Annotated in this window: 53 protein-coding genes and 1 pseudogene (1 of these 54 running past the window's edge); 28 read left to right on the top strand and 26 right to left on the bottom strand. The window is 61.1% G+C overall.

Annotation, left to right across the window (positions count from 1 at the left end):
• The 4 genes in view from FJ953_RS00270 to FJ953_RS00255 are tightly spaced (at most 11 nt apart) and all read right to left on the bottom strand, a layout consistent with a single transcriptional unit that may run on beyond the window.
• A protein-coding gene (locus FJ953_RS00270) for a hydantoinase/oxoprolinase family protein (RefSeq protein WP_140622691.1) crosses the window boundary here: on the bottom strand, positions 1–954 show its start. Its footprint begins 1065 nt before the window's first position; only the first 954 of its 2019 coding nucleotides appear in the window; the start codon lies at positions 952–954; its stop codon lies off the left edge, out of view.
• Between the two features lie 5 nt (positions 955–959).
• Positions 960–1298 carry a ferredoxin FdxA gene (fdxA, locus tag FJ953_RS00265; protein WP_140525745.1) on the bottom strand — a complete coding sequence of 113 codons (339 nt, stop codon included), beginning with the start codon at positions 1296–1298 and terminating at the stop codon, positions 960–962.
• Positions 1299–1308: 10 nt separating this feature from the next.
• On the bottom strand, positions 1309–2001 hold the full coding sequence (locus tag FJ953_RS00260) for a CBS domain-containing protein (RefSeq protein WP_140525744.1): 693 nt from the start codon (positions 1999–2001) through the stop codon (positions 1309–1311).
• An 11-nt stretch (positions 2002–2012) separates the two neighbouring features.
• Positions 2013–2534 carry a hypothetical protein gene (locus FJ953_RS00255; protein WP_140525743.1) on the bottom strand — a complete coding sequence of 174 codons (522 nt, stop codon included), beginning with the start codon at positions 2532–2534 and terminating at the stop codon, positions 2013–2015.
• A gap of 167 nt (positions 2535–2701) precedes the next feature.
• Between FJ953_RS00255 and FJ953_RS00250 the strand changes: the two genes are divergently transcribed.
• The 4 genes from FJ953_RS00250 (at position 2702) to FJ953_RS00235 (ending at position 4968) form a co-directional block, all read left to right on the top strand.
• Positions 2702–3154: a hypothetical protein gene (locus FJ953_RS00250; protein WP_246673078.1), complete on the top strand. Its 453-nt coding sequence runs from the start codon at positions 2702–2704 to the stop codon at positions 3152–3154.
• Between the two features lie 100 nt (positions 3155–3254).
• Positions 3255–3461: a hypothetical protein gene (locus FJ953_RS00245; RefSeq protein ID WP_140500693.1), complete on the top strand. Its 207-nt coding sequence runs from the start codon at positions 3255–3257 to the stop codon at positions 3459–3461.
• Between the two features lie 320 nt (positions 3462–3781).
• Positions 3782–4246 carry a nucleoside diphosphate kinase regulator gene (rnk, locus tag FJ953_RS00240; RefSeq protein WP_140518336.1) on the top strand — a complete coding sequence of 155 codons (465 nt, stop codon included), beginning with the start codon at positions 3782–3784 and terminating at the stop codon, positions 4244–4246.
• 161 nt (positions 4247–4407) lie between these two features.
• Positions 4408–4968, top strand: coding sequence for a nucleoside-diphosphate kinase (locus FJ953_RS00235; protein ID WP_140518335.1), 561 nt, complete (start codon positions 4408–4410; stop codon positions 4966–4968).
• An 8-nt stretch (positions 4969–4976) separates the two neighbouring features.
• Here FJ953_RS00235 and FJ953_RS00230 read toward each other — a convergent pair whose 3' ends face one another.
• Together FJ953_RS00230 and FJ953_RS00225 are read right to left on the bottom strand one after the other, a co-directional pair.
• The gene (locus FJ953_RS00230) at positions 4977–5522 is read right to left on the bottom strand and encodes a DUF488 domain-containing protein (RefSeq protein ID WP_140622689.1); all 546 of its coding nucleotides are present in this window, start codon (positions 5520–5522) and stop codon (positions 4977–4979) included.
• Positions 5523–5593: 71 nt separating this feature from the next.
• Entirely contained in the window at positions 5594–6439 is an 846-nt protein-coding gene (locus FJ953_RS00225) for a LysR family transcriptional regulator (protein ID WP_140518333.1), read from the bottom strand.
• A gap of 126 nt (positions 6440–6565) precedes the next feature.
• On the opposite strand from FJ953_RS00225, the gene FJ953_RS00220 reads away from it, so the two are divergent.
• The 3 genes from FJ953_RS00220 to FJ953_RS00210 all read left to right on the top strand — a co-directional run bounded on the left by FJ953_RS00220 (position 6566) and on the right by FJ953_RS00210 (position 9601).
• Entirely contained in the window at positions 6566–7228 is a 663-nt protein-coding gene (locus FJ953_RS00220) for a 5-formyltetrahydrofolate cyclo-ligase (RefSeq protein WP_140622687.1), read from the top strand.
• A 101-nt stretch (positions 7229–7329) separates the two neighbouring features.
• Complete coding sequence (gene ctaD / locus FJ953_RS00215) at positions 7330–8925, top strand: cytochrome c oxidase subunit I (protein ID WP_140622685.1); 1596 nt, start codon at positions 7330–7332, stop codon at positions 8923–8925.
• Positions 8926–8980: 55 nt separating this feature from the next.
• Entirely contained in the window at positions 8981–9601 is a 621-nt protein-coding gene (locus FJ953_RS00210) for a Tim44/TimA family putative adaptor protein (RefSeq protein ID WP_140622683.1), read from the top strand.
• Positions 9602–9818: 217 nt separating this feature from the next.
• Here FJ953_RS00210 and FJ953_RS00205 read toward each other — a convergent pair whose 3' ends face one another.
• The 3 genes and pseudogenes from FJ953_RS00205 to FJ953_RS00195 all read right to left on the bottom strand — a co-directional run.
• Positions 9819–10076: a hypothetical protein gene (locus FJ953_RS00205; protein WP_140560705.1), complete on the bottom strand. Its 258-nt coding sequence runs from the start codon at positions 10074–10076 to the stop codon at positions 9819–9821.
• A 684-nt stretch (positions 10077–10760) separates the two neighbouring features.
• Positions 10761–12296 (bottom strand): FAD-dependent oxidoreductase, encoded by a 1536-nt coding sequence (locus tag FJ953_RS00200; protein WP_140622681.1) that lies wholly within the window; start codon positions 12294–12296, stop codon positions 10761–10763.
• A 256-nt stretch (positions 12297–12552) separates the two neighbouring features.
• Positions 12553–12762 (bottom strand): annotated as a pseudogene (locus tag FJ953_RS00195) (transaldolase family protein); the annotation flags it as partial.
• Positions 12763–13088: 326 nt separating this feature from the next.
• On the opposite strand from FJ953_RS00195, the gene FJ953_RS00190 reads away from it, so the two are divergent.
• The 3 genes from FJ953_RS00190 to FJ953_RS30335 all read left to right on the top strand — a co-directional run bounded on the left by FJ953_RS00190 (position 13089) and on the right by FJ953_RS30335 (position 14270).
• Positions 13089–13553 carry a group III truncated hemoglobin gene (locus FJ953_RS00190; protein WP_140500702.1) on the top strand — a complete coding sequence of 155 codons (465 nt, stop codon included), beginning with the start codon at positions 13089–13091 and terminating at the stop codon, positions 13551–13553.
• 61 nt (positions 13554–13614) lie between these two features.
• Positions 13615–14076, top strand: coding sequence for an Rrf2 family transcriptional regulator (locus FJ953_RS00185; protein ID WP_140518192.1), 462 nt, complete (start codon positions 13615–13617; stop codon positions 14074–14076).
• A gap of 50 nt (positions 14077–14126) precedes the next feature.
• Positions 14127–14270, top strand: a complete 144-nt coding sequence (locus FJ953_RS30335) for a hypothetical protein (protein ID WP_181165452.1) — start codon at positions 14127–14129, stop codon at positions 14268–14270.
• A 307-nt stretch (positions 14271–14577) separates the two neighbouring features.
• Here the strand turns inward: FJ953_RS30335 and FJ953_RS00180 are convergent, their stop codons facing one another.
• From FJ953_RS00180 to FJ953_RS00145, 8 genes are all read right to left on the bottom strand, one after another.
• Positions 14578–15813, bottom strand: coding sequence for a cyanate transporter (locus FJ953_RS00180; protein ID WP_224519095.1), 1236 nt, complete (start codon positions 15811–15813; stop codon positions 14578–14580).
• Positions 15810–16469 (bottom strand): ankyrin repeat domain-containing protein, encoded by a 660-nt coding sequence (locus tag FJ953_RS00175; RefSeq protein ID WP_140622679.1) that lies wholly within the window; start codon positions 16467–16469, stop codon positions 15810–15812. Before FJ953_RS00175 ends, FJ953_RS00180 begins: the two co-directional genes overlap by 4 nt.
• Positions 16470–16474: 5 nt before the next feature.
• Positions 16475–17233 carry an aspartate/glutamate racemase family protein gene (locus FJ953_RS00170; RefSeq protein ID WP_140622677.1) on the bottom strand — a complete coding sequence of 253 codons (759 nt, stop codon included), beginning with the start codon at positions 17231–17233 and terminating at the stop codon, positions 16475–16477.
• An 85-nt stretch (positions 17234–17318) separates the two neighbouring features.
• Positions 17319–18761 (bottom strand): amidohydrolase family protein, encoded by a 1443-nt coding sequence (locus FJ953_RS00165; protein ID WP_140622675.1) that lies wholly within the window; start codon positions 18759–18761, stop codon positions 17319–17321.
• Positions 18761–20485 (bottom strand): ABC transporter ATP-binding protein, encoded by a 1725-nt coding sequence (locus tag FJ953_RS00160; protein ID WP_140622673.1) that lies wholly within the window; start codon positions 20483–20485, stop codon positions 18761–18763. The genes FJ953_RS00165 and FJ953_RS00160 overlap by 1 nt, the downstream gene beginning before the upstream one ends.
• Positions 20485–21384, bottom strand: a complete 900-nt coding sequence (locus tag FJ953_RS00155; protein ID WP_140622671.1) for an ABC transporter permease — start codon at positions 21382–21384, stop codon at positions 20485–20487. The genes FJ953_RS00160 and FJ953_RS00155 overlap by 1 nt, the downstream gene beginning before the upstream one ends.
• The gene (locus FJ953_RS00150; protein ID WP_140500709.1) at positions 21384–22349 is read right to left on the bottom strand and encodes an ABC transporter permease; all 966 of its coding nucleotides are present in this window, start codon (positions 22347–22349) and stop codon (positions 21384–21386) included. The genes FJ953_RS00155 and FJ953_RS00150 overlap by 1 nt, the downstream gene beginning before the upstream one ends.
• A 160-nt stretch (positions 22350–22509) precedes the next feature.
• The gene (locus tag FJ953_RS00145) at positions 22510–24081 is read right to left on the bottom strand and encodes an ABC transporter substrate-binding protein (RefSeq protein WP_140500710.1); all 1572 of its coding nucleotides are present in this window, start codon (positions 24079–24081) and stop codon (positions 22510–22512) included.
• A gap of 159 nt (positions 24082–24240) precedes the next feature.
• Between FJ953_RS00145 and FJ953_RS00140 the strand changes: the two genes are divergently transcribed.
• From FJ953_RS00140 to FJ953_RS00125, 4 genes are all read left to right on the top strand, one after another.
• Complete coding sequence (locus FJ953_RS00140) at positions 24241–25611, top strand: amidohydrolase family protein (protein WP_140525729.1); 1371 nt, start codon at positions 24241–24243, stop codon at positions 25609–25611.
• Between the two features lie 33 nt (positions 25612–25644).
• Positions 25645–26841 carry an amidohydrolase gene (locus FJ953_RS00135; RefSeq protein WP_140622669.1) on the top strand — a complete coding sequence of 399 codons (1197 nt, stop codon included), beginning with the start codon at positions 25645–25647 and terminating at the stop codon, positions 26839–26841.
• Positions 26831–28306 carry an amidohydrolase family protein gene (locus tag FJ953_RS00130; protein WP_140525727.1) on the top strand — a complete coding sequence of 492 codons (1476 nt, stop codon included), beginning with the start codon at positions 26831–26833 and terminating at the stop codon, positions 28304–28306. Before FJ953_RS00135 ends, FJ953_RS00130 begins: the two co-directional genes overlap by 11 nt.
• A gap of 156 nt (positions 28307–28462) precedes the next feature.
• Positions 28463–29179 (top strand): GntR family transcriptional regulator, encoded by a 717-nt coding sequence (locus tag FJ953_RS00125; RefSeq protein WP_140622667.1) that lies wholly within the window; start codon positions 28463–28465, stop codon positions 29177–29179.
• Positions 29180–29260: 81 nt separating this feature from the next.
• On the opposite strand, the gene ade is transcribed toward FJ953_RS00125, so the two are convergent.
• Both ade and FJ953_RS00115 read right to left on the bottom strand, forming a co-directional pair.
• A complete protein-coding gene (gene ade / locus FJ953_RS00120) occupies positions 29261–31060 on the bottom strand; it encodes an adenine deaminase (RefSeq protein WP_140622665.1) in 1800 nt (599 codons plus the stop codon).
• Complete coding sequence (locus tag FJ953_RS00115) at positions 31057–32031, bottom strand: LysR family transcriptional regulator (RefSeq protein WP_140518202.1); 975 nt, start codon at positions 32029–32031, stop codon at positions 31057–31059. The genes ade and FJ953_RS00115 overlap by 4 nt, the downstream gene beginning before the upstream one ends.
• A gap of 160 nt (positions 32032–32191) precedes the next feature.
• Between FJ953_RS00115 and FJ953_RS00110 the strand changes: the two genes are divergently transcribed.
• From FJ953_RS00110 to FJ953_RS00090, 5 genes are read left to right on the top strand one after another with little or no spacing between them, the layout of a single operon-like run.
• The gene (locus FJ953_RS00110) at positions 32192–33973 is read left to right on the top strand and encodes an adenine deaminase (protein ID WP_140518203.1); all 1782 of its coding nucleotides are present in this window, start codon (positions 32192–32194) and stop codon (positions 33971–33973) included.
• A gap of 15 nt (positions 33974–33988) precedes the next feature.
• Positions 33989–35002: a BMP family protein gene (locus FJ953_RS00105; RefSeq protein WP_140500718.1), complete on the top strand. Its 1014-nt coding sequence runs from the start codon at positions 33989–33991 to the stop codon at positions 35000–35002.
• A gap of 29 nt (positions 35003–35031) precedes the next feature.
• Positions 35032–36549, top strand: a complete 1518-nt coding sequence (locus FJ953_RS00100) for an ABC transporter ATP-binding protein (protein WP_140518204.1) — start codon at positions 35032–35034, stop codon at positions 36547–36549.
• Positions 36546–37628 (top strand): ABC transporter permease, encoded by a 1083-nt coding sequence (locus FJ953_RS00095; RefSeq protein ID WP_224680353.1) that lies wholly within the window; start codon positions 36546–36548, stop codon positions 37626–37628. The genes FJ953_RS00100 and FJ953_RS00095 overlap by 4 nt, the downstream gene beginning before the upstream one ends.
• Positions 37621–38559, top strand: coding sequence for an ABC transporter permease (locus FJ953_RS00090; protein WP_140500720.1), 939 nt, complete (start codon positions 37621–37623; stop codon positions 38557–38559). Before FJ953_RS00095 ends, FJ953_RS00090 begins: the two co-directional genes overlap by 8 nt.
• A 266-nt stretch (positions 38560–38825) precedes the next feature.
• Here FJ953_RS00090 and FJ953_RS00085 read toward each other — a convergent pair whose 3' ends face one another.
• Positions 38826–39203, bottom strand: a complete 378-nt coding sequence (locus FJ953_RS00085) for a hypothetical protein (RefSeq protein WP_224646940.1) — start codon at positions 39201–39203, stop codon at positions 38826–38828.
• Positions 39204–40472: 1269 nt separating this feature from the next.
• Between FJ953_RS00085 and FJ953_RS00075 the strand changes: the two genes are divergently transcribed.
• The 8 genes from FJ953_RS00075 to FJ953_RS00040 all read left to right on the top strand — a co-directional run bounded on the left by FJ953_RS00075 (position 40473) and on the right by FJ953_RS00040 (position 49530).
• A complete protein-coding gene (locus tag FJ953_RS00075) occupies positions 40473–42113 on the top strand; it encodes a methyl-accepting chemotaxis protein (protein ID WP_140581965.1) in 1641 nt (546 codons plus the stop codon).
• A gap of 20 nt (positions 42114–42133) precedes the next feature.
• Entirely contained in the window at positions 42134–42598 is a 465-nt protein-coding gene (locus FJ953_RS00070) for a chemotaxis protein CheW (RefSeq protein WP_140518206.1), read from the top strand.
• Complete coding sequence (locus FJ953_RS00065; RefSeq protein WP_140500723.1) at positions 42598–43833, top strand: protein-glutamate O-methyltransferase CheR; 1236 nt, start codon at positions 42598–42600, stop codon at positions 43831–43833. Before FJ953_RS00070 ends, FJ953_RS00065 begins: the two co-directional genes overlap by 1 nt.
• Positions 43833–44537, top strand: a complete 705-nt coding sequence (locus FJ953_RS00060; RefSeq protein ID WP_140622663.1) for a chemotaxis protein CheW — start codon at positions 43833–43835, stop codon at positions 44535–44537. The genes FJ953_RS00065 and FJ953_RS00060 overlap by 1 nt, the downstream gene beginning before the upstream one ends.
• Positions 44534–46801 carry a hybrid sensor histidine kinase/response regulator gene (locus FJ953_RS00055; protein WP_140622661.1) on the top strand — a complete coding sequence of 756 codons (2268 nt, stop codon included), beginning with the start codon at positions 44534–44536 and terminating at the stop codon, positions 46799–46801. Before FJ953_RS00060 ends, FJ953_RS00055 begins: the two co-directional genes overlap by 4 nt.
• 22 nt (positions 46802–46823) lie before the next feature.
• On the top strand, positions 46824–47861 hold the full coding sequence (locus FJ953_RS00050; protein ID WP_140581973.1) for a chemotaxis response regulator protein-glutamate methylesterase: 1038 nt from the start codon (positions 46824–46826) through the stop codon (positions 47859–47861).
• Positions 47862–47908: 47 nt separating this feature from the next.
• Positions 47909–48862 carry a PleD family two-component system response regulator gene (locus tag FJ953_RS00045; protein ID WP_281405099.1) on the top strand — a complete coding sequence of 318 codons (954 nt, stop codon included), beginning with the start codon at positions 47909–47911 and terminating at the stop codon, positions 48860–48862.
• A 365-nt stretch (positions 48863–49227) separates the two neighbouring features.
• Complete coding sequence (locus FJ953_RS00040) at positions 49228–49530, top strand: Hpt domain-containing protein (protein WP_181165450.1); 303 nt, start codon at positions 49228–49230, stop codon at positions 49528–49530.
• A 15-nt stretch (positions 49531–49545) separates the two neighbouring features.
• Here FJ953_RS00040 and FJ953_RS00035 read toward each other — a convergent pair whose 3' ends face one another.
• The 6 genes from FJ953_RS00035 to FJ953_RS00010 all read right to left on the bottom strand — a co-directional run bounded on the left by FJ953_RS00035 (position 49546) and on the right by FJ953_RS00010 (position 57240).
• Positions 49546–50973 (bottom strand): glycosyltransferase family 2 protein, encoded by a 1428-nt coding sequence (locus FJ953_RS00035; protein ID WP_181171673.1) that lies wholly within the window; start codon positions 50971–50973, stop codon positions 49546–49548.
• Positions 50970–52007 carry a HEAT repeat domain-containing protein gene (locus FJ953_RS00030; protein ID WP_140622659.1) on the bottom strand — a complete coding sequence of 346 codons (1038 nt, stop codon included), beginning with the start codon at positions 52005–52007 and terminating at the stop codon, positions 50970–50972. The genes FJ953_RS00035 and FJ953_RS00030 overlap by 4 nt, the downstream gene beginning before the upstream one ends.
• A gap of 2 nt (positions 52008–52009) precedes the next feature.
• The gene (locus FJ953_RS00025; protein WP_140622657.1) at positions 52010–53764 is read right to left on the bottom strand and encodes a YaiO family outer membrane beta-barrel protein; all 1755 of its coding nucleotides are present in this window, start codon (positions 53762–53764) and stop codon (positions 52010–52012) included.
• Positions 53764–54156, bottom strand: a complete 393-nt coding sequence (locus FJ953_RS00020) for a response regulator (RefSeq protein ID WP_140500730.1) — start codon at positions 54154–54156, stop codon at positions 53764–53766. Before FJ953_RS00020 ends, FJ953_RS00025 begins: the two co-directional genes overlap by 1 nt.
• Before the next feature lie 259 nt (positions 54157–54415).
• Positions 54416–54793 carry a response regulator gene (locus tag FJ953_RS00015; RefSeq protein WP_140500731.1) on the bottom strand — a complete coding sequence of 126 codons (378 nt, stop codon included), beginning with the start codon at positions 54791–54793 and terminating at the stop codon, positions 54416–54418.
• 5 nt (positions 54794–54798) lie between these two features.
• The gene (locus FJ953_RS00010) at positions 54799–57240 is read right to left on the bottom strand and encodes an ATP-binding protein (protein ID WP_140518215.1); all 2442 of its coding nucleotides are present in this window, start codon (positions 57238–57240) and stop codon (positions 54799–54801) included.
• 216 nt (positions 57241–57456) lie between these two features.
• Between FJ953_RS00010 and FJ953_RS00005 the strand changes: the two genes are divergently transcribed.
• Positions 57457–57671: DUF892 family protein (locus tag FJ953_RS00005; protein WP_140622655.1), on the top strand; the 215-nt coding region annotated here is incomplete at its 3' end.

Raw genomic sequence — 57671 nt, 5'->3', positions numbered from 1 at the left:
AAGGCCAAAGGTGCGCATGGCGACGGCTTCCACCATGGTTCGCATTCCGCCGACGGTGGCGCCTTCCGGATCGAGCCGCAGGCGGCCGCCGTCCAGAACTGCGATGTCGGTGGTGGTGCCGCCGATGTCGGACACCACCGCATCATCGATGCCGGTCATGTACCGCGCCCCCACCAGGCTTGCCGCTGGTCCTGACAGAATGGTCTCGATTGGCCGAGCGCGGGCGAATTCTGCGGTAATGAGCGCGCCGTCGCCGCGCACGACCATGAGCGGAGCGACGATCCCGCGTCTTGCCAGAAAGCTCTCGGTGGCGTCGACAAGGCGATCGATCATCGAGATCAACCGGGCGTTGAGAAGCGTGGTCAGCGCCCGACGCGGGCCGCCGAGTTTCGACGACAATTCATGCGAACAGGTCACCGGGAGCCCGGTGCGCTCGCGGATGACGTCACGTACCGCGATTTCGTGTTCGGGATTGCGAACGGCAAAATAGGAGGCCACGGCGACGCCTGAAACTGTGTCGGCGAGAAACGGCAGCGCAGCCACGAGAGCGTCGAGCACCAGCTCACGCGGATCTCCGTGGACGTCATGTCCGCCCGGGCAAAAGATCACGGGATCGGAGCCGAGGGCTTTTGACAATCCGTTCCGGGCAAGGTCGGCTTCAGTGAAGCCGATCATCACCAGCGCGACCCGCCCGCCCTGCCCTTCGACGAGGGCGTTGGTGGCCAGCGTGGTCGACATCGAGACGAGCTTGATCGCGCTGGGCTCGATGACTGCCTCGGACAAAACAGCGTCTGCGGCGCCGGCGATGCCCTCGGCAAGATCGTGTCGCGTGGTCAGCGACTTGGCCTTGGCCACGATGCCTGTGGATTCCGACCACAGCACGGCATCGGTGTACGTGCCGCCAGTGTCAATGCCCAGATAAAGTGGCGACGGCTGGTGCGCACATGCGTTCATTTTGATCAGTCACCCGACCCAGGTTCCGGCGAAAAATATTTCGCGAGCTTGTCCGCTTCGCCGTCGAACGCCTTGGCGTCGGCGGGTGGATCGCGCTTGATCGCAATATTGGGCCACACAAACGCATACTCGGCGTTCAGCGCGAGCCAATCGTCGAGACCAGGCTCGGTATCGGGAAAAATGGCCTTCGCCGGGCATTCCGGCTCGCAGACGCCGCAGTCGATGCATTCATCGGGATGGATGACGAGCATGTTCTCGCCTTCGTAGAAGCAGTCCACCGGGCAGACTTCCACGCAGTCCATGTATTTGCATTTGATGCAATTGTCGGTGACCACGAATGTCATTCGGTGGCCTTCAGACCAAGCCGTAGGTCATATCGAAGGGAATGCGATGGTCATCGATAGCCCGCACGCCAGCGGTGTTTTCAGCCAGGACGATCGAGGCTTTCCGCTCCTGCTCCGACAGATACGTTCCCCACAGGGTGACCACGCCGTTGTTCACGATCACGTCCGAACTCGAGGGCCACGATTCGGATCGCAAGGCATCGACAATCTCCATCCTGATGCTGCTGTCGTCATGCAAGGCCGGAGCGCGCCACCCTTTCCTGGCAATGACCAGCGCTCGCACCAGATTAGCGCGACTGACGATCCCAACCACCTGCCCGTCGCGCAGCACTGGGACACGCTTGATCCGATTGTGCTCAAGCAGGATTGCGATCTCGGCGACTGGCGTACTCTCGACCACCGTCGCAACCTGCTGTGTCATGACGTCGATCACATGATCGGAATGAGATTTGACATAGTCTTCCGCCTGAACCGCGTTGTTGGTGAATAAATGAAGCCACCAGGAACGACCCTGCGGTGCTGTTCCGATCTCCGCCCGGCGGATCAGGTCTCCTTCACTGACGATGCCCAGCAGCGCACCTCGATCGATCACCGGCACGGCGCTGATCCCGTGCGACAGAAGAATATCGGCGACCTCGTCCACCGTACTGTCAGGCCCTACCGCGATGGCCGGCGACGTCATGACGTCCTTGGCGATCAGCATTTCGTTCTCCTTCACCGGCCTGCAGGCGGCAGTACCGGCGGCAAGGTCGTTCCAGAGCCTTGCCCGTTGCCAGCATGGAGATGGATCGCGCGACAAAACTCCCTTGCATGGAAAGCGTACGCTTCCAGATCGGCCGGATCGCCAGCGAACAGCCCCATGTCCTCGGCTTTGTGGAAGAACCAGGGAGCGGGCAAACCAGGATCGAGCGCGTTCACGGCAACGGCCGCAAGCAATGGCAGGCCTTCGTCCGCATCGTCGTCCATCAGTTGTTCGAGTGCACCCTGGATCACGCCTGTTGCTTGCGAACCAACCATGCTCTTGGCCAGTCTTGCATAGGTGATCGGCAGCCGGGTCCGTGCTTGCAGGAGCAGTTCCTCGCGCAGCCGGGTTTTGAGAGCATTGTCATCCACGGGTACGATTGGGATGCCGTCATCTGCGTCAGGGCGATTGGCAGATACCATTCGACCGACGACATGACGCCGAATGTCCGGGCCAGAAAGGATCCTGCCGAAATCGTGTTCAAGCCTGTCCATTATTGTCATTGCCGAGCCCAAGGTGCCCTTCGCGCGATATCGCCAAACAGTCCCCTAGCGTTGAGACCTGCTGGCTGGCACCCAATCTGTCGTTTCGCTACGCACGAGCTTCACTCATCCTTATCTGCAAGACAAACGAAATTTATTGCCGCTTCAGCACAATTATTTTGCATCATGATTCGATCGCGGTGAGGGGCGCAACCCTTTCCTTTTCGGATTCGATATGCATTTTTTACGGACGCGGCCGTCGCACTCCCAGCGTCCTGGGTTTCAGCAGGCGGCAATTCGCTCCCAAAGCGATCCAGAAGGAGATTTTGAGGATGATCACTGGTGCTCAATGCCGTGCCGCTCGCGCACTGGTCGAATGGACCCGTGAAAAGCTCGCCGGCAATTCAGGCGTGGATGCGCTGGTCATCGAAGAATTCGAGCGCCGGATCAACCTTCCTGACCGAGATATCTGCGACACGCTGCAAACCGCGCTTGAAAGCGCCGGCGCCGTTTTCATTGCCGAGAACGGCGGCGGTATTGGCGTTCGCCTGAAGCTCAACCGCTCGGAAGTCAAGCGGATCGGCGTTCTGGAGAATGAAGGCGGCATTGTCGGAACAGATGCCGTTCCATAAGCAAGACCTTCGGGGCCCAATGAATTCATGGTCGCAGCCCGTCGCTGGACAATCCAGGATCGGCATCGGCTTGATAGTGCACACAAGGGAGATGGCTCTCATGACAGTTATCTGGGACGATCTCACCAAGGAGGAGCAGACGGCACTCAAGCGAATGAACCGCGGACCCTACCCATCTCTATCGAAAGCCTTGGCCGAACGTCTTGTCTTTCTCGGGCTGGCTGAAGAAAGACCCAGCGGGACCGGGATAAACCGGGCCGGAAGAGAGCTGGTGATAAGAACGTTGCTTGGCGCCCGCTCTGACTAGTTTAGGATTGATACCCGCCAAACTGCACCGAGGTGGCTGACTTGACTTCCCGGATTGCTTCACCAACTATGGTCCTATGAACGCCGCAGTCAGAATTCGTCGCGATTTTCTTTTCCGGGTTTGCCCCATAGCGGGAATGTAGCCCCCGGCTCGGCTGCCATGCGTGCCCCGAGCCGAGGGGCGGTGCGATTACCCACATGGGATGGTTCCGCAGGACCTCAAGCCTCCGGAGCATTGGCGTTCCATCAAGATTTTCACGAATTGGCTCGATTCCGGCACCCTCCGTGGCGGCTGGTCCGAGCGGAAGCACGAGTATTCAAATGCAAGACAACACGAAAACGCGGCGCAAGCCGAACATCCGCATCTCACAGTCAGACCATGCGCGTCTGTCGGCGGTTGCGAGCACCGTGGCCGCGCGCAATCCGGAGGCCTCCGATGAACTGCTCGCCGAACTCGAGCGGGCACGTATCGTCGCCGATGATTGGGTCTCCGCCGGCACCGTCCAGATGGGTTCGACGGTGACATTCAAGCCCGATACTGGCAATGCCAAAACAGTCACGCTGGTTTTTCCTGGCGACGCGGACATCTCCGAAGGCAAGGTTTCAGTCCTCACGCCGATCGGCACGGCCCTGATCGGCCTCTCGGCCGGACAGTCGATCATGTGGACAGCGCGCGATGGGCGCCGGCACAAACTGTCGGTGCTTGCCGTAGGCCAACCCGCTGCGGAAGGCGATGCAGTCGATCGGCGCGCACCAGCGTCTTCGGCGATCCCGGCAGACGCCTAGACATGGGCGTTTCCACCCGTCTCCTCAATCACGCAGGCAGCCTGATCGCGGGAGTGTGACCCCTGCGCCGGCCTGTTCTGGTCCGGCACAGGGGTAGCTTCCACATCCGATCAAATGCTTGACGCCGGAACCCTTTCACGGGTCCGTCTTGGAGACGCACCATGCCCACTATCGATAGCTGCCAACTGACCACCAAGGACTTCACGATTCTTGAAGTGATGCAAGAGCGCCATCCCCGCGGCGATGCCTTGTCCGTTGTCCTTCAACGGAAGATTTCGAGCGCAATTGTGATGTTTCGAGAAGACATTCCGCCAACGGTCGTGACGCTCAGCACCCGAGTGACCTATCGTGTAAACGACGGCCCTGCCGAGACCCGCATCGTCGCACATGACGAGATGCGCGGTCTGGTTGGCATGCTTTTGCCGATCACCAACCCGCGCGGCCTGGCGCTGCTTGGTCTGGCCGAAGGTCAGTCCATGTCCATTCCGACCGCGCAGGGCGGCCATGAAACGCTGACTGTGCATGAAGTGGTCTACCAGCCGGAAGCGGCAAGGCGGGAGAGATTGGAGTTGACGGGGGGTGCAGCGCCCGACCCGTGGCGACCGAACGGACCGGTTTTGCGCGTCGCCCATCACTCTGATGAGTCACAACCCAAAGCGGAAAACAGGGTCATGGCGGCTTTCAACGACGGGTTCGACGACCCGGGGCCGTCGGCCGCCTGAGGCCTTGACTATCCAGAACGCTGGGAAAGCGGGTAGACAAGCGTTCCGTCGAGCCTTGCCTCCACACCGTCGGTGAGCTTCGCCGGCTCGACCTTGTCATGGCCCATCAGATGAAAAACGGACTCGCCACGACTGATCAGATAGTCCGCGACGATTCTTCTGTGGCAACGCCACCAAAGCGTTTCCGAGCACATGATGGCGCACCGCTGCTGCCTGCCAAGGGACACAAGCCGCTCCAGACCGCCATGAAACTCCGCTGACAGCGCGTAGTCGGCGTAGTTGTGAAAACTCTGGTTGAGCCAGAATGCGTTGAGCGTCGGTGGAATGGCGTGCGCCCTGCCGCGCAGGCCGCCAAGCTCGGCAATATGCTCATATCCGATCGCGAAATCCGCAAGGCTGTCCGGCAGCGTTTCGCTGTTGAATTGCGGGTTAGTCCGCGATCGCCGGATGGTCCTTATGTCGACCACGAGCGTAATCTCGCCAACCCGCAACAGGGCGACGAATTCGGCGATCGACCGGGTCGAGTGGCCGATGGTGTGGAACGGATAAGGCATGTTCGATCAATCCATGGCGGTGGATTTCTTTCCGGCCGCATGATCAGTGATTTGGAACTGACAGAACACGGTCATTTCACCACCTGCTTCAATCCACGTAGCGCCTCCTGTACGTCGGTTCGCGACGCGCTTGCATCCGGATAGACTGCATAGGCCGGATAGGTGAATTCCGGCGCGCCCTCCACGACCTCCAGCTGCCCGGCCTCGATATGGGGCGCTGCCGCGCCCCTACGGAAATAGCCCATTCCGCCGGCGCGCAGAATGTAGCTCAGCCCAAGCGGACCAAGGCCGACCATTAATCCCGGCTCGCCGAAGGCAGAGGAACTGGCGCCATGTTGGGCCGCAAACAGCGGCCCCCAATCGACATAGACATAGTCCCTTGAGGCGTCCAACTCTGAGTCCCTGTCCGTGCTCCGAACCAAGACGAGCTGCTCCTCCACGAGGAGCTCCACCCTGAAGCCTGGCAGCAGCTTCGGCGCATAGAGCACCGCGATGTCGAGAACGCCAGTCCTGAGCTGCTCGAGGAGCTGGTCCGGCACGCCGACCTGGGCTTGGATGGCGATTTCCGGCCTGGCCTTCTTCATCCAGACCAGCCAATCGAGCAGCAGCGGGTTCCACAGGCTGAGCTCCCCGCCCAGGGCAACGACGCTTGTCCGTCCCGATGGGATGGCGAGCTGGTGGCGTGCTCGTTCCCAGATTTGCACGAATGATTGCGCGAACCGCTCGAACTCCCGGCCCGCCTGCGTCAACTGCGCACCATTGCGATTGCGGACAAAGAGCTGACGTCCGAGCTCTTCCTCCAACGTGCGTATCCGCGCGCTGACAGTGGTCTGGGTGACGTGGAGTCGGTCGGCAGCTCTCAGAAAGCTGCCGGAATGGACGATTTCCAAAAACGTGCGCGCGCGGTCGATGTCCATGCTGGTTCCCGATTAGTGCAATAATCTTGCATCAATACAGCATTTAATTCCGTTTGCCTTCCTGTTTTACGCAGCGCAACGTCCACGTAGGCGAGGGTCTCCGCTGTAACGGATATGGAGCGTGCGATGTCTGATCAGGAGGATGTTTGTCCGGAGACGAGAGAATACGCCTCTCCACCATGCTTTATGCATGAGCTTGTCCCGGGGTACGGCACTGAGCCGGCCGTTCAGGACGCATGGCCCGATGTCTGTCGATGGCGCAAGGCGGAACGCAAGCGTCTAATCGATGAGCGTCTCGCGATCGACGCCGAGGAACGCAATGCGAGGTCTTTACGCATCGCTTCCGTTCTCGACCTGGCCGTCGGTCGGGTGAGCGGGCGGATCGTCAGCGGCTATTGGCCGTTCCGCGGTGAGCCCGACCTCCGCAACTGGGCGATAAAGGTGATCGAGCGCGGCGGGCGGATTGCGTTGCCGGTCGTCATAAAAAAAGGTTGGCCGCTGGAGTTTCGCGTCTGGCGACCCGGAGATCCGCTGGAACGCGGCATCTGGAATATTCTTGTCCCGCCACACGGGCCATCGGTCCAACCGGATGTGGTCATCGCGCCCGTTGTCGGTTTCGACGAGGCTAACTATCGCCTGGGTTATGGCGGCGGCTTCTTCGACCGGACCCTGGCCGCGGCGCCCAGGCGGCCTCTCGTCGTCGGTGTCGGTTACGCCCGTAGCAGGATCCGAACCATCTATCCGCAGCCGCACGACATTCCGATGGATGTGGTCGTCACGGATGAATGAATAAACGCGGGCAAGAGCTGGCCTCGTGTGATGGCGGATCGCAGGGATCGTCCATCGTTGAGCCCGTCTGCCTGCCGGCAGTGGAGAGCAGGAAGCACATCATGTCCAATCCAGCCTCGACCTTGGATGATCACAAGCCCCGGTTTCTCGTCCGATGGCTGTTCTCGACCAACCACAAGGATATCGGGACGCTTTACCTGCTGTTCTCGATCATGGCAGGCGTCTTCGGTACGGCGCTTTCCGTGTTGATCCGCATGGAGTTGCAGGAACCGGGTTTGCAGATATTTGGCGATCCGGGCGTCTACAATGTCGTCGTCAGTGCCCATGGGCTGGTCATGATCTTTTTCGTGCTCATGCCGGCGCTGATTGGTGGCTTCGGCAACTGGATGGTGCCGATCATGATTGGCGCACCCGACATGGCTTTCCCCCGCTTGAACAACATCTCGTTCTGGCTGCTGGTGGTGTCATTCATCCTCTTCATCACCTCGATGTTCGTTCCGGGAGCGCCCGGTACGCTCGGCCATGGCGGCGGCTGGACGCTCTATCCGCCTTATTCGACGGAGGGCCAGCCAGGTCCCGCCGTCGACCTCGTTATTCTGTCCATCCACCTTTCGGGGGCCTCCTCGATCCTCGGCGCGATCAACTTCATCACGACCATCTTCAACATGCGCGCACCCGGCATGACCATGCACAAGATGCCTCTGTTCGCCTGGTCGATGCTGGTCACCGCCTTCATGCTTCTCATGTCGCTGCCGGTGCTCGCCGGCGCGGTCACCATGCTGTTGACCGATCGCAATTTCGGAACGACCTTCTTTTCGCCGTCGGGCGGCGGCGATCCGATCCTCTACCAGCATCTGTTCTGGTTCTTCGGCCATCCCGAAGTCTACATCATGATCCTGCCTGGCTTCGGCATCATCAGCCACGTCATCTCGACCTTAGCCAAGAAGCCGATCTTCGGCTATCTCGGCATGGCCTATGCAATGGTGGCAATCGGCGCGATCGGCTTTGTCGTCTGGGCGCATCATATGTATACGACCGGCCTGTCGGTCGACACGCAGCGCTACTTCGCCTTCGCATCGATGGTCATCGCCGTTCCAACCGGCGTGAAGGTGTTTTCGTGGTTGGCGACCATGTGGGGAGGATCGATAGAGTTCAAGACACCCATGATGTGGGCTCTCGGTTTCGTCCTGCTGTTCACCATTGGTGGCGTCACTGGCATCATGGTTGCGAACCCCGGTATCGACCGCGTGTACCACGACACTTATTTCGTGATCGCTCACTTCCACTATGTGCTGTCTTTGGGGGCGGTCTTCGCGATCTTTGCCGGCTTCTACTACTGGTTCCCGAAGATGACCGGCTATATGTACAGCGAAACGCTCGGCAAGCTGCATTTCTGGCTGATGTTCATCGGCGTCAACCTCGTCTTTTTCCCGCAGCATTTTCTGGGCATGGCCGGCATGCCGCGACGTTACGCCGACTATCCCGATGCTTTTGCCGGCTGGAATTTCGTCTCGTCGATCGGTTCCTACATCTCAACGGCCGGGCTCATCGTTTTCTTCATCGCGGTTGCCGAGGCCTTCAGCCGAAGACGCCAGGCAAGCGCCAATCCTTGGGGCGAAGGGGCGACCACGCTGGAATGGCAGCTGCCATCGCCGCCGCCCTTCCATCAATGGGAGAAGCTGCCGCGCATTGCCTAGTGTTCGCTCCGGTTCCGAACCGGCGCCTGTTTCGACATTCTGTCGGGAGAACGTCATGAACGAAACCACAGATCCAAACAACCAGATCCTGCTCGTGGCGATCATAGCGTTTTATTGGGCATTGCTGGGCAGTTGGGGCCAAACTCTGCCGCGCTCGGGCAACGACAAGGCCAAGCAGGACGATGCGCCGACAGAGCAGCGAACCGGCAGTATCGACGATATATCCTATACGGACACACGCTTGGATGCGATCCGAGAGATCGACCCAACTTTCGACCTTGCCGCGTTTCTGACCGGTGCCAATATGGCTTATGAAGCTATCCTGCGCGCGTATGCGGACAGCGACATCCCAACGTTGAAGCGTCTCGTCGGGCCGGAAGTGCTCGATATCTTCGGACGAGCGATTGCCGGCCGCCGGGATCGGGGGGAGATGCTGCAACTCACCTTCATTGGCACGAAGGAAGCAAAGGTCGTCGACGCTCTTGCGGAGAATAGCACCGCTGAGATTGCCGTTCGCTTCGTTTCCGACGTGGTCAGCGTTACACGCTCGGCCAACGATGCAATCGTCGCCGGCGATCCCCAGCAGATCGTTGAGGTGATCGATACGTGGACGTTCGCCTGTGACACCCAGTCAACAAAGCGCAATTGGATGTTGATCGCCACGGAAGGCGAGTAACGAGTGCATACTCACCCGATGCCTGCCTGACAGCCTTGTCACTATAGATGGGCGGTCAACCCGGAGCGCTCAAGCCGCGCAGAATTTCCAGCTTTTGACAATGTGCATCCACGACTTGTGTATCACGATCAAATCGGCATGACCGGTTCAGTCGATCATTCTCAAGCCGCGAGCGGGTAGCACCGCCAAAGATCCACTCCCTGAACCTGCTGTGGCCTCAGGCGCCGGATATGGTCAGATCCGCATGCATCGCATCGGCCACATCAGCGATTGATCCACCATCAGATCTTTCCGGAAACACGTCAGCCTTCGCCGTTACGCCGTGGCTCGAAAGGAAGGCGACGATATTGTTCAGGCTGTTCCAGGTTTCATCGGTCGCGGCATCCTCGATCGTGATTGCACCAACCCCCTGAGCCATTTGCAAAAATGGCATGGCATCGGTAACCGGACGCTTCGCTTCACGCGTATCCTCCATCCGACAAGAACCTTGTTGCGGAAATTTCCTGGTTGGTCGAGGCGACGAAGACAGGCCGTCCTGCCTGGAGGATCAGGCTACCAGGTGGGTGGAACGATGAAAATTGCCAGAAGAGGCGCCCTCGGGCGACGCTGCAACGATGCCGGCTTGGCCAAGGGGAAAACGTCAACAGACACCCTGCCGCGCAACGCGGCTTCACAACGCGACAACCCTCAATGCCGGAGGTCTACCTGCACAGTTTCAAAAAAGTCGATGATGAACGGAACGATGGTTGTGGTGAGAAGTACGCCGGCCGACGTGATCGTGAATGTCCTCCCTACTCGAACATGATCCGAACGGTGCCTCTTTTGGCAATCAACAGTCTCCGAGCCTCTTGGATCCGCTCAGCCTGTTGTTTGGAATAAGGACCCATTGGCCGAGTCTTTTCATCGCCGCGACGGACCCTGCAGTACCAGCGGCCCCTGTCCGAAAAGATTTCGACCGAGGTCGGCGCCTCATCGGACGCTTCCCTGGCCACACCGGTAGCGAACTTGACGATCTTTGAATGAACGGCGTCCAATCCGTTGGTGGTGCTCGGTTCCTGTTGCATTGTGGACATAAGTCGAACTCCTTTCAGTCACAGCGACGCACCGCTGCGCCATACGGGTTGCACTGTCTATGGATCGCGGTGCCCAAGAGCGCTTGCTACCTTGCCATTTGGCGCTCCATTTCCATCTCCGCCCCTAGACTTTCGATGTCACGGAAGATCGAAGCGACAGCCAGCGTGCGCCCTTCGCGCTTGAAGCGCAGCAGGCAGTCCCTGGCACCGATGTCTCCATCGACAGCAATCTCGTCCCATTGCCCGGCATGGCCGACATAGTTGATAGGAACGTCGTAGTGCTGGCTCCAGAAGAACGGCACGGCCGCGAATTTCTCGCGATGCCCGAGCATGTTCAGGGCCGCGGTTTGCCCCTGCCTCTCTGCAACCACCCAATGCTCGACCCGAATGTTCTCGCCAGTGTGAGGATCCGGCCACCGCGCAATGTCGCCGGCCGCGAATATGTCCGGTGCGCTCGTCTCCAGAAAGGCATTTACGGCGACGCCGCGGTCAAGAGTGAGCCCCGCCCTTTCGGCAAGCCCGGTCCGCGGACGCACGCCGACGCCGGCGACGACGAAATCCGCCGTCAACATGTTGCCACTGCTTAGTTTCACTTTGTTGCCGTCGATGCTGCTCGCGGTGTCCTCGAGATGGAACACGACTCCATGCTCCTCATGGAGTGCGCGGATGAAGTCACCCATTTGCGGACCGAGGACCCGTTCCATGGGTCGTTTATCCGGCGCCACGACATGAACGTCGATATTGCGCGCGCGCAGCGCTGCGGCAACTTCCAAGCCAATGAAACTGGCGCCAAGCACGATGGCGCGGCGCGCAGTCGTGGCTCGCTCGATGATCACCTTGCAATCTGCAAGCGAGCGCAGCGTGTGAACATGTGGCTGATCCGCGCCGGGGATGGAGAGGCGCACCGGTTCGGCCCCCGTGGCAAGTAGCAGTCTATCGTAAGGAATCCTGCTTCCGTCAGCCAGAATGACCTCGCGAGAACGCAGGTCGATATCGACGGCCTTCGTATCGAGACGCAGGTCGATGTTGTTTTTTGAATAGAATTTCTGGCCGCGCAGCGGAATCCAATCCTCCGGAGCCTTCCCTGCGAGGTAGTCCTTGGAGAGATTCGGCCGGTCGACGGGCGGCGCATGGTCGTCGCTGATCATGACGATGCTGCCCTGGTACTGCTCTCGCCGCAGCATTTCGGCCGCCGCGAAACCGGCCGCGCCGCCGCCGACAATGACGACTTTCTCGGGGACCCCGCCCGCGCTTCCGCCGCGCGGCTTCGGCGCCGTCCGTTTGAGTTTCTCGCCCACGAATATCCGCCCATCGCGCTGTTCCACCGACCAGCAAGCGAGTGGATTGAAGGCAGGCGCTCGCAAGGCCTCGCCTGTGCGCAGATCGAAGCAAGCGTGGTGCCACGGACATCGAATGGAATCCGACACCACAAGACCGTCACCGAGCGGCCCGCCGTAATGTGTGCATGTCGCGCCGATGGCGAAGATCTCGGCCCCGCGGCGCACCAGCAACACCTGCTCGTCGCCGCAATGGCCGACAAGCTTTCCGCCATCGGGAAGGTCGGACAGCGCGATCCCCTGGACCAGATCCGGTCCGTTTGATTTGGTATCAGCTTCAGCCATATTCTCGTCCTTGGCGATCCGTGTCAAAACCGCTCGTGCGGCGAGGCGGCACACTGCTTCGGGGTACCTTCTGCCTGGCTAGTGCGCCTTCAGATTCTCAGCATTATCCGCGCCGACATTCCGACTGCGTCATGTACTGGGCTGAGTGGCTCAGACCGCAGTCTCCCGCTCTCGCGGACATCATGCAAACGAATTTAATCGATAGTTGAGTGCAGTTTTCATGATGGCTTTCCCTCCGCGATTCCACTGCGCACAACTACAAGATCGCCTGCCCAGTCTTTCCCCAGTCGGCAAGAAACGACTTGAGGCCCTTGTCGGTGAGTGGATGTCTGGCGAGGTTTCTGAGTATCGCTGGTGGTACGGTCGCGACATCCGCGCCTGCGATCGCCGCCTGTTTGACATGGAGTGGAGTGCGAATTGAGGACGCCAGGATTTCCGTCGTGAAGGATTTGCCGTTGTCGTAGATCGCACTTCAGGTTCGGGAGCGACTCCGGCTGGCACGGTCATCTGATGAGGCGTTGGCGACTCTCGAAACTGAGCCACATCGGGAATTCCCCGCCAATTTAGATACTTCCGGCCTCGGGCCTGGGGTGATGTCCAGGCAGTTCGGAAATGCCTAGGATTAAGGGCTCGTCATTCGCCGCTTGGTCGGACAGACCCATTTCTGGTGCGGCATCACGGCGTCTTGCCACGCAATAAGATAGATTGATAATATATCTTATATAGAGGATCACATCGAAGAGCGAACCAAGGCTTCAGCCAGCTTGCATCGGAGAAAACAGGAGCTTCGGAATGACCGCGAACGGTCGAAGCAAGAGAACAATCGTGGTCGACGGCGTGCCATTGCCCAACATACTCGACGAGGCAATGATCCGCGGTGTAGTCCACGGGTTTTATGACGAAATTCGCCGTGATGACCTTCTCGGTCCCATTTTCCACGATCGGATCGAGCCAGATAAATGGCCGCAGCATCTGGCGAAGATGTGTGACTTCTGGTCCGCTACTCTACTTCGGACATCCCGATACGACGGCAGGCCACTGCCGCCGCACCTGGTCATAGCCGGCCTCGGCGCGGCGCATTTCCGTCGCTGGCTAATATTGTTTCGGACAACGGTGCGTCGCATTTGCCCGGCCGAGGTGGCGACGCTTTTTATGGATCGCGCGCTGCGAATTGCTCACAGTTTCCGTCTCGCGATCGCCTTCAACCGCGGCGAGACCACGATCGGCATCGAACCTATCGTCGAGAGAGACTTGTGATGCACGACCGGTTTGTGAGTGGTTCCTACAATGCACAGCGATCGACAGGGAGCCGTGATTCATGCGGCTGACCAGCTTTTCGGATTATGCATTGCGGATGCTGATGTACACTGCCGCCGCCGGTAGCCGGCTTATAACGATCGAGGAGGTTGCCCGCACCTTCAACGTGTCGAAGACGCATCTGAACAAGGTCGCCAACACCCTGACCCGTGGCGGCTATATGAAGGCAATCCGCGGCCGTTCCGGTGGTCTCATTCTCGGGCGCCGGCCTGAGATGATCCGGATTGGCGATGTCGTGCGGTTAACCGAGCCGGATTTCGCGCTGGTCGAATGTTTCGCGACCGGAAACCGGTGTGTGCTAACCGCCTCCTGCAAGCTTTCAGGCATGTTTGACGAAGCGACAGCCTCCTTCCTGAACGTCCTTGACCGCTACACGCTCGCCGACATCACACTGATGCCCGAAGACTTCCTCGGCGGTCAGATACCACCCGTTCGCACCGGGGCGACACGCAAGACCGTATAGTGTTGCGCGGCTTCGACGCGCGCTGTTTTTGCTCGGATGTGAGATGGGCCATGGCTGAACCAAAGAAGAATGATCAACAGGTCACAAAGGACATTGATTCTGATATCGACCCGGACAACACTCTGCTGCCGATGCTTATCGGTGGGCTTGTCCTGATAGTTATCGGAGCGATCATCGTGATGATGTTTGTGTAGTTTCGCAACGATGGCGTGTGACTTTATCGGCCCGGCTGTTGTCTGGGCGCCTGCAACCCCAATTGCGATTTGGCGGATGGAGAACTGTCGGCCGAGGAGGGGAAGTACAGAGCGCGCGACCGGCGGGCGCTTGGACAGCGCATAGCCGGCGACGATGAGCTGCAGGAGGTATATCGTCGTCTGCGCCAGCCCGGCCCCGATGATCCGGCAGAGCCGATCTCCACGGCCGAGATGCGGCGCAAGCGCCTGCTGCTCACCCCGCGGAGACGTACGTCGTCATTGAGTTCAGAACTTGCATTCCGCTTCGTTAAACTACCATTTCGCACTGCTCTTGTTCCGAGCCCCTCATGACGTCGGCGTACCGTTTTGGGTTGAAGTGCAGATAGAGAAACGCTGTGACGGTCACGCAGCCGAGATGCATGATCCATCCGCTGCTGAAGCTCCCGCTCCAGCCATGCAGGAGCGCGGTGGCGAATGGACCAAGCGCGGCGATCAGAAAACCGCCGCCCTGCATCAGCGCAGCCAGCGCGCCCGCCTGCTCCGGCCGCGGCAGATGATCGAGCGCCGTGACGATTGCAAGCGAGAAGCTTCCGCCAAGACCGGCCCCGCATATCCCCACCCACAGAACGGGCGACAGTGCGGGAAAAACCGCAAGTCCGGCAAAGCCCGCCGCCTGCAGCAGCAGCGTCAGCCAGAGCCAGGGACGGCGGTCGATGCCTCGACGCGCCAGGACAGGCAGCACCAGGGCCGAAGCCGCCTGGCAAATGGCCATCACGGCCACAAGGTTGCCGCTGGCGGCACTGCTCCATCCTTGCGCCTGGTAGTAGGGCGCAAGCCAGGCGACCATAGAGGAATAGCCGGAGTTGACCAAGCCGAAGGCCGCCATCAGAACCCAGGTCCGTGGGCGGCGAAGCAGAAAACCGGTCAAGGCGCGATCGGGTCTTGAAGCCTTGGCGTCGGACAGGACGCGGAATGCCGCGCACAGCGCAATGGCGGCGGGAGCCGCGAGCCAGGCAAGGGCTGCCCGCCAGTCGTATCCGTTGTTGACGAGCAGGGGCGCCAGACGTGCGCCGAGCGCCCCACCGCCCATGATCATGCAGGAATAGAGGCCGGTCACGGCGGGTGTGCTGGTCGGGAACTTTGCCTTGATGATCCCCGGAAACGCGGCCTGGATGAAGGCCACCCCCGCCCCGCAAAGTGCCGCCGTCAGGATCAACGACAGGCCGCCGGGCACGACAAGCCTGAGCAGCGAGCCCGCTGTCAGCACCGTTAGCGCCGCGAGCAGGCCCCGGCGCGTTCCGACGGCCGCCTGGATACCCGGTGCAACGAACGCACCGAGGCCCATCAGCAGCATCGGCAACAGCGTCAGCATGGCCAGGCTGCCATAGCCCATCCCGGTGTCGGCCACGATATCGACCAATATCGGGCCCGGCGCCGTCAGAAAGGGACGCAGGTTGATCCCGATTAGCACGACGAGGGCAAGCAGGGTCCATTGCCTGTCGGTTGCAGGCTGCGCGGTCATCGACATTTTCGCGCTGTTCATCTGGCGCCCGCTTGCACCAGCAGGGTTATCATCTGCGCATAGCCGTTCCTGCGCGCGTGCCGCAGCGGTGTCGCCCCGTCCTTGTCGGCGAGATTGACGTTGGCGCCGGCCTCGATCAGCCGCCTCACGATCTCGACATGACGCTGCCCGCCATCGCCGAGGATGATGGCCTCCAGCAACGCGGTCCAGCCGAGCTTGTTGACGTGATCGACATCAATACCGGCATCGATCAGCGCGCCGACGGTCTCGACATGTCCGCGTTCGGCAGCGGGAATGAGCGCGGTACCGCCATAGCGATTGGTGCTCTTCAGGTCGGCGCCGTGCGCAAGCGTCATCTTCAGGATATCGAGATGCCCGCGCGCGCCGGCGTAGAGATATGGACTATCCTGGATATCGTCCTTGGCGTTGACGTCCGCGCCAGCCTCGATGAGAGTCCTGGCAGCGCTGACCTTGTTGCCGTGGGTCGCGACGAGAAGAGCCGTGCGGCCGTTCTCGTCGCGCGCGTCGATCCGGGCTCCCTCGGAAACAAGCATCTTGATCATGGAGACATCGTCATTTGCCGCAGCCGAGTGAAGCCTTGTCTCATTCATGTTCTGCCCCAACGCTATCAATGGAATGCAGGCGACGATGACGCCCAAAAGTCTGCGCTCGATCATCGGCATCAGCCCCCCGACAGGCCAAGGGTGGAAGCCGGGCAGGTTGCCGCGGCGAGCGAAGCTGTCATGCTCCGCCGAGAGGTGGCGAAAGCATCCTGCCTGGGACGGAGCTCCAGGCCGACGAGCAATTCCGCGAGCCTGACAGCCGCCGACACCCCTTCGACGACCGGGACACGGTGAAGGCTCGCCAGTCGCCTCGCCATGTCGGCCATGCCGGCGCAGCCAAGCACGATGGCGTCGGCACGATCGACCCGCAGCGCCTCCTGGATTTCTTCGCTGATGATCGACAAGGCCGCCTCGCCATTAGCTTCCAGCGCCAGGACGGGAACGCCGCTCGCCCGCACGGTGGCGAATGGCGAAAGGCCGTAGCGAACCAGATTGTCCTCGAGAATGGGAACGGAAACCGGCAAGGTGGTAATCACCGTGAAGCGCCTCGCCACGATGCTGGCGACACGGGCGGCAGCCTCGCCTATGCCGATGACCGGCTTGCGCGTCAGCATCCGCGCAGCGTCGAGTCCGGTATCGTCGAAGCAGGCGATGATATAGGCGTCCACGGCGTCACTGCGCTCGGCCCCTTCGATACGGTCGAGAAGACCCGGGACCGCCTTCGCGCCATCGATCGCGCCTTCGATGGAAGCCGGGCCGCTGTCGTTCTGCATGGCGATGATTTCGGTACCCGCCTGCGCGGTTCGCCGCGCCGCGACGGCGATGGATGCCGTCATCGACACGGTCGAATTGGGATTGATGATGCCGATGCGTACCATGCGAAAAATTCCTGAAGCCGCCGCCCGGCCGAACGTGCATCGCTGCCGTTCCGCATCGCTGATGGGACTGTCTCGATATTGAAGCCTATTCGATCAGATCCGTGTCGCGGCTGTGCCGCCAGAACCGGTCCGGGGTCCTGAGCAGATCGCGCAGGCCCAGCCGCTCAATCATCAGTTCCGTCTCCCGTTGCGCAGCATCGAGCACGGCATCCTGATCGACATGAACCGGCTTGCGGTCGCGCAACAGCACGCGTCCGCCGACCAGCACGGTGTGGACGTCGTTGCCGTTGGCAAAATAGGTGACACGGAATTCCGGCATGTTGGCCGGGTAGAGATGCGGGCGCCGCAAGTCGACCAGAATGACATCGGCCTTCTTGCCCGGCTCCAGCGATCCGACCTGATGGTCGAGGCCCAGGACACGCGCGCCGTCGATGGTGCACATCTCCAGCGTCTTGCCCGGCGGAAGCCAACTCGGATCGTGGAAATGGGTGCGATGATAGTGCATGCATTGCTGCATATGACGGAACATGTCCGCGGAGCGGTCCGGCGCCGTCGCATCGGAGCCGATGGCCACCACGACGCCGGCATCGAGAAGTTCCGTGACCGGGCAGCGCGCGAGAATGGCGGCCACGGCGCTCGGATTGTGCACGATGCTCGTGCCGGTTTCGGCGCAGATCGCTATTTCCTCATCAGTCAGGGCGGTCGCATGCGACAGCAGTGTGCGCGGCCCCAGAATGCCGATCTCCCTGGCGATCTTCACGCTGCCCTTGGTATGACCATCCTGGGTGAAGATCAGGCCGCGCTGTTCGGCGATCTGCCTGACCTTGCGCGATTGCGCGATGGCGTCCCCTGCCCCGGGACCATCAAGATGTTCCTGATGCATGGTCGGCGTCAGCAGGGCGAGATGCAGACGATCCTCGTGGGTGCCGTGCCAGCGGTCGGCCAGCTTTTGCGAGGTGGCAAGCTGCTGGTCGAATGACACTGGATAATCGGCACGGCTGGCGCCTTCCCAACGTGCATAGGTCAGGGGGTGCGGCGGGCGCGTGGTGCCGACGGCGACCACGGAGCGCGTGCCGATGCCAAGCACGCCTTCCATATGGGCGTTGCCATAGGCTGGATCGTCGGTGCGCATGACCGAATCGCCGCCGCCCAGCAAGGACACGCCGGTCGTCACGCCGAAACGCAGGCGTTCCAGCGCCGCAAGCTGCGCCTCCGCATGCCAGAATTCCGGCGTCGAACCCACCGTATAGGCACCTTGGCATGCCCTGTACCAGAGGTCGCTGCGGCCGCCGCCCATCGTCTTGATCAGCCCGTGCCCGGCATGGGCGTGGCTGTCGACGAAGCCTGGCATGACGGCCATGCCGCGGGCGTCGATCGTCTCGCGCGCCGGATGGTCCCGCGCCACGTCTTGCGAAGCGCCGACGGCCACGATGCGGTCTCCCTCGATGGCTACGGCGCCATCGGGAATGATCCGCCGATCGGGATCGACAGCGATGACGGTGCCGTTTCTGATCAGAATGTCTGCCATCACAGGCTCGCTTCTCTTTTTTCGCTGCAAAGGATGCGGTCGAGCGAAGGCGCGAGGCGCAGGAGTTCGCGCGTGTATTCGTGAGTGGGCGCGGAGAACAATGTTTCGGTATCCGCGAGTTCGACGATCTCGCCGCCTTTCATCACGGCGACCCGGTCGCACATCTGCCGTATCACCGCGAGGTCGTGGCTGATGAACAGCATCGACAGCCCGGCAAGATCTCGTAGGTCCTTCAACAGGTTGAGAATTTGCGCCTGCACCGACACGTCGAGCGCCGAGGTCGGCTCGTCGCAGATCAGCAGCGATGGCCGGGGGCCGAGCGCCCTCGCAATCGCGATGCGCTGGCGCTGGCCGCCTGAAAAGGCATGGGCGAACCGAGAGCCGGCCTGCGCCGGCAGGCCCACCGCCTCGAGCAATGTCTCGGCGTCCAGGCGCGCTTCCGCCGTGCTGGAGGCAAGCTTGTAGAACAGGATTGGCTCCGCGATCGCCGAATTGATCCGCAGTCTTGGATTGAGGGCCGAATACGGATCCTGGAAGACCATTTGCAGTGACTTGCGCACGGTTTTGTCGCGACGGGCGGCCAATGCCGTGCCCTGAAAATCTATGGTTCCCGAACTCTGCGCCACGAGACCGGCAATGGTGTTCGCGACCGTGGTCTTGCCGCAACCTGACTCGCCGACAAGCCCGAAGATTTCGCCGCGGCGCACCTCGAAGGAGACGTCCTTCACGGCCTTGAAGACCGATGCCTTGCGGCCCGGGATGAACGAGCGCTGGCCGTATTCCACGCAAAGATTGCGTACCGTCAGCGCGGGTTCGCCGTTGCGCCCCGCAGCGGTGCCGGTGTTCTTGGAGCGCACGGCTTCGCGCGCCTCCAGTGTCGTCCTCGTTTCCTCGCTTGGGACCGGCAGACGGTCAAGGCGAATGTCGATCGGCGGAACGGCGGCGATCAGCGTGCGCGCGTAAGGCGCCTTGGGCGCCGTCAGCACATCGCGTGTCAATCCACTCTCGACCACGCAACCGTTCTGCATGATCGTGACCCGGTCGGCAATTTCCGCAACCACGCCCATATTGTGGGTAACCAGCAGGACGCCGACGCGGCGATCATCGGCAAGTTCGCGGATCAACTTGAGGATTTGCGCTTGCACCGACACGTCGAGCGCCGTCGTCGGCTCGTCGGCGACGATCAGCCTTGGGTCGCAGGCAAGTGCGGTGGCGATGACGACACGCTGGCGTTGGCCGCCCGACAATTGATGCGGATAGTTGCCCAGCCGGCGTTCCGGCTCGGGAATGCCGACGGCTCTCATCAATTCGAGCGCGCGGGCCCTGGCTTCGCGGCGCCCGATCTTCAGATGCGCCAGCATGCCTTCGCACAACTGGCTTTCCACGGTGAAAAGCGGGTTCAGGCTTGTCATCGGATCCTGAAAGATCGCGCCGACGTCACGGCCTGGAATGATCCCCTTGGTGCGACCGGTTCGGATGTCGATCGGCTTGCCCGCTATGGTGATGGTGCCGGAAGCAATCCTGCCGGGAGCCTGCAACAAACCCATCAGCGCATTGCCGACGGTGGTTTTTCCCGCACCGGATTCTCCCACCAGCGCATGTATCTCGCCGGGCCGGATCGTCAGGTCGATGTCGTCGACGGCAGCGAGAATGCTGCCGTTGGCAAGCGGATATTCGACCCGCAGATTCCTGATGTCGAGTGCGTGTGGCGTTGTGTTTTTCATCAGTTCGCCATCAGTTTGGGGTTGAAGCGATCGCGCAGGTAATCGCCGATTATGTTGACTGCCAGAACCAGGACGACCAGCACGACGGCGGGCATAACGGCGATCCACCACAGGCCAGAGAACAGGAACTCGTTGCCGATGCGGATCAGCGTGCCGAGCGAGGGATAAGTGGCCGGCATGCCGGCGCCGAGGAACGAGAGGGTCGCCTCCGTCAAGATCGCGCCCGCCAGATTGATGGTGGCGATCACCATGACGGAGCTCATCACGTTGGGCAGGATGTGCCGCATCATGATGCGGCGGGAGGGAAGACCGATGACCTTGGCGGCTCGTACATAGTCGCGGGAAATTTCCACCATGCTGGAGGCCCGCACGGTGCGGGCATATTGCACCCATTCGTTGACGGCGATCGCGAAGATCAGGATGACCGGTGCCCAGTTCGAGACCGTATCGGCGCTCAATTGCGCGCGGGCTATGCCGCTGATCAGAAGCGCGACGAGGATCGTCGGAAAGCTCACCAGAACATCGGCGATCCGCATCACGATGCTGTCGATGATACCGCCGAAATAGCCGGCTATCGATCCCAGCGTGACGCCTATGGCAGCGGCCAACAATACCGCCCCGGCGCCGATCAGCATCGATATGCGCAGGCCGAAGAGGATGACCGAGACCAGATCGCGTCCCTGATTGTCGGTGCCCAGCAGGAAGCGCGGATCGCCACCGTCCATGAACACGGGCGGGACTTCCATGTCGATCAGCGAATATGAGGAGACATCGCGCGGATCGATGGGTGCGATCAACGGAGCGAAGATCACCAGCACCAGCATGGTCACCAGGATCAAGCCAGCGATCATGACCGAGATGGGAGGAAGCCTGCGAGACAGAGATACCTGCGTTGCCATCATTTTGTCCTCAGCCGCGGATCGATCAATGCGTAGAGCATGTCGACGACCATGTTGATCACGACGAACAGGAAGCCGACGAACAGCAGATAGGCCGCGAGGACGGGGATGTCCGGATAGCCGACGGCGTTGGTGAAAAGCAGCCCCATGCCCGGCCACTGAAAGACGGTTTCGGTGACAATGGCGAAGGCGATGAGTTGTCCGATCTGCAGCCCGGTGACGGTCACGACCGGCATCAAGGCATTGCGCAGCGCCAGACGGCCGTAGATGTAGCGGCGGGGCAGACCGCGCGCGAAGGCGAAGCGGACATAGTCCGAAGAGAGCACGTCGATCATCTCGGAGCGCACGAGGCGCATGATCAGCGTCAACTGGAACAGCGCCAGTGTGATCGAAGGCAGGATCAGCGATTTGAGGCCGGAGGCCGTCAGGAAGCCTGTCTTCCAGAAGCCGAGATCGACAAGCTCGCCACGCCCCGAGGACGGCAGCCAGCGCAGACTGACGGCGAAGATCAGGATGAGCAGCAGGCCGGTGACGAATGTCGGCATGGATATCCCGACGAGGGTCAGCGACTGGATCAGCCGCGACAGAAAGCCGTTCGGTTTCAGGGCGCAGAGAACCCCCGTCGGGATGCCGATGAACAGCGACAGGAGGGTCGCGACCACGACCAGTTCCAGCGTTGCGGGAAGCCTGGTCAACAGCAGGCTGACGACAGGCTCCTGGTAGCGAAAGCTGGTGCCGAGGTCGCCATGAAGCGCGCGCCCGACGAATTCGAGGAACTGTACGAAAAGTGGCCTGTCGAGTCCGAGAGCGACGCGCAAGGCATCCTTCTCAGCCTGGCTCGCGCCTTCGCGCACCATCGTGGCGACCGGATCGCCGACGAAACGGAACATGATGAAGGCGATGGCGGTTACGGCAACCATCACGAGGATGGCCTGCAACAGCCGCACCGATAGAATCCGGATCATCAGGAAAAACCTTTCAAGAAGCGCGGATCGAGACAGGCGGGGCTTGCGCCACCGCTGGAGCAGCTCGCGATCCACCACGGATAGCAGGCGCTCCAACCGAGTCAGGCGTGTCCGCGAAAGCTCCCTCGCAAGCGCGGGCACGCCTTACCGGCGCATTTTCCTAGTTCATATGCGCGAACCAGGGACGCACATACTCGTCGGGGAATTGCGGCATGTCGACCTTGTCGCTCATCGCCCAGGCGACCGGCTGCTGGTGCAGCGGCAGATAGAGGGCCTCATCATGCGTGATCTTGAAGGCCGCCTTCAGCATATCCACCCGCTTGGCCTCGTCGAGTTCGGTCGATGCCGACCGGGCCAATTCGTCAATCTTGGCGTTGGAAAGCCCGTTGGGGTTGCTGCCGCCATAATTGCCGTCATTGGTCGCCAGCAAGGCTTGCAGCACGCTGTAGCCATCCATCGGCGGTAGCGAGGCCCATCCGAGCATATAGATATCGAGATCGCCCTTATCCATTCGAGGGAAATAGGTCGTCTTGCTTTCGACGTGCACGTCGGCCTCGACGCCGATCTTGGCCCACATCGACGCGATTGCCAGGCAGATCTGTTCGTCGGCGATGTAGCGGTCGTTGGAACAGGCCAGTCCAACCTTGAAGCCGTCGGGATAGCCGGCTTCCGCCAGCATGGATTTCGCCTTCGCGACATCATAGTCCAGCGCTACGTCGATCGACTGATCGTAGCCGGTGACCTGTGGCGCGACCAGTGTGCCGGAGGTGCGCGACTTTCCGCGCATCAAACGCTTCTGGATCGTGTTCAGGTCGACCGCGTGCCAAAGCGCCTGGCGCACTTTCACGTTCAGCAGCGGATTGGGCTTGCCGGGCGCTGCATGAAGCTCCGGCCGGAAGCTGAAGCCGAGAAAGATCTCGCGCAGCGACGGGTTCTCGACAACCTTCAGGCCGGCGGTGTTGGCGACCCGGTCGATGTCCTGCAACGGGACCGGCGCGATCATGTCGAGTTCGCCCGAAAGCAGCGCCGCGACGCGCGTGGCGTTCGAAGCGATCGGGCGGAATTCCACCCCCGTCAGATTGTGCTGCGGCTTGTCCCACCATTCCTTGTTGACGGCGAAGACCGAGCGCGAGTCCGGCTCGTAGCTGACCAGCTTGAACGCGCCGGTGCCATTGGCATGATTGCTGGCGTAGGTGACGACCCCCGTTGAGGCATTGCCGGGCTTGAGGGCATTGTGCTCCTCCATCCATGGCTTGCTCATCATGTAGATGGCGACGAGATCGTTCAGGAGCAGCGGATAGGGTCCGCGCAGGATCAGGTCGACCGTGTAGTCGTCGACCTTCTCGACGCCGGTTACGGCGGAGAGGTTTTCTCGGTTGCGCGCGCCGGGATCGATCTGACGTTGGATGGTGGCGACGACATCGTCGGCATTGAAGGGTTGACCTTCGTGGAACTTGACGCCCTGCCGCAGCTTGAAGCGCCAGCGCGTCGGCGAGACGATCTCCCAGGAGGTCGCAAGCGCAGGCTCGATAGCCATTTCCTTGTTGCGGCGCACCAGCCCGTCGAACACCATGTTCTGGACGCTCTGGGTAAAACTGTCGACCTGGGCATTCGGATCGTACGAAATGACGTCGCCGGCCGATGACCAGCGCAGTGTCTGTGCAAGCGAAGGCGCTGTCACCGACATCACCATCGCAAGTCCGGCGAGCAGGACCCTAACGCATTTTCTCATTTTCTTCTCCCACTTGTATACGAAGTTTCCGATCTATTGGATACCATTTATCCCCATTGATATCGTACACACATTGTGCACAATATCAAGGCAGGCATGTTCGATTTCGTTTCTCATGTGCAAAACCGCTCAAGTGACCGTTCCGAAAAGGGATTCCGAATGACCCAGGCCTTGCTGATAGAAAACGGTGTCATCGTCACCATGGATGCGAGGCGCCGGATTTTCTCGAGGGGTCATGTCCTGGTGGAGGATGGCCGGATCGTCACCGCCGGCGACGGCGCGGCCCCCGCCACAGATCAGAAGGTGGCGCGCATCGATGCTTCGGGAATGGTTGTCATGCCGGGTCTCGTCGACACGCACGCGCATGCGGGTCACATGCTGACCAAAGGCCTGGGAGACGATTCCGAAGCCTGGATGACTATCGCGGGGCGTATCTATGCAGAGGCGTCGGATACGGAATTCTGGGCAGCCGAGGCCACATTGTCGGCCCTTGAGCGCATAAAATGCGGAACGACCACCGCTGCCCTGCTGTTTGGCGGCGGGCCGGACATCATGCGCACCGAGGCGCCGGGGGCAGCACGGGCACATCTTGCCGCCATCGCCGAAATGGGAGTGCGCGAGATACTCGCCGTCGGGCCGAACCGGCCGACCTCGTCCCATGTCTATCGGGACCACGCATACGTTCCGTCTGTCGAAATCACCATTTCGCCGGAAACCCAGTTGGCAGTGTGCGCGGAAATCATCGATGATTGGGCTGGTCGCGATGGCCGCGTGCGGATTGCGGTCTCTCTCCCGGTGTTCACTCGGCGCGAACTTGACGAACAAACGGTATACAATCTGTCCCGCAATGCTCGCGACCTTGCTCGCGCAAAAAACGTGCTGTTCATCCAGGATGGCCATCGCGACGGTTCCATCGCCGCCAATGCGGAACGGCTCGATCTGTTCGACGAGCATTCGCTGCTGGCGCACTGCATCGAACTGACCGAGGCAGACATCGCCGCGCTGAAACGCAGCCACGCCAAGGTGGCGCATAATCCAAGTGCTCTGATGTCGGTCTCGGGCCGTTGTCCGGCGACGGAACTGATGGAAAGGGGTGTCACCGTGTCGCTCGGCACCGACGCGGCGGCGCCCGATCGCTCTTTCGACATGTTCCGCAACATGTTCCAGGCGCACCGCTATCATGCCCGGCACTTCAGGAACGATGCGGTCCTGCCGCCGATGCAATTGCTGGAGATGGCGACCATCGAGGGCGCGCGTGCCCTGTCGATGGAGAACGAAATCGGCTCGCTGGAACCGGGCAAGCGCGCCGACATCATCCTGGTCAACATGCGCCAGCCGCATCTGTGGCCGCCGGCGCACCCCGCGCAGCGGCTGGCACGCTTCGCCAACGGCGCGGATGTTGACACGACGATCGTCGACGGGCGTGTCCTCATGCGCGGACGCCGCCTCGTCGATCACGATGAAGACGCCATTCTGGATCGCGCCGAAGGAGCCTTCCATCTGATGATGAAACGCGCCGGGCTGGCATAGGCCGAGTTCCGGGGCGCAAACAGGGAGACCCAGATGACCGAAGACCTTCTCATTCGCAATGTCAGGCCCTTGAGCGGCGCTGTCACGGACCTCTACATTCGCGACGGTCGGTTCGCGCACGCAACCAGCGGGAAAGCGGCGCATGAAATCGACGGGCTTGGACAGGTTGCCCTGCCCGGCCTGGTCGAGGCGCACACGCATCTCGATAAGACGCTTGTCGGCATGGACTGGTTTCAGAACCGTGTGGGACCCACGCGCAACGACAGGATCCTGGCCGACAGGAAGGCCAAGCGGGAACTCGGCATCGATGCGCGCAGGCAATCGGCGCGTCAGATCGTGCAGACGCTGGCTTTCGGCGTGACGCATATCCGCAGCCATGTCGACGTGGATACGGAAATCGGCATTACCAACATCGAGGGTGTCGTTGCAACGCGCGAAGCCTTCAAGGGATTGGTCGACGTGCAGGTCGTCGCCTTCCCGCAAAGCGGCATGCTGGGACGCGAAGGCACGCAGGCGCTGATAGAGGACGCATTGAAGGCGGGGGCCGATATTGTCGGCGGCATCGACCCGGCAACGATCGAGCGGGATCCGGTTCGCCACCTGGACGCAATCTTCGCGCTCGCGGATCGATACGGCAAGCCGGTCGACATTCATCTGCACGAACCGGGAGAATTGGGCGCCTTCTGCCTTGAGCTGATCGTCGAACGGACCAAGGCGCTCTCCCTTCAGGGCCGCGTCATGGTGAGCCATGCCTATTGTCTCGGCATGCTGGACACGCATAGGCAGCACACGTTGATCGACGCGCTGGCGGCTGAAGACATCGCCGTCATGACGGTCGGCAGCCCATCCGCGCCGGCGGTTCCGCTGCGCATGATGCGCCAGTCCGGCCTCGTCGTGGCATCCGGTTCCGACGGCATCCAGGGCACCTGGGAGCCATGGGGCAATGGCGACATGCTGGAGCGGGCCAAATATCTTGCGCAGCGCAACGGCATGACCAACGATGCCGATCTGGAAGAGACGGCGCGCGTTTGCACCTTTGGCGGCGCGCAAGGTATCGGCCTGACGGATTATGGGCTTTCGCCCGGTTGCCACGGCGATGTCGTGCTGGTTTGCGCGCGGACCCTGGCGGAAGCCGTGGCCCTGACCCCACGGAAGCGCACGGTCATCCGCGGCGGCCGCGTGCTCGTGCGTGACGGTGCGCTGGCCGGAGATCTGCCCGATGTCGCATAGTCGTCGGACGAACCAGCGTGACGACGGACCCGTCCTGCTCACCGCACGATGGGTTGTCGGCCACCGGGACGGGCGCCATATCCTTCTGGAGAATGGCGAGGTCGTCCATGAGAACGGCAGGATCGTCTTCGTCGGCCATCGCTACGGCGGGCCTGTAAAGCGGCGGATCGATCATGGCAGGGCGCTGATCGGCCCGGGTTTCATCGATCTGGATGCGCTTTCGGACCTGGATACGGGCGTGCTCGGCCTCGATCATCAACCCGGCTGGAAGAAGGGCCGCGTCTGGCCGCGCGACTATGTGGAAGCCGGGCCGGTAGAAATGCTGGCGCGCGAGGAGCTGGCGTTTCAAAAACACTATGCCTTCGCGCAACTCATCCGCAACGGCATCACTACTGCATTGCCGATCGCATCGCTGTTTTATCGTGCATGGAACGAGACATCGGACGAATTCGCATCCGCCGCCGAAAGCGCCGCAGAGTTGGGCCTTCGCGTCTATCTCGGGCCTGCCTTTCGCGCCGGCCATTCCGTCATCGAAGCGGATGGCGGCATCGTCGTCGAGGTGGACGAAGAGCGCGGCGCGGAGGGTCTGGACGATGCCGTTGCCTTTTGCCTGGAGCACGAAGGACGCTTCGGCGGATTGGTGCGAACCATGCTTGCACCGGACCGTGTCGAGTTCTGGACCGCCGACCTGTTGCGCAGGACCGCCAATGCCGCGCGAGACCTCGGCGTGCCGGTCCGTCTGCATTGCTGCCAGTCTTCATTCGAGATCGAGACAGTGCGTCGCCGGTTCGGCACGACATCCGCCCGCTGGCTCCAGGACATCGGCTTTCTCAGCGAAAGAGCGTTGTTGCCGCATGGCACCCACGCCGACGGCGATGATCTCGAAATCATCGCCGGTTCGGGTGCCACATTGGTGCATTGCCCGCTGGTGATGGCGCGGCATGGCGCGGCGCTCGACAATTTCGCTCGCCTTCGCGGCCAGGGTCTGCGCATCGGCATGGGCACGGACACCTGGCCACCCGACATGGTGCAGAACATGCAGGTCGGCCTGATGCTCGGCCGCGTCATGGCGGGCAATCTGGAGACGCCGAAATCAGCCGATCTCTATGACGCGGCAACGATTGGCGGCGCCGACGCGCTCGGCCGGTCGGACCTGGGACGTTTGCAGGCGGGAGCAGCCGCCGACATCGTCGTGTTCGACCTGTCCGGCAACCATCTGGGACAGGTCCTCGATCCGATCGCCTGCCTGACGACGTCCGCAAGCGGACGCGATGTGCACACGGTCATCATTGACGGGCGCACCGTGATGAGCGCCCGAACCATTCCGGGTTTCGATCTCGATGCAGCCCACCAGCGCGCACAGGCCCAGTTCGAACGGCTTGTCCAGCGTTATCCGCAACGCACCTGGCGACATCCGACGGTCGCCGAGATTTTCCCTCCCAGCTATCGGATGTTCATGGCATGAGGGCTCCAGAAACGACACACAACGATTGGAATAAACCTTGATGGCACGCGAGCCGACGGCATTGGCCCTCGACGCCGGGCCGTTTGCATCTCTAAACTCCGGCTTTGCGAATGCTTTTCTTCTTGTGTGCTTGGATATGAGTTTTCAGGATCGGTCATGACAATCAACATTCGCAATAAAAATCCGAAATCCGCCGTATCCAAGTCCGACGCGGTCTATCGCACGTTGAAGCGCGTCATACTCGACCAGGCGCTGACCGCGGGAACAAAGCTGCCTGAGGATTCGATCGGCGAGCGGCTGGGCGTCAGCCGCACCATTGTCAGGCAGGCGCTGGCAAGACTGAACGGCGAAGGCCTGGTCGAATTGCGCCCGCACAAGGGTGCCTGCGTCGCGCAGCCGAGCCTGGAGGAAGGCCACAATATATTCGAGGTGCGGCGGGCGCTTGAAGCGCTGGTGGTCGGCACGCTGATCGGCAAGCTGACGCCGCAAAAGATCAAACAGCTCGAAGCTCATGTCGACGCGGAAGAGATGGCCAAAGCCAACAATGCCGCGTCGTCGATTCAGCTGGCCGGCGAATTTCATGTGCTGCTTGCCTCGCTGACCGGAAACGAACTGTTGCTGCGCTATGTCACGGAACTCGTTTCGCGTTCATCGCTCATCCTGTCGCTCTACGGACGGCCGCATTCGTCCGACTGTGCCGTATCCGAGCATCACGAGATCATTGCCGCCCTGGCCGCGGCCGACCGGAACAAGGCTGCTGCCTTGATGGACCATCATATTGATGCAATCACCACACGTGCGCTGCTGAAAGCGAAACCCGAAAATGACTTTCCGGACCTTCTTGCTGCCTATGCGCGGGAGGAAGGGCTATGATTTATTGGATGAATGCCGAAGAGACGAGGAGTGACCCGAAAATAATCAGGACGAAGGTGATGCCAGGTTAAATCCGCCTCCTCATGCGGTCGTGGCGACCAGCACTTCGGTCGGCTGGAACTTCAACACATCGATCAGTCCGATGTCGGAGATGCGCAATTCCGGGATGACGACAAGCGCCAGCAGAGAGTGCTGCATATAGGCATTATTGAGGGCGCATCCGCAGGCAAGCATCGCCGCGATCAGGCCATTGGCTTCTTCTGCCACGATCTCGGCGCGCTGGTCAGACATCAGTCCGGCGATCGGCAGCCTGACAAGCGCAAGTTCGCGTCCTTCGCTGAACAGCACGACGCCTCCGCCGACCTGTCCCAGCCGATTCGCCACCAGCGCCATGTCGTTCTTGTCGGTACCCACCACGATCATGTGATGACTGTCATGGGCGACGGTGCTGGCGATGGCGCATGGTTTGTCGTAACCGAAGCCGGAAACAAACGCGTTGATGACCTTTCCCGTGCCGTGATGCCGTTCCACCAGCGCGATCTGGCAGACGTCACCGGTCCGATCCATCTGAACGATACCATTCAAGACGCCGAGCGAAGCCTCCAGGGCACGGGTCGGTGCCTGGTTCTCGAGCACGCCGATGACCCGCGCCGTGACCTGGTTCGCACCCTCGGGCGCCACGATGTCGAAGTCCGCCGCGGAGAGCTTCTTGCCCAAGCGAACCGTGTTCTTGGTCGAGGCGGGATAGTCGTAGGGCGTGATGTCGGCGACGAGCTTGCCGTCGTTCGACACCACACAGCCGCGTGCGATGACGGTTTCGACCGGGAGTTCGGTGAGATCGGAGGTCAAAACCAGGTCGGCGCGCCGCCCGGGCGTTATCGAGCCAAGCTCACGCTCCATGCCGAAATGCTGAGCAGTATTCAGGGTGGCCATCTGAATCGCGGTGATCGGCTTTAATCCCTGGGCGATGGCATGGCGCACAACGCGGTTCATATGGCCGTCATTGACTAGTGTGCCGGAATGGCTGTCGTCGGTACACAGCACGAAATTGCGCGAGTCCAGGCCGAGCTCGGTCAGCGCCTTGATCTGCGCGGCGACGTCGTACCAGGCGGAGCCAAGCCGTAACATGGCGCGCATGCCCTGGCGCACCCGCGCAACGCAGTCGGCCAGGCTGGTGCCTTCGTGATCGTCGGACGGACCGGCGGCGACATAGGCATGGAAGGGCAGACCGAGATCCTTCGAGGCATAGTGGCCGCCCACCGTCTTGCCTGCCGCCTGAGTGGCAGCGATCTCGGCCAGCATGTCGCCATTTCCGGCGACCACCCCAGGAAAGTTCATCATCTCGCCGAGGCCGACGATGTTCGGCCACGACATCGCCTCACGCACGTCGGCGGGACCGAGGCTGGCACCCGCGTTCTCGAGGCCCGGAGCGCTCGGCACGCAGCTCGGCATTTGCACGAACACATTGATCGGCAGTCCGGCAGCCTCGTCGTGCATCAGCTTGACGCCCGGCATGCCTAGGACGTTGGCGATCTCGTGCGGGTCGATGAACATCGAGGTGGTGCCATGCGGGATGACCGCACGCGCGAACTCGGTAACGGTAACCATGCCGCTCTCGACATGCATATGCGCATCGCACAGCCCCGGCAGCGCGTAGCGGCCCTCTCCGTCGATAATCTGCGTCTCGGGGCCCACGGCATGGTCGGCATTCGGGCCGACGAAGGCGAAGCGGCCGACCGCGATGGCAATGTCCGTCGCGGGGATGATCTCGCCCGAATGGACATTCACCCAGCGCACGTTCCGGACCACCATGTCGGCCGGCGTGCGTCCCATGGCGACATCAACCAACTGCGGCGCGCATTCGAACCAGCTCTGGATCATCTGTTGTTTTCTCCCCCGGCGCGCGCGCCCGCAAAGGGCCGCACGACCTCGACGCAATATCTTGGCGAACTGTAAGCGGCGCGCTGGCGGTAATAGTCCAGGCAGAAATCAAGGAAAACGGCGAACTTACGCGACACATACCGGCGTCGCATGTAGAGCAGATTGATTGGAACCAGTGGCGAGCGCCATTGCGGGAGCACCGGCACCAGATCGCCGTTCTTGCACTCGATCTCGGTGAAGAAGGCTGGCAGATAGACGATACCCTCGCCGGCTACGGCGAAGTATTTCAGCATCCAGTAGTCGTTCGCCATGCACTGCGCGGTCGGCATGAAGTCGACCGTTTCCGCGCCGCGCTCGAGATGCCAGGATTGCACGCCGCTCGGGCGGCGGAAGGCGACGGCCCCATGGCCCGCCAAGTCTGCGGGCGTCGACGGTTCCCCGAATTGCTCAATGTAGCGCGGGCTGGCGTAGAGACAGAAGGAAGCCTCCCCGAGCTTGCGAGCGATGTAGTCTGAGTTCGCCGGCTCGCCCCAATGGAATATGCCGTCGAAAGGCTGGTGCTTTTCGGGCGCCAGGAAATAGCCGAGCGAAAGGAAGATCACGTCGACATTCACCTGCGGATACTGTTGACGGAAGGCGAACAGCAGTTCCGAGGTGAAGGAAGTGCCGAACTCGCCGGTCGAGCCGATCGTCAGCGTGCCGGCGATATCGTGGCCCGCCTCGGCGATCGCCGCTTTGGCTCCTTCGCAACTTTCCTTGATGCGTTGCGCATGGTCGAGGAACTCGGCCCCGGCATCGCTCAAATGCAGTTCCCGACCGTCGCGCACAAACAGTGCGACACCGAGCGAATCCTCCAACGCGCGCACTTTGTGACTGAGGCTGGACTTGGGCAGTCCATACAGTTTCGCGGCGTGCGAGAGCGACTGCGCCTCCGCCACTTTGATAAAATAATCGATCGCTTCAAAATCCATCGATCGTCCAAGAATTTGAACGGTGCGTCCAGAACTAGCCGGAAACTGCCATTTGCATGGACGACCCTAATACGACAGGATCAGAGCGCGCAAGGTGGGATTTTTGGCGCAGAGAAGCTTGGTCCCAAGCCCGAGCGAGGCCACACGAGCGGAGATGAATTTGTCCGACATACGCGAATTCATCCGTGCTGGTCGCGCCGAGCATAAATCGACTCTCATCGTCACCGGCGGCACACTAGTCAACGTCGCTTCGGGTGAGATTTATCCGGCCGACGTCGCCGTCTACAAGGATCGCATCGTCGCTGTCGGAGACGTCTCGGAGTACCGCGGCCCCGAGACCGAGATGATCGATGCTACTGGTTATTTCCTCTGCCCTGGCCTGATAGACGGCCACCTCCACGTTGAATGTTCCAAGATGTCGGTAACTAGCTTCGCCAAGGCGGTGGTGCCGCTCGGCACCACTTCGATTGTGTCGGGCCTCGACCAGATCCTCGTGGTGTCCGGCCTGGAAGGCGCCCGCGAATTCCTCGACGAGGCCAAGGCAACCCCTCTCAAGATCTTCTGGGGCGCACCATGCAAGACGCCCTACACACTGCCTCGCTCCAACGTCGGCTATTATTTCGGACCGGACGATCACCGCGCCACCCATTCCTGGCCGGAATGCATCGGCATATGGGAGACGGTGCGCGAGTTCGTCGACACGATGGATGAGCACGTTCTGCAGGCGGTCGAGATCGCCGAAAAGAGCCGTCTGCCGATTCTCGGCTGCTCGCCGATGTGTCGCGGCAATCGATTGAACAGCTACCTGCAGGCCGGAGTGCGCTCCGACCACGAGAGCTACACGGCGGACGAGATGCTGGAGAAGCTGCGCAAAGGCATGCATGTCGTCATTCGCGAATCTTCGATCTCCCATTTTCTCGAAGAGAACCTGCGGATGGTCACCGAGATGGGAATAGCCGCGACGAGCCGGGTCAGCTTCTGCACCGATGACGTGGTCGCCTCGGATATCCTGGCCCGCGGCCACCTCGACAACATGATCCGCATGGCGGTCGCGATGGGAGTTCCGCCGCTCACCGCCATCCAGATGGCGACCATCAACGGCGCCGAGGCGCTGCGCATCGGCCAGAAGGTCGGCTCGATCTCGCCCGGGCTCGCCGCCGATATCCTGCTGGTCAAGGATATCGCGGATTTCCATGTCTCAGGTGTCATCGCGAAGGGCAAGCTGGCCGCCCGCGACGGCAAGCTCGTGGACGATCTTGCGCCGCCTGCCCGCAGCGCCGTTGTCACCAACACATTCAAGGTAGCGCCGGTTTCACAGAAAGACCTATTGGTGCGCGCGCCCGGAGCGGGCGACAAGGCGGCCGTGCTGGCGATCGCCGTTACGCCCGAGAGAATATTCGTACGCACGCGACGTGATGTCGTGCTCCCGGTCCGCGACGGCTATATAGACGCGGATCCATCACAGGACGTGCAGTATCTCACCGTCGTCGAACGCTACGGCCGCACTTCCCATCGGCCGGTCGCGTTCGCTTCAGGCTTCGGACTGCGCTCCGGCGCACTCGCCACTTCGACGGCGCCTGATGATAACAACATCGTTTGTGTGGGCACCAATCCCCACGACATGTCGTTGGCAATCAACCACATTATCGAGAACAATGGCGGCCAGGCGGTGGCGGACGGCGGTCGGATCGTGTCATTCCTGCCCCTGCCGATCGGCGGAATCGTATCGGACATTGATCCTCCAGAGATGGCGAAGAAAGAGCAGGAGCTCGACGCCGCCGCGCGCGCGCTCGGCTGTAGGCTGCCATGGCCTTTCATGTACATGTTCGTGCTGCAGATCACCGCGATACCCGATTTCGCGATAACCGATCTCGGCCTGATCGATTGCATAAACCTGACGGTGGTCGATCCGTTAAGCCGGCCTCATGACTGGGAACGCTAGAAAAGGGAGGGAACCATGCTGAAAAACCTTGTTGTCGCTGTTTCGCTCGTGGCCGCGACGTGGCTGTGGGGCGGCCGCGTACAAGCCGAAGAGCCGACCAAGCTCAGGATCGCCGGCATTCTTTCGGCGGGCAAGGAAGCACCGTGGGAATCATCCTTCGTGAGTTCCATGGACCGGATCATCGCCGCCAAGCCCCACGGCCTCGACATCGAGGTCAATTATACCGAGAACGTTTACGACAATGCCGAGCAGGTGTTCCGCACCTATGCTGAGACCGGCGACTACGACATCTTGTTCGGCGACACCGCCTATGCAGATGCGATCGAGAAGCTGAAGGACGAATTCCCCGATACGATGTTCGTCATGAGCGGTTCGGGCAATCGCGGACTCGGCGGCAATGCCTATTGGATATTCGTCCACGCGCACGAGCCTGCCTACGTGATGGGGCAACTGGCCGGCAAACTCACGAAGTCGAACGTCATCGGCGCCATCTCCACCTTCCCGGCCGAAGATACCAACGATCAGATCAATGCCTTCTTCACCGGCGCCAAGGAAGCGAACCCAAAGGTGAAACAGAAGATCACCTTCATCCAGTCCTGGTTCGATCCGGCTAAATCGAACGAGGCGACCTCGGCGCAGATCGCCGCCGGCGCGGACATGATCTACCAGATGTCGGGCGCCTTCGAGGTTTGCGAGGAGCGCGGCATAGGCTGCTTCGGCAATTATGTGGACATGTCGAAAGTGGCGCCGAAGTCGATCGTCGCCTCCACCATCGTCAAATGGGATCCGCACATTAATTGGATCATCGATGAATGGTGGAAGGCAAAGACCATGAACGCCAAATTCGACGCGCCGAAGGAACCAAGGTGGTTCAGCTGGCAGCAGGGTTCGGGCGACCTCATCCTCAATCCTGCCTGGGAAGCCAAAATGCCCGATGACGTAAAGGCGCTTGCGGCTGAAACGGCCAAGGCCATCCAAGGCGGCAAGAAGAAAATCGAGCTCAATGTGAACGAGCCGAAATCGGACTGACGCCGGAGGTGGTGCCGGGCCGATCCGAGATGAGCAAGATACCGCGCCTGTCGGTTCGGCACCTGACGAAGCGTTTCGCTGCGCTTGCTGCCAATGACGACGTCTCGCTCGACGTCATGCCCGGAGAATTGCATTGCTTGTTGGGGGAGAATGGCGCAGGCAAGTCGACACTGTCGTCCTGCCTCTACGGGCTCTACCAGCCAGACGCCGGCGAAATTCGGGTGGACGGCAAGACCGTCCAGCTAGGCTCGCCGGGCGAAGCCATCCGCGCCGGCATCGGTATGGTGCACCAGCATTTCGTCTTGGTGCCCAACTTCACTGTGCTGGAGAATGTGGCGGTAGGAACGGGCTCCGGCTGGCGGCTGGGCCGGGCTGAGGCTCTCTCCAGGATCGAGACGATCTGCTCCACCTACGGCATCTCGCTCAACCCACACCGGCACGTCGGCGACCTTTCCGTCGGCGAACAGCAATGGGTCGAGATCGTCAAGGCGCTCTACACTGGCGCCAGACTGCTTATCCTCGACGAACCGACGGCGGTGCTGACGCCCGAGGAATCGCGCCGCCTGTTTGCGATCGTGCGGCGGCTCACCAGTGAAGATCTGTCGGTCGTGCTGATCAGCCATAAGATGTCGGAAGTGATGCAATCCGACCGGGTCAGCGTGCTGCGCAAGGGCAGACTGGTCGGAACGGTCATAACCTCGAACGTCAGCCGCGACCAACTCACCACCATGATGGTCGGCCGCTCCGTTGCGGCGCCGGCGCGCGCCGCAGATGCGAAAGCGACCGGCGAGACGGTGCTTTCGGTGCGTGGGCTCACGCACCTGCGCGATGGAAGGCCCGTGCTGGACAACGCATCGCTCGACATCGCAGCCGGCGAGATCGTCGGCATCGCCGGCGTTTCCGGGAATGGCCAAGACGAGCTGTTCGAGTGCCTCGCAGGCCTCGCCGCGCCCGACGGCGGCACGGTCTTGCTCGATGGCGAAACTCTGCAGGCGTACTCACCGGCGACGGTTGCTGCGAAAGGCATTGGCTACGTGCCCAGCGACCGCTTCCGCGACGGGCTCGTTGCCGATCTCGATATCGGCGAGAATCTTGTCCTTGGCCAACAATGGCAAACGCGCTGGCGCAATGGGCCATTCATCGACACCGCGGCGCTCGACGCAAATGCGCGCATGGTCATCGCTGCCTATTCGATTGCCGCAACCGGGCCGTCGTCACCCTCTCGCAAATTGTCTGGCGGCAACGCGCAGAAGGTCATCCTCGCCCGCGAGTTCGCCAAAGCGAAGCGGCTTCTGCTGTGCAACCAGCCGACGCGCGGACTCGATGTCGGCGCCATCGAATTCGTTTACCGACAACTCCTGCACAAGCGCGACGAAGGCTGCGCCATCCTGCTTGCGAGCGAGGAACTGGAGGATCTTTTCGCTCTCAGCCGTCGTATATGTGTGATGTTTCGCGGCCGCATCCTTGCGGTGCTCGATACGGAAAAAACCACCTATGACGAAATCGGCAGCCTGATGGCCGGCCATGGGAGCGAGGCTGCGGCGTGACCGATTTCAATCTCGTGGAGTGGCGCCTCGAGCGCCGGCTGGAACCGCGGCCGACCGCGCGCATTGTTGCACTTGCTTTGGCGGCGATCGCGGCGGTTTTGGTTTGCAGTCTGCTTTTCGCCGCCGCGGGCGCCAGCCCGGGTGCCGCCTTCACGGCTCTCCTGAAAGGCAGCTTTGGCTCGTTGCGCGCCGCCGGCGAAACGCTGGTCAAGGCAACGCCCCTGATCTTCACCGGTCTTGCCGCCTGTGTCGCCTTCCGCGCGCGTATCTGGAACATTGGCGCCGAAGGCCAGGTTTTTGCCGGCGCCATGTTCGCTTATTGGGCGCAGCACAATCTCACCGGATTTTCGCCTTTCATCCAAATTCCTGTGGTTATAATCGGTGGCATTGTCGGCGGCGCACTCTATGCCGGCCTTGCGGGCGTGCTGAAGACCCGCTTCTCGGTCGATGAGGTGATCTCGACCGTCATGCTCAACTACATCATCGTCTATGTCCTTTCGCTGCTGCTGCTGCGCGGCCCATGGAGCGAGGCGGGCGCCTTCTTCGAACAGACGCCGAAGGTCGATCCGGGCTCGGTGCTTCCGTTGCTGTTTTCCGGTTCACGCCTGCATTCCGGCTTCCTGCTGGCGATTGTGGCGGCTGGCTTGGTTCACATGCTGTTGACGCGCACACCGCTGGGCTATGAGATCAAGGCTGCCGGGTCCAACATGCGCGCGCTCGATGTACAGGGCACCAATACTCGAAGGCTGGTCATAGTTGTGCTTCTGGTTTCCGGCGCGCTTGCGGGGCTCGCGGGGATCACGGAAGTCTACGGCGTCCATTACCGCCTGAAGGCAGGCGTAATAGCAGGTTACGGCTACAGCGGCATCATCGTGGCCATCCTCGGCCAATTGCATCCGCTTGGCGTCGTCGTTGCCTCGGTGCTGTTCGGAGCGTTGCTCAACGGCGCTACGCTCATGCAGATCAAGACCGGCGTGCCCTCGGCGCTGATATACGCCATCCAGGCGATCCTGCTTTTGTTCTTCCTAGCTGGCTGGGCAGCGTGCAATTTCCGCCTGCGGAGGGTCGGCCGTGCTTGACGCACTCTTTCAAACCTCAATCCTGGTCAGTGTGGCGGCGGCCACCATCCGCATCAGCACCCCGCTCCTGCTCGCCGCACTTGGCGAACTTATCGCCGAGCGCAGCGGCGTCTACAATATGGGTCTTGAGGGCATGATGCTGATGGGAGCCTTCACCGGCTATCTCGCCGCCTATGAAAGCGGGTCGTTATGGCTGGGCGTCCTCGCTGCCGGATTTACCGGCGCGCTGATGGCTCTCGTCTTTGCCGTGCTGGTGATCACGCTGAAAGTAGAGCAGATCGTCACCGGTCTTGCCGTCAACCTGCTCGGCGCCGGCCTTTCCACATACTGGTTGCGTTCCGCTTTCGCTGGCGACGGCAAGACGCCGACCATCCCTTTCTTCGCCGATGTGCCGGTGCCAGGGCTGAGCGATGTTCCCGTGCTGGGCCCCATCCTGTTTGACCAGCGGGTGCTGACCTACATAGCCTTTCTGATGGTGCCGGCGGTATGGCTCTTCCTGTTCCGGACGCGTTATGGACTGATCGTGCGCTGCGCCGGCGACAATCCCAAGGCCCTCGATGTTAAGGGGGTAAAGGTCGCGCCGGTGCAATATGCCGCCGTGCTCTTCGGCGGCCTGATGGCGGGCGTTGCCGGCGCGTTTCTCTCCGTCGGCCAGGCGGCGCGTTTCGTGCCGGACATGACCAACGGGCGCGGCTGGCTGGCCATCATCATCGTCATCGCCGGCCTATGGCGCCCCTACCCGATTTTCGTGGCGGCTCTGGTGTTCTCCTTCCTCGACGCGCTGCAATTGCAAATCCAGGGCGTCGGTATCGCCATTCCCTACCAATATATGTTGATGATGCCTTATGTTGCGGCGATCGTTGCGTTGATGATCCGTCGCTCGCGGACCAGCGCACCGGCTATGCTGGGCGTGCCGTACAGGCGGGAATAGGGTGGTCGGTTTTCATTCTGCTGCTGTAAGGCTGCCTGTACGTAGCTGCCATGCGGCATGGCTCAACCCGTGACCGCGGCAGCAAGCTTCCAGCAAGATCGACCGCTTTGGCGAAGCCGGTATTGTAGCCCAACCCGCCCAGGTAGGGAGACCTGACCGTCAGTCACGGGACGTCACAGGGCAAGCAATTTGCCGCCCTGGAAATCTGGATCGTTGGAACTCGACTATCCCGCTGGTGGTTAGCCAGAAGGCTGCATAAGCCTCGCTCAGGAACGCCAGCCACCACTGCCGAAGTGACCTGAACTACGGAGCGTCGCCAGCAGGATGTTGGCTGCTCCGCGTTGATCAATCTTCGCTTGCTCACCAAGCGGAGACGCATTCCAGGCAGCCAGTTCTGACACCAAAAGAGCGGTATCCCCGTCTACCGATGCGCATCTAAGTTGTCCGTTCTTCCCCATCACGATTATAGCTGTACCTATCACGCCATATCCAATCGCAGCTATCCGCTGAACCCAGGTATCGCCGTCAACGCGGACATCGAACAGAACCGACCCTTCGGTTTTTTCCGCAGCGTCCGCCACACGATCACAGAACGGTCGATTGAGGCCTTCGATGTTGCCGAGTGACTGCTCAAACAAGGCCAATTCGACATGCTCTGCCACCATAGCTGTGAGAGTGCGCGCTAGCTGGCCCAATCAGCAAGACACCAGGACCATTATCCACAGCAGCCACAGCTGGTCCCCTTTTTGCCTACTTAATGCCCCCCGTCGGACCGCGAGCCGGGCAACGGCCTCTATGGCTTGGTCGACCTCGTCCGTCGTGGTGTAGTGTGACAGACCCAGCCGGGCGACGCCGCCTTTTTTCGCGCAGTCCAAGCCTGCCGGAGGCTTCATGGCATAGAGTCGCCGGCCCAGCCGAAGATGTTTTTCCTCAGCCAGCGCGGCCGCGTTTTCCAGCGGCGAGCGATTGGCCAGCGGCGAGGTGCCTGTTGAGCGGCAGATTCAGGGCCCTGATATCTGCGCACGCGGCACATCTTGCCCACCCCGGTTGATCGCCTAAATGTTTGGTCCCGGCATTTGCTGGAGCGGATTGAGTCTGAAGCGTTCCGGCTGTGACGCCCACGCCTTGCAGATGAACTCGTAGCGATCCTTCCGCAGTCAGCCTCCGGTTCAGCGGTCAGCTTCACTCCAATTTCTTCAAGCGATTGCGGGCCTCATCTATTCTCGGCACTACAATTGTCAGCCTACTGAATCCAGCATTCTCTTTATCACGGAAAATTTGAAGGTTCGCGCCTGCGACGCCACGCCATATGGATCAACCCCGGCATGGGACGGTCATCAGGCCCCGGGTCGAACAGGTGAGTATAGAACTTCTCTCCACCGCTCATGCTTGGATGTTGCGAGTGCGTCGAAAATTCCTTGGATTTCCGTTGTGCGCGTCCTTCCAAGTCACCAGCATCTGCAATTAGAGAACGTTTGGCTTCGTTCCAAGATGGTTCCCGGGCGGCAGCGCAAAGTCCGCTCGGCGTGCACACCATATGTGTCTCAGCTCGGCCCTTTTTTACTTTGCGTTGGATTCAAGGTGAAATTAGGGGCCGCAAGCGAGAGGTCGGCTTTCGGCATCAAGCGGGCTAAGCAGTCATTCAACTCCTGGCCTCAAGCAGCTCATGCACGCTCCACTTGACGGTGCGTGCCGCCCCAGCCGATGTCGGGTTTATCTATGTCGACGGCGAGACATGCCTTTGACCACGCTTATTGGGGGCGCCGACTGGCGAGCCGCTTCGCCATCATTAGCGATGGAACGGAAAAGAAACCATTCTGCATAAGACTGCTGCTTTTCGACGCACCTTTTCGAAACGTCGGAACGAGCGCTTTTCGCGCAGGCCTCGATGCCCCCATAGGTGAACCGGTTCCATGACGAGTCTGACAATACGCCACCGCATCCTCGTCAGTTTCGCTGCCGTTCTGGTGGTTATGTCCGTGATCGCCGTTATCGCGTACGCCTGGTTTCTTCAGGCGGAGCGGGAGGCAACTGAGGTCGAGAAGGGCATCCTTCCAGACCTCTATCACAGCACCGAGATCATGATGGGGCAGATGAAGGCACATAGCCTGCTTCAGGAATATGCCCTCCAGGACAACCCGTCGGATAAAAGCACGCTTGAAAGCACGATCGCGACCAATCGCGACCAAGTGCGGCGGTTGATGGACGAGTATGAAGCAACGATCGTCTCCGACATCGACAAGCAGAATTACGCAGTCGTCAAAGAACTCGCCAACCAATTTCGGCTGGCGGAAACTGCTGTGCTGGACACGAGCCGAGCTGCCTTGTCGAAAGGTGAAACTCCCAATGAAAGCCCGGTCATCAAGAACACGGTAGAGCCGATCTTTGTGAAATTGCAGTCCGCTCTGCAAGCCATGCTCGAGGATCACAGAGGCGAGGCAAACAGCGCGACGCAGCGAATCAGCTCAATCGTTAGCACGGCGGAAGTCGGTTTGAGCGTGGGCTTGTTGATAGCCCTCGGACTAGCCCTTCTTTTGGGTTACCAGCTGTTCCGCGCTATCACAGCTCCGCTCACACGTTTGGTCGACGCAGTTCAAATGATACGGCAAGGCGACTTCAGCGAACGCCTCGATCTGAGGCGCCGGGACGAATTCAGCGTGCTTGCCGACGGCTTCAACGCAATGGCAGACGATCTCACAACTCTCATTGGTCAGGTACAAAGGTCCAGCATACAGGTCGGCACGTCGATAACTGAGATTGCTGCAACCTCCAAGCAGCAGCAGGCAACAGCGACTGAAATCGCCGCGACCACAACTGAGATCCGCGCGACAGCCAAGGAAATTTCCGCCACTTCAAACGAGCTGGTTCGCACGATGAACGAGGTCTCGACAGTTGCCGAGCAAACGGCGGCCGTCGCCGGCGGAGGGCAAGAGGGGCTGACCCGTATGGAAGGAACCATGCAGCAGGTCATGGACGCGGCGGGTGCGATCAATTCCAAACTCGCGATCCTGAGCGAGAAAGCTGGCAGCATCAATCAGGTGGTGACGACCATCACCAAAGTGGCCGATCAGACGAACCTGTTGTCGCTCAACGCTTCCATCGAGGCTGAGAAGGCCGGGCAATATGGCCGGGGCTTTGCAGTGGTGGCGACAGAGATCCGAAGGCTTGCGGACCAGACGGCCGTCTCCACTTACGATATCGAGCAGATGGTCAAAGACATCCAGTCGGCAGTCGCTGCCGGTGTGATGGGCATGGACAAGTTTTCCGAGCAGGTCCGCCGGGGCATGCACGAAATCCAGCAGGTCGGCGGTCAACTCTTCGAGATCATCCAGCAGGTCCAAGGGCTGGTGCCACGTTTCGAAGTCGCCAATGAAGGCATGCAAGCACAGGCGATCGGCGCGGGACAGATAAGCGACACGCTAACCCAGCTAAGCGAGGCAGCTCAGCAAACAGTCGAGTCCCTTCAGCAATCGACGCTCGCGATCGACGAGCTCAATCAAGTCTCAGGCAGCATGCGAAGCAGCATTTCAAGGTTCAAGCTGAGAGCACAGTGAACTGGCAGTAGGAGGTGATAATGTTATTCCTCGCCTTCAGTATGGGTTCGGATCGCTACTTGATCGATGTCCACCAAATTGAAGAGGTGCTGCCCTATATCGATGTGAAAGTTCTGCCGGGTGCGCCAACCGGTGTGGTGGGCCTGGTCAATTATAACGGAATACCCATTCCCCTGATCGATGTTACTCTTCTCGCGCTTGGCCGGCCATCGGAGCGCCTATTGAGCACCCGGATCGTTGTTACGCGCTACCCGGCGCGAGATGGCGAGCAACGCCTGCTTGGGTTGGTCGCGGAACGGGTGACGGATACGGTCGAGCGAGACCCTGCCGACTTCGCGCCGTTCGGCCTCGAGCCAGAAACGCCGTCTTATCTTGGTCCGGTGGCTTCGGATGGCACGGAGATCATTCAGTGGGTCAAAGCGGAAGCGCTGCTTTCGGAAGAGATTCGTACCGCATTGCTCCGCCAGGCCGCGATGAGTGTTTAATGACCGGCGCAATAGAAAAGCTCCTGATGGAAACCATTGGACTGGACAGTGCCAGCGTTGGCCCGACAGTGGTCCGTCAGGCGGTCAGAGACCGGATGGCAGCGTGCCGGATTGCCAATCCTCAGGCCTATAGGGAACACTTGACCGGTTCCCCGCAGGAGCTGCAGGAGCTGATCAATGCGGTGGTGATCCCGGAGACTTGGTTCTTTCGCGACCGAGAAGCGTTCACGATGTTGGCGCGGCATGCGCGCGTGCACAAGCGTGCTCAGCCGACAAAAGTCTTGAGCCTGCCATGTTCAACCGGTGAAGAGGCCTATTCGGTCGCAATGGCCATGTTCGATGCCGGCTTTGAAGCGCACGAGTTCAACATCGATGCGGTGGACGTCAGTACCCGCAATATCGCGTTGGCTGAACGTGCCGTCTACGGGCGCAATTCCTTTCGCGGCAGCTATCTCGAATTCAGGGACCGCTATTTCGAAGCGGTCGAGGGTGGGTTGCGGCCCAGTGCTGCGGTGCTGAAACAGGTTCGCTTCAGGGTCGGCAACCTATTCGGTACTCGCGCAATTTTTGGGCAAGAGGTCTATGACATCCTACTCTGTCGGAATTTGCTGATCTATTTCAATCGCGAACTGCAGGATCGCGCATTGACCCGCCTGAAAGATCTCTTGGCCACGGACGGACTTCTTCTGGTCGGTCCCGCGGAAGCAGCACTTCCAAGGCTGCATGGCTTTATTTCCGCTGAATGGCCCTTGGCCTTTGCCTTCCTGGAATCGGAGCCCATCAAGGCCGCGGCGCCGACAACTGCTATCCCGGTGCGGACATCAACCCCGAAGCTCAACAAGAGCAAGCCCGTTCTTCCGCCACGACTGACCGTCGGCAAGGAAAACAGTGCGCCGGCCCTGGCCAAGCCCGTTGATCAGGTCTCGGAAAGCCTAGTCGCGGTTGAACGGATCGCCAATGCGGGTCGGGTAAAGGAGGCACAGGAGGTCGCCCTCGCCCATCTCGAGAAATTCGGTCCTTCCGCGCAAATCTTCTACCTGCTGGGCCTCGTTCAGGATGCGGATGGCGCTGCATCCAAGGCCGCGCAAAGCTATCGCAAGGCACTCTATCTCGCGCCAAATCATCGAGAGGCTCTGGTCCACCTGGCTTTGCTGCTTCGCAAGCAAGGCGACCACAGCGGCGCCGAGGCGCTGGCCGGAAGGCTGGTCCGGGTCCAGAAAAGGAGCGGCACCTGATGCCGGCTTCGACAAGGATCGCTCTGCCAGTGGAGCAGATTGAAATCGACGACTGCTGGCGGCGGATAGGCGTTCGGGGTGACAAGTCCTGTCCCCAACTGGAGCAGCATCTCCACTGCCGGAATTGCCCGACCTATAGGAAGATTGCACGGCGCCTCCTTGATCGTGCGGCGCCCTCGGCATATCGCGGCGAATGGCCTGATGACGCTGGTCGTGCAGCGGTCGTTTCGGCGGACGATGAAGCGCCGCAGACGGCCGTTCTCTTCCGGTTGGGGCACGAATGGCTGGCGCTTCCAGCTGGCATTTTTCATGAAGTGGCTGAATCCCGTCCCGTTCATTCCCTTCCACACCGCAGGAATAGTGCAGTGCTCGGCATCGCCAATGTCCGGGGCGAATTGCTGATTTGCCTGTCGCTCGCTGAATTGCTCGGGATCGACGAACCCAAGGAGGAGGAACAAGGCAGACGAGCCAAGATATTTCGCCGCCTCGTCGTGGTGGGCGAGCGGGACAAGCGGGTTGCTTTCACGGTTGATGAGGTCCACGGCTTACATCGCTACCGGGCACGCGACACTCTCGCTGTGCCAGCTACGATCGGCAAGACGCTGTCGGCGGCTACTGTTGCCGTTTTGCCCTGGCGGGAACGGGCTGTTGGCTGTCTCGACCCGGGACAACTGCTCACGATGATGGATCGGAGCATGGCATGACAGATGAGGACTTCAGCCAGGTTTCGATGTTGAGCCTTTTCCAGGCCGAACTGGAGACGCAATCACAGGCTTTGACCTCCGGCCTTCTGGCGCTCGAACGCGATCCTGTCGCCACCGACGCACTGGAAGAATGCATGCGGGCCGCGCATTCGCTGAAAGGAGCAGCCCGCATCATCGATCTGACGCCCGCCGTCAAAGTTGCAAATGCAATGGAAGATTGCTTGGTCGCCGCGCAACGTGGGCATCTGAGGGTACGCAAGGAGCATATAGATGCGCTTCTGCAAGGCTCTGACCTTCTGAAATTGATCGCATCGGGATCATCGAACGAGAGCGTCAACCCGGAAGTCGAAAGCTTTCTGGCGAAGTTCGAGGAACTGTCCCTCCCCGAGCCCGCACCCCAAGATTCGGCAGCTGATTTCGCAACGCCAGAGCATAGCCGAAAGGAGCCGGCGGCAACCTCGTCAGCGAACCCCCTTGTCGAGCCGAAAGCTCAAGCCCGAGGGAGCATCGGCTCAGATAGAATGGTTCGGGTGACGGCAGAAAGCCTGAACCGATTGCTCGGTTTGGCCGGCGAGTCGCTGATGGAAGCTCGGCGGCTCAGGCCATTCGCTGACGGGCTGCTGCGGCTGAAGCACCTTCAATCAGACATCGCAAGTGCGTTCGACAATCTTGATGCAGTGCTGCTGCCGGTCGCAAAAGATGCGGCTGTGGTGGAAGCGCTGGTTGAAACGCAGCGAAAGCTTCGGTTGAGCCAAGCCTTCTTGGCGGAGCGTCTCGATGAGTTGGATTCAGTCGATCGGAAAGCCACCGATCTTGCCAACCGATTGTACGAGGAGACGTTGGCGAGCCGGATGCGACCTTTTGAAGACGGGGTGAGACACTACGCAAGAACGGTCCGCGACCTCGGTCGTACACTTGGGAAGCGGGTGCGACTGGAGATCGTAGGCGGCTCGACCGGCATCGACCGCGATATCCTCGAGCAGCTGGATGCCCCCTTGGGGCATCTTCTGCGCAACGCGGTAGACCATGGGCTTGAACCGCCTGATGAGCGCCTCGCAACCGGCAAACCCGAAGAGGGACTCATCAGGCTCGAAGCTAGGCACAATGCCGGACTGCTGCAAATAGCCGTGGTGGACGACGGCAGAGGGATCGAGCTCTCGAAGCTGCGCGAGACTGTCGTCGCCCGGCAGTTTGCAACCAGGGAAAGCGCCGACGCGCTCAGCGAAACGGAATTGCTGGCATTCCTTTTTCTGCCCGGCTTTTCGATGAAAGTTGGCCTGTCCGACGTCTCCGGCCGTGGCGTGGGTCTCGATGCAGTGCAGGCGATGACGAAGGAGGTCCGCGGAATCATGAGCGTCTCCTCGGAATTTGGTCGAGGAACCCGGTTTCAACTGCAACTGCCGCTGACGTTGTCAGTCCTGCGCACCTTACTCGTCGAAGTCGATGGGGAGCCCTATGCGTTTCCACTCGCTGCCATCTCCAAGACAATGAAATTGCAGCGGATGGAGATCAACCTCCTGCAGGGCCGCCCGCATTTTCGCTTGAACGATCGACAGATCGGGTTGGTGACAGCGCGCGAGGTGCTGGATCGAGGAGAGTCTGCGTCCGAACCAGAGGAACTCTCGGTCGTCGTGGTGGAAACGGGTCGGGGGGGAGCCTACGGCCTAATCGTCGACCGTTTTCTCGGGGAACGCGAACTGGTGATCAGACCTCTCGATTCCCGGTTTGCCAAGATCAAGGACATCAGCGCAGCGGCCCTGATGGAGGACGGTTCGCCTGTTCTGATCTTCGACGTCGATGATCTGGTTCGATCGGTGGAAAAGCTTGCGTCGTCCAGCGGATTTCGAGCCCTTCGGCGAGCCGCGGGCGGTCCCGGACCGAGCAGACGCAAGCGCGTGCTGGTGATTGACGATTCACTCACGGTTCGCGAACTCCAGCGCAAGATGCTGGGCAATCACGGTTATGACGTCGAAGTGGCAGTCGACGGTATGGACGGGTGGAATGCCGTCCGATCTGGTCCTTTTGATCTCGTCGTCACTGACATAGACATGCCGCGCATGGATGGTATCGAACTGGTGAGCCTGATCAGAAAGGACGCCCATCTCAGGAACACACCCATCATGATCGTTTCATACAAGGATCGGGAAGAAGATCGCTCGCGCGGGCTTGACGCCGGTGCCGACTATTATCTGACCAAGAGTACCTTTCAGGACGAGGCGCTGATCCATGCCGTCGTGGACATGATCGGCGAGGCGACTGAATGAGATCGAAATTGGCGACCAACGAATGAGAATTGGCGTAGTCAACGACATGCCGATGGCGGTTGAACTTCTGCGCCGGCTGGTCATGTCGACCGGCGAACACCAAGTCGCATGGATTGCGACCAATGGGCGTGAGGCGGTCGAGGTCTGCAGACGTGATCTGCCGGATCTGATACTCATGGATCTAGCGATGCCAGAGATGGACGGGGTGGAAGCGACCCGCAGAATCATGGCGGAAACCCCATGTTCAATCTTGCTGGTGACAGCCAGTATCGAAGCCAACGTCGCCGGCGTCTACGAAGCGATGGGGCATGGCGCGCTCGACGCCGTCGATATTCCCTCAGTAGGCATCGAAGGTGATGCGTCCTCGCAATCCGCACGGCTGTTGACCAACAAGATAGCAACGATCGGCAAGCTGATTGGCGATGCGCCGGGCAAGGCAAGAAGGAGGATGTCCCGTGCGGCTGAGCCGACAGCTCGACGGCTAATTGCAATCGGTGCCTCTGCTGGCGGGCCGGCCGCCGTTGCCGCAGTCCTGAGCGCGTTTCCCGTTGATTTCGCCGCCGCCATCGTGCTCGTACAGCATCTCGATGCCCAATTCGTTCCAGGCCTTGCTGATTGGCTCGGCCAGCATACGCCTCTCCCGATCCGTCCAGCGCGGGAAAACGATAGTCCTCAAGCGGGCACCGTTCTCATTGCCAGTTCCGCGAATCATCTGGTTTTCAAGTCAGCTCAGCAACTTGGCTATACGCCTAGCCCCGAGGACAGCGTTTATCGGCCGTCCGTAGATGTGTTCTTCGAAAGTGCCGCGCAATGGTGGCCTGGCTCGGTGATTGGAGTCCTGCTCACAGGCATGGGCAGGGATGGTGCGCACGGGTTGAGACAGCTCCGCGACAAGGGGCATCTCACAATCGCGCAGGATAGAGCAACCAGCGCCGTCTACGGCATGCCGAAGGCCGCCGCCGATGTCGGCGCGGCTGTTGATATTCTTCCTTTGAGTGCGATCGGCTCACGCATAATCGAAGCCCTTTCAGCGCTCCAGGTGAAAGGGTTCGTCCGATGACGCTAGAACCACAGCTGGTCCCACCACTTGCAGATAACTATTCATCCATGGTTCTGCTCATCGATGACCAGATCATGGTTTGCGAGGCGGTCAGGCGCGCTCTAGCCAGCGAGCCTGATATCTCGTTACACTTCTGCACCGACCCATTGAGAGCGATCACGGTCGCCGACGAGGTAAAGCCAACCGTCATCCTGCAGGATCTCGTCATGCCCGGGGTCGATGGGCTGCATCTGGTGCGAGAATACCGGAAGCATGCTTCGACACGCGCGGTACCAGTCATTGTGCTGTCGAGCAAGGAAGACCCAGCCACCAAGGGCGAAGCGTTCGCTGCGGGAGCGAACGATTATCTCGTAAAGCTTCCGGATCGTATCGAGCTGATTGCACGCGTTCGATATCACACGCGGGCCTATCTGGATCACGTCCAGCGAGAAGCTGCATACCGAGCGCTAAGGGAAAGCCAGCGACAGCTGATCAGTGCTAATCTCGAGCTTGAACGTCTGACGCGGATCGATGGCCTGACGGGCCTCGGCAACAGGCGCTATTTTGACGAATATCTGGCGTCTGAATGGAAGCGTGCTTTTCGCGCACAATCCCCATTGTCGCTGTTGATGATCGATGCCGACAACTTCAAACGATACAATGATACCTATGGCCATATGGCCGGCGACGAGGTGCTCAAGCAAATCGCCCGCGTAATCCAGAGCGGTTCCGGCCGTTCCACCGATCTCGCTGCGCGGTACGGAGGCGAAGAGTTCGTCGTCGTGCTGGTCGACACTTTACTGGAACAATCCAGTGCGATCGCAGAGCAGCTCGTCCAGAGCGTGCGGGAGCTGAACATACCCCACGGCTCGGATCGCGTGACCATCAGCGTTGGCGTCGCAACAGCGGTGCCCACCGAGAACGAAACGCCGAAGGATTTCGTCAATGCCGCCGATCTGGCTCTTTTTCGTGCCAAATCGGAAGGACGAAATCGTGTTGCGCTTCAGATGTCCCGCGCTTGACGAGTGGCTAGGCAAACTGTTGGGCCATGCAAGCCGTATTGCCGGTCGTGAGCTCATGGCGGCAGGATGCTACACTTTCGCCAATTGCATGATAGCGGACGTGCTGCGGCCGCCGACCTGTCGGCCTATCCGAATACCGCAGCAGGCTCCAAACATTTGAAAATACGTTGAATGCACCCCGCTCGCCGGCCTTCAAGAAGGTCTATGCCGACCAGCTCGCTCATTCCGCGGTTGGACATCAAAAACTCATCGCCATTGCATTTGGCTGAAGCGGGCGCCGCAGTTCTGCTCTGACAGGAGCGTGGACCGCAAGCAGTTCGTTCCACTCCACCGAGTTTTCTGCTTGAATACCTCTAAAGCCATCCATGGAGGCCCCTTCCATTCTGAATGATCCCTTCGCCCCCTTACGACAGCGTTTCCTGGCTCGGTGCGCCACTCAACTTGCGGAGTTGAGGGCGGCGCGTCAGAGAGGCCCGTCAGTGGGCTCCAACGACACCCTGATTCCCACCGCGCACTCGCTCGCCGGGGCCGCGGGGACATTCGGGTTTGCGGAGATCAGCGCGCGGGCATCGGCGTTGGAGACATTGCTGATCGAGCAGGCGGACGATGGGGCCTCGCACGCCGCACTCGATGCGCTTATCACGGAGATCGAGCGGACGCTGAAGTGACTCAGCAGACGGGGCTCACTTCTTCGCGCCGCCCAGGCCGGTCCTGGTCATCTCACCCCAGCTCTGGTCGGCCCGAAGAAATTGCCACCAGCCCTTCACGCGCCAGAAATTGTTGAGCTGGCGGTAGCCGAAATTCTCGATCACGGCGACCGCCGTCAATACCGCGAGGTCCCTGGCGCGGGGAAAACGCTGCAACTCGGCCTCTTCGAGAACGAGGGAGCATACGCTCACGCAGACGCCATAGGTGAAGATGAGCGAGGTGAAGGCCAGAAGATATTCGGCCGAAAGGACACCGAGCAGCCAGAAGGCGGGGATGAGGATATAGCCCAGCACCTCCGCCACCGGTCCCAGAACGTCGACAATGAAGATGTGGCCGAAGCCGAGAAAGCCGACGCGGCCATAGCGCGGGTTGAAGAGCATGGAGCGGTAGCGGAAGAAGCATTCGAGCGAGCCGCGCTGCCAGCGCGTGCGCTGCCGGGCAAGGACGCTCAGCGATTCCGGCGCCTCGGTCCAGCACACCGGCTCCGGAATGAACTGGATGCGGTATTTGCGCTTTTTATCCCGCATATAGCGGTGCAGCTTGATGACGAGGTCGAGGTCCTCGCCCATCGAACCCTTGGTGAAGCCGCCGACCGCCACCACTTCGGCCCGGCGAAACATGCCAAAAGCGCCGGAGACCAGCATCAGTGTGTTGATGCGGCTCCAGGCAAGCCGCGCCATCAGGAAGGCGCGCAGGTATTCGACCACCTGGAGCAGTGGCAACAGACGGCGTGGCAGACGGACCTCGCGCACCCTGCCTGCCTCGATCCTGGAGCCGTTGGCGATGCGGATCGTGCCGCCGACGGCAATGGTGCGCTCGGGGTCATCGATGAATGGCTGGGCGGCACGCATCAGCGCGTCGGGCTCAAGGATAGAGTCGCCGTCGATGACACAAAAGAGCGGCGCGCGACAGACATTGATGCCGGCGTTCTGGGCGTCGGCCTTGCCGCCGTTCTCCTTGTCGACGACGAACAGCCGCTCGGTCATCGGTGACGAATAGAGGCCGCGGATCGGATTGTGCGCGAGCGCCTCCTCATAGGGCCGATGGAACTTTACCAGGTTGAACGCCTCGATGAGGCGCAGCAAGGTCTCGTCTTTCGAGCCGTCGTTGATGACGATGACCTCGAAATTGGGATATTCGAGCGCCAGCATGGAATGGACGCTCTCGACCACGTTCAAGGCCTCGTTGTAGGCGGGCACCAATAGCGCGATCGGCGGCGCGACATCGCCATAGCGGTGCCAAAGCAGCGCCGAGCGCGCGACCGGTGGGCGCTTGGACAATGCATAGCCGGCGACGATGAGCTGCAGGAGGTATATCGTCGTCTGCGCCAGCCCGGCCCCGATGATGAACCAAGACAAGATGGTGGCGGCAAGAACGATCTCGTCGCTCCAGTCGGCGATCATACGGCTGGTCCCTCGGCAAGAATGAGCGAGGCGGTGCGCTGGCTGCGCGAGACCTCACTGTCGGCAATCTGGCGCAGCAACCGCTCTCCCGGCTGGCCGAAGGAGCGCAGCGCGTTGGCGGCGGCATAGCGCACGTTCCACACCTCGTCGCCCATCAGCTTGGATAGCGGCCGGCCAAGTTCGGCGAGGCCGAGGCGGCCGGCGGCATCGGCGGCCGCGCTGCGCACCTCCCAGTCGCCTTTTGTCATCGCGGTCGAGAGGATCGCCGGCGCGTCGGCATTTCCGGTGAGGCCGAGCGCCCGCAGTGCCGCCGCGGCAACCTCGGACGAGGCGTCGTCGGCCAAGCGGGCGAAGAGATCGGCGAAGCGGAAGCCGCCGGCGCGGGCCAATGCGTCGATCGCGGCCGCCCTTATGAAGGGCACGGCGTCGGCGCGCGCGACATGGTCCGCCAGTTCCTCCAGGCGCGCGTGCGGAAAGCGCCTGAACAGCTCGATCAGGCGTCGCGAGCGCTGCCCGGCCACGCCGATCTTGCGCAGCGCAATGCCGAGCGGCGGCAGGCTGTTCAGATCGCAGAGCGCTATGGCGACGGCGATCCTGACCTCGCGCGAGCGGTCGTGGTTGAGCGCGGAAAGCAGGCTTGCCACCGCACCTTCCGAGCGCAGCGCCGCCAGCATCTCGGCCGCATGGATGCGTTCGGCGCCGTTGCCCTTTTCCAGTTGCCTGCCGACAAGGGCCGGCAGGCCACATTCCTTGAAAGCAGCAAGGACATCGTCGTGCTCCTCGCCGCGCAAAAGCGAAATGAACTCGAAGCCGGTATTGATTGCCACGCCTGCCGATACCGAAAGAATGGTCGTTTTCAACACCTCGCGGTCTCGGTTCTCGGTGAAGGCGATCAGCGCAGTCAGAAGCTGACGCCGCTGGTCGGCCGCAGCCTTGCTCCGGCGCTCCTGCAGGACGCGTCTCGCGATCAGGAACAGCATGATCACCAGCGAAAGAGCGCTGAGCAGTATGGAGAGATCCCAGATGTACCACATGGTCAGAACCGCGCGGTCAGGCCGAGACCGAATGTATTCCGGTCGAATCTCGGTCGTTCTTCATGCGCGATGCTGGCGCGCAACGTCAGCGGATCGCTGATGTCCCAGGAAACACCACCAAAGACCGTGCGCGTCGGCACCAGCGTGCCGTCGGAGATTTCGGGAGCGTCGGCATAACCGCCGAACACGTTGAAGTGCGGTGTCGCAGCAAGGTCGACGCGAAGCACATAACCGTCTGCGCCCGTGCCGATATCATCCTGCGCATGAACCCAGCGGGCGGAAAGCCCCAGGCGGCCGTCTAGGATAGAGGTCTGCACCCATGGCGAGATGCTGGTGACATTTGTGTCGGCGAAATTGTCGTAGCGGGCGTCGATGTTGAGCGAAAGCGGGCCGAACGGCTTTGCCGGCGCCATGACCTGCCACGAAGCCCCGGCGCCGATCGAATAGCGCGCGAGGAAATCAGCGTCCGGCGTTGCCGCCGCCAGAGCATAGGCAGAGAACGCCGGCGAGAAGGCCTGGTCGATACGACCTTCGATCTGGACGTCGGTGCGGCCGAAGCGTGTGGCCAGCCGGGTGCGACCGGAAATCGTGGTGCGCGGCGACAGCCGATAGGAAAGGCCAGCCGAACTGTCGGTCCAGTCGCCGAGCCCGCTGGTGAGATCGCTCACCTCGCTGCCGAGGTCGAGCCGCCATTTGCGCGGCGGCGGCACGGCCAGCCTTTGCTCGATATCGAAAGAGCCAGGCTCGACGGCGAGCGCTTGGCTGTAGGCATCCCGCGCGTCCTCCTCTTTACCCTCGGCGCGGCGCACATCGCCGAGCCCGACCAGCGCCTCGGCATTGCGCGGATCGGCCGCAAGCACGCGCTGGAACGACTGCCCGGCCCGCGTGTAATCGGCCTCGAGCAAAGCCACTCTCGCATCCAGCTCGAGCGCCTCGACATTGCCTGGCACTGAGGCCAGCACGCCATCGACCAAGCGGCGGGCGCTCGGCGCGTCGCCCCGCCAGATCGCCAGGCGCACCTTGCCGAGCCGCGCGTCGAGAAGGCCCGGCTTGATCGCAAGCGCGCGGTCGAAGAAAAGCCCCGCCTCGTCGAAGCTTTGGCTGGAGCCGACGACCAGGCCAAGGGCGACGAGGATGTCGGTGTTCTTCGGCGCCAGTCCCAGTGCCCGGCGATAGACTTTCTCCGCCTCGGGCAGCTTTCCCGCCGCTCGCAGGCGTCTGCCCTGCTCCATCAGACCGGCGACGGGATCGGGCCGCCGGCTAGTCGGTTTCTTTGTCGGCGCCGGAACCGCGGGAGACCGTCTCACCTCACTGCCGGCGGCTTGCTTCGCCTTCTGGATATTCGCGATAAGCGTGGCGGCGTCAGCGTTGCCGGGCTCCGCCCGCAGGGCCGTTTCGGCTAGCGGAAGCGCGGCATCCAGATTGCCCGAGCGGAACTCGACCTCAGCCATGCCAAAGCTGGCGTCCCGATAGGTTGGGGCCAAGGACAGGGCGTTGGAAAAAGCGTCGCGCGCTGCCGACAGATTGTCGCGGCCGAGTTCGGCAAAACCGAGTTGCACCAAGGCGTCGGCGTTATCGGGTTTAAGCGCAAGGGCGCGCCGTAAAAACTCCACCGCCTCGTCAAAATGCTGCGCTTGCCTGGCCTTGACGCCGAACTCGTAAAGTTCATCCACCGTCTGCGCCAGCACCGCGCCCTGGGGCGCAGCGATCGCCAGGATCAGACATGCGCCAAGGGCTGCGCACCGGCAGCGCCGCATCAGCGTTTCCCGCTCTTTCGCGCGAGCAGACGCGCCAACCGCGCCAGAAGCTCCTCGGGGATGAATGGCTTCACAAGGTAGTCGTCGGCTCCTTTTTCGAGGGCCGAGACGATGTCCCTTTCGCCCTTGCGGGCGGTCAGCATGACGACCGGGGTTTCGGACAAAGCCGGATCGCCCTTGATGCGGGCAAGGACCTCCAGGCCGTCGGCCTTGGGCATCATCGCGTCGAGCACGATGATGTCCGGCGCCTCATGCTCTGCCTTCGAGAGCGCTTCCGCCCCGTCTACTGCTTTGATGACCTCATATCCCTTTGCCCTGAGCCTGAATTCCATCAGCTCGATCAACAAGGGATCGTCATCGCAAATCAGAACTCTTGCCTTCGCTCCGTTCACCAGCCTTGCTCCGGTTCCGTCGCCCCCCGGAGTGATCCCATGAACCGACATCCGCCAATGCGGTCCATGCAGACAGAAATATTCGTCTCGACTCTCTCATCGACGTCCGCCGATGCCACGCGATTATAGACAACCTGATTCGCTGCGCCTGCACCTCGGCACAATCAGTAGATGAATAAGGCGACATGGTATAGGAGCCCTGAACGGCATCGCACAGTGTGCAGACAAACTGCGCTCGGTGGCCAAGCCATACGTCGGCTCAGGTGCGCGATAGAAGCAATCTTTTGACTTCACCGGCAAGCGCAAGCGGGTCGAAAGGTTTGGCGATCACCCCCACCGCCCCCATAGCCAGATAGCGTTCGACCTCATGCGTCTGGGTGCGCGCGGTGATGAACACCACGGGTATCGACGCCGTCGGCCGGGACTCGGCCAGGCGCCTCAGCGTCTCCGGTCCGTCCAAGTCCGGCATCATCACATCGAGCAGGATGAGGTCGGGCCGCCATTCGGCGGCATCGGCCAGCGCCTGCATGCCCGAAGAACAGGATCGCACCTCGAATTCGGGCTCGAGCTCCAGCGACATCTGGGCGATTTCGCGGATATCGTCCTCGTCGTCTACATAGAGGATCCTTGCGGGCATTAGCATCACTCCTTGGCGTGCGCGGCAGGCCGAGTGCCATTGCGGGACGAAACCAACATGTTCCGTACCAACTTTGCCACATCGATTTCCGACGCTCTGGTCTTGGTCATGATCGCCTGCACCCGATCGCCGAGCTTCTGGTCGAGTTCCGCCGCCGAGAACACGATGACCGCAGTCTCGAGCGGCAGATCGGTCAGGAGGTCGAGGCCCGATCCGTCGGGAAGCGCGATATCCAGGATGACTAGGTCGAAGCGATGGCGGGCGATCGCCTCCTGGGCCTGCTTTAGTGTCTTCGCCGAGGTGATCGAGACGCCCGAACCCAGCCCTTCTGACATCACCGCAAGCACGCCCTCATCGTCTTCGACATGCAGGATTTGTGGCTTCGGCTCGACCCTACGGCCGACGATCTTGGCAAGAGCGGCGTGAAGCCGTTTCGAATCCACCGGCTTCTCCAGCCAGTCGACGATGCCGACGGCGCTGCCGTTCAGCGAGCGCCTGGCCTCGTCGGCGACGGCGGAGATGACGATGACCGCAATGTCGGAATTCACCGGTGATGCCCGTATGTCGTGGAAGAGCTTGATTCCGGATTCCCCCGCCAGCTTGATGTCGAGCGTCAGCGCCACGTAGTCGCGCGAGCTCAGCAGCGCCTTGGCGGTGTCGATATCGGGCGCGACGTCGCTGGCAAAGCCTTCTGCATCGAGAAGTGCTGCGATCACCACAGCAATGTCAGGCTCGTCCTCGCAGATGAGGACACGCAGGCGGCCATCGCGCTTGCGCGCCCGGCGCTCGACCGAAACCGGCTTCTCGGTCTGCCTGTGCGCTTCGGGGAGGTCAATGTGAAACGAGGTTCCCTTGCCTTCCTCGGTTTCGAAGGAGATGCCGCCGCCCAGCTTTTCAGTGATGGCCTTGACGATGCTCAAGCCCAGGCCAGTACCGCCTATCTTGCGAGTGCTGGAGGCGTCCGCCTGCTCGAACTTCCCGAATATGCGACTGCGGAACGCCTCGGGGATGCCAGCGCCCTGGTCCACGACCGAGATGCGCAGCATATCGGGGGCACGACGATGGAGTTTCACCGTGACGATGCCATCAGTGTGCGAGAACTTGATCGCATTCGACAGCAGGTTGGCCATCACCTGATGCAGGCGATCCGGATCTATGTTGGCTTCGGCGCGCGGGGCATCGTCGACCAAGACGATCCTGATTCGGCTGTCGGCCATGTAGTTGGTGCTGGCGGCAATCGCCTGTTCCAGGACCGGGCGGACAGCCATCTGCCTGATCTTGAAGGTGATCACGCCAGATTCGATCTTCTCCATATCAAGGATGTCGTTGATGAGAAGAACCAGCCTTTCACTGTTGGTGTGGGCGATGTTGACGAGATTGGCGGCCTTGGGCGGCAGTTCGCCGGCGACGCCGGCCGCGATCAAACCAAGTGAGCCGCGGATGGAGGTCAGTGGGGTGCGCAATTCGTGGCTGACCGTCGAGATGAAATCGTTCTTCAGCTGGGCATTTCGCTTTTGCTCGGTGATGTCGCGATTGTAGGTGATGACGCCGCTGATCTTGCCGGTCTCGTCGCGGAACGGTGCCTTCAGCGTGTAGAGCCAGCCTTGTCTGCCGTCCGGGAAAACCGCCGGCTGGTCGATGCGCAGCGTCTGCCCGGCTTCCAGAGCGCCCATCTCATCCTGCCGGAAGCGCTCGGCCACGTCCTTAGAGTAGAAATCGAAATCCGTCTTGCCGATAAGCTGTTCGACCGAAGCGGCGCGCATCATTTCGGCAGTGGCGGGATTGGCGGCGATGAACCGGCCGTCGACATCCTTAATGTTCAGGCAATCCGGGAGTTCGCGGACCATGGCCCGGTAGATCATGTTGGACATCGCAAGATCGCGCCGCCGCTGCTGCCGGTCCAGCAGAACGCTTATGAGGACGGTGCTGAGGAAGCGGAACACGAGTGATGGGAGTGTGCTCTGCTGCACCAGGTCGGCAACGACTTGCGAGGGGATGATCAGGAGCGTGATCAGCCCGGCGAAAGCTACCGACACGCCGAGTCCGAATATGTCGAACATGGTGCGAGACCGGGCAGTAACGATGTGGTGCCACGCAATACCGACTATAGCGGTGATGAGGATCCCCACGACACCGACGCTCGCGCCCTGTCCACCGAGATAGATGCGATAGGCAATGGAGCCGGCAGTAGCGATGAACATCGCCGGCCATCCACCGAAGAACGCGGCAGCCGCAATGAAGGCGGCGCGGAGATCGACGACGAAGCCGGAGACGGACAAGCCCGTCGCCATGGAAATGATCGCGCCCATGCACATGACCACGCCAAGAACCAGCGACTGCATCCGCGTCGACAGACGCCCGGTGAAGTCCGCCACAAGATCCCAGGCGACCACGAGGATGGAGACCAGGGCAAGATTGGCGAGGAGTGACTGCCAGAACTCGGTCATGACTTTCCCGCTCCTTTTCCCGATAGATACCGCCAAAACCTATCCGAGGTCTAAAGAAGCTACAGACTCCGGCCCTCTGCCAGTTGAGGCTCGCTGCTCGAAGTCGCGTTGGTGGTTAATCCGCGCGTCGACAGCCCTCTGGCCGAGCCTGCCATAGCCCGGGCGGAACCATCCTCTCCACTCGCGGTTTGGGCAGGCAACCCAAGGGAGACCTTCATGACACAATCGCGCGATTGGTTGATACAATGGCTGAGGGACGCTCACGCTATGGAGGAGCAGGCGGAGACGATGCTCTCCGGGCAACTGTCACGCCTCGAGAGCTATCCGGAGCTCGGCGACCGCATCCGTCAGCATCTCGACGAGACGCGACAGCAGGCCTCACGGCTGAGAACCTGCCTTGACCGGATCGGAGAGGGATCTTCCGCGATGAA

Origin of the sequence: Mesorhizobium sp. B2-3-6, from assembly GCF_006442305.1 — a bacterium.
Classification (GTDB): Bacteria; Pseudomonadota; Alphaproteobacteria; order Rhizobiales; family Rhizobiaceae; genus Mesorhizobium.
The sequence above is the reverse complement of the archived record's forward strand: the minus strand, read 5'-3'. Positions and strand labels throughout refer to the sequence as shown.

Coding starts and splice junctions, on each gene's coding strand:
- FJ953_RS00010 (WP_140518215.1), bottom strand. CDS start 57,240: ATGACCGAGTTCTGGCAGTCACTCCTCGCCAATCTTGCCCTGGTCTCC.
- FJ953_RS00065 (WP_140500723.1), top strand. CDS start 42,598: ATGACCGGCGCAATAGAAAAGCTCCTGATGGAAACCATTGGACTGGAC.
- FJ953_RS00175 (WP_140622679.1), bottom strand. CDS start 16,469: ATGATCGAGCGCAGACTTTTGGGCGTCATCGTCGCCTGCATTCCATTG.
- FJ953_RS00210 (WP_140622683.1), top strand. CDS start 8,981: ATGAACGAAACCACAGATCCAAACAACCAGATCCTGCTCGTGGCGATC.
- ctaD (WP_140622685.1), top strand. CDS start 7,330: ATGTCCAATCCAGCCTCGACCTTGGATGATCACAAGCCCCGGTTTCTC.
- FJ953_RS00115 (WP_140518202.1), bottom strand. CDS start 32,031: ATGGATTTTGAAGCGATCGATTATTTTATCAAAGTGGCGGAGGCGCAG.
- FJ953_RS30335 (WP_181165452.1), top strand. CDS start 14,127: ATGGCTGAACCAAAGAAGAATGATCAACAGGTCACAAAGGACATTGAT.
- FJ953_RS00245 (WP_140500693.1), top strand. CDS start 3,255: ATGACAGTTATCTGGGACGATCTCACCAAGGAGGAGCAGACGGCACTC.
- ade (WP_140622665.1), bottom strand. CDS start 31,060: ATGATCCAGAGCTGGTTCGAATGCGCGCCGCAGTTGGTTGATGTCGCC.
- FJ953_RS00140 (WP_140525729.1), top strand. CDS start 24,241: ATGACCCAGGCCTTGCTGATAGAAAACGGTGTCATCGTCACCATGGAT.
- FJ953_RS00170 (WP_140622677.1), bottom strand. CDS start 17,233: ATGGTACGCATCGGCATCATCAATCCCAATTCGACCGTGTCGATGACG.
- FJ953_RS00235 (WP_140518335.1), top strand. CDS start 4,408: ATGCCCACTATCGATAGCTGCCAACTGACCACCAAGGACTTCACGATT.
- FJ953_RS00180 (WP_224519095.1), bottom strand. CDS start 15,813: ATGAACAGCGCGAAAATGTCGATGACCGCGCAGCCTGCAACCGACAGG.
- FJ953_RS00130 (WP_140525727.1), top strand. CDS start 26,831: ATGTCGCATAGTCGTCGGACGAACCAGCGTGACGACGGACCCGTCCTG.
- FJ953_RS00190 (WP_140500702.1), top strand. CDS start 13,089: ATGACCGCGAACGGTCGAAGCAAGAGAACAATCGTGGTCGACGGCGTG.
- rnk (WP_140518336.1), top strand. CDS start 3,782: ATGCAAGACAACACGAAAACGCGGCGCAAGCCGAACATCCGCATCTCA.
- FJ953_RS00220 (WP_140622687.1), top strand. CDS start 6,566: ATGTCTGATCAGGAGGATGTTTGTCCGGAGACGAGAGAATACGCCTCT.
- FJ953_RS00135 (WP_140622669.1), top strand. CDS start 25,645: ATGACCGAAGACCTTCTCATTCGCAATGTCAGGCCCTTGAGCGGCGCT.
- FJ953_RS00260 (WP_140525744.1), bottom strand. CDS start 2,001: ATGCTGATCGCCAAGGACGTCATGACGTCGCCGGCCATCGCGGTAGGG.
- FJ953_RS00070 (WP_140518206.1), top strand. CDS start 42,134: ATGTTATTCCTCGCCTTCAGTATGGGTTCGGATCGCTACTTGATCGAT.
- FJ953_RS00055 (WP_140622661.1), top strand. CDS start 44,534: ATGACAGATGAGGACTTCAGCCAGGTTTCGATGTTGAGCCTTTTCCAG.
- FJ953_RS00145 (WP_140500710.1), bottom strand. CDS start 24,081: ATGAGAAAATGCGTTAGGGTCCTGCTCGCCGGACTTGCGATGGTGATG.
- FJ953_RS00040 (WP_181165450.1), top strand. CDS start 49,228: ATGGAGGCCCCTTCCATTCTGAATGATCCCTTCGCCCCCTTACGACAG.
- FJ953_RS00015 (WP_140500731.1), bottom strand. CDS start 54,793: ATGCCCGCAAGGATCCTCTATGTAGACGACGAGGACGATATCCGCGAA.
- FJ953_RS00185 (WP_140518192.1), top strand. CDS start 13,615: ATGCGGCTGACCAGCTTTTCGGATTATGCATTGCGGATGCTGATGTAC.
- FJ953_RS00125 (WP_140622667.1), top strand. CDS start 28,463: ATGACAATCAACATTCGCAATAAAAATCCGAAATCCGCCGTATCCAAG.
- FJ953_RS00200 (WP_140622681.1), bottom strand. CDS start 12,296: ATGGCTGAAGCTGATACCAAATCAAACGGACCGGATCTGGTCCAGGGG.
- FJ953_RS00075 (WP_140581965.1), top strand. CDS start 40,473: ATGACGAGTCTGACAATACGCCACCGCATCCTCGTCAGTTTCGCTGCC.
- FJ953_RS00050 (WP_140581973.1), top strand. CDS start 46,824: ATGAGAATTGGCGTAGTCAACGACATGCCGATGGCGGTTGAACTTCTG.
- FJ953_RS00060 (WP_140622663.1), top strand. CDS start 43,833: ATGCCGGCTTCGACAAGGATCGCTCTGCCAGTGGAGCAGATTGAAATC.
- FJ953_RS00150 (WP_140500709.1), bottom strand. CDS start 22,349: ATGATCCGGATTCTATCGGTGCGGCTGTTGCAGGCCATCCTCGTGATG.
- FJ953_RS00205 (WP_140560705.1), bottom strand. CDS start 10,076: ATGGAGGATACGCGTGAAGCGAAGCGTCCGGTTACCGATGCCATGCCA.
- FJ953_RS00045 (WP_281405099.1), top strand. CDS start 47,909: ATGGTTCTGCTCATCGATGACCAGATCATGGTTTGCGAGGCGGTCAGG.
- FJ953_RS00105 (WP_140500718.1), top strand. CDS start 33,989: ATGCTGAAAAACCTTGTTGTCGCTGTTTCGCTCGTGGCCGCGACGTGG.
- FJ953_RS00100 (WP_140518204.1), top strand. CDS start 35,032: ATGAGCAAGATACCGCGCCTGTCGGTTCGGCACCTGACGAAGCGTTTC.
- fdxA (WP_140525745.1), bottom strand. CDS start 1,298: ATGACATTCGTGGTCACCGACAATTGCATCAAATGCAAATACATGGAC.
- FJ953_RS00230 (WP_140622689.1), bottom strand. CDS start 5,522: ATGCCTTATCCGTTCCACACCATCGGCCACTCGACCCGGTCGATCGCC.
- FJ953_RS00030 (WP_140622659.1), bottom strand. CDS start 52,007: ATGTGGTACATCTGGGATCTCTCCATACTGCTCAGCGCTCTTTCGCTG.
- FJ953_RS00165 (WP_140622675.1), bottom strand. CDS start 18,761: ATGGCAGACATTCTGATCAGAAACGGCACCGTCATCGCTGTCGATCCC.
- FJ953_RS00160 (WP_140622673.1), bottom strand. CDS start 20,485: ATGAAAAACACAACGCCACACGCACTCGACATCAGGAATCTGCGGGTC.
- FJ953_RS00025 (WP_140622657.1), bottom strand. CDS start 53,764: ATGCGGCGCTGCCGGTGCGCAGCCCTTGGCGCATGTCTGATCCTGGCG.
- FJ953_RS00225 (WP_140518333.1), bottom strand. CDS start 6,439: ATGGACATCGACCGCGCGCGCACGTTTTTGGAAATCGTCCATTCCGGC.
- FJ953_RS00035 (WP_181171673.1), bottom strand. CDS start 50,973: ATGATCGCCGACTGGAGCGACGAGATCGTTCTTGCCGCCACCATCTTG.
- FJ953_RS00255 (WP_140525743.1), bottom strand. CDS start 2,534: ATGGACAGGCTTGAACACGATTTCGGCAGGATCCTTTCTGGCCCGGAC.
- FJ953_RS00155 (WP_140622671.1), bottom strand. CDS start 21,384: ATGGCAACGCAGGTATCTCTGTCTCGCAGGCTTCCTCCCATCTCGGTC.